Source organism: Xanthobacter sp. (assembly GCF_041911315.1).
Lineage (GTDB): Bacteria > Pseudomonadota > Alphaproteobacteria > Rhizobiales > Xanthobacteraceae > Xanthobacter > Xanthobacter aminoxidans.
Map to the genome: position 1 here is coordinate 1 of NZ_JAYRPE010000082.1, position 54,565 is coordinate 54,565.

At 68.9% G+C, this 54,565-nt stretch carries 54 protein-coding genes, 2 pseudogenes and 1 riboswitch; of the genes and pseudogenes, 27 read left to right on the forward strand and 29 right to left on the reverse strand.

The features are described from left to right. A pseudogene (locus tag ACE3QW_RS23085) lies at positions 1 to 647 on the forward strand (hypothetical protein); the annotation flags it as partial. A gap of 47 nt (positions 648 to 694) precedes the next feature. Next, positions 695 to 1,450: an SDR family oxidoreductase gene (locus tag ACE3QW_RS23090; RefSeq protein WP_374254289.1), complete on the forward strand. Its 756-nt coding sequence runs from the start codon at positions 695 to 697 to the stop codon at positions 1,448 to 1,450. Positions 1,451 to 1,458: 8 nt separating this feature from the next. Here ACE3QW_RS23090 and ACE3QW_RS23095 read toward each other — a convergent pair whose 3' ends face one another. The 3 genes from ACE3QW_RS23095 to ACE3QW_RS23105 all read right to left on the reverse strand — a co-directional run bounded on the left by ACE3QW_RS23095 (position 1,459) and on the right by ACE3QW_RS23105 (position 4,843). Continuing rightward, entirely contained in the window at positions 1,459 to 2,967 is a 1,509-nt protein-coding gene (locus tag ACE3QW_RS23095) for a TrkH family potassium uptake protein (protein WP_024277460.1), read from the reverse strand. Positions 2,968 to 3,108: 141 nt separating this feature from the next. Beyond that, positions 3,109 to 3,501, reverse strand: coding sequence for a Co2+/Mg2+ efflux protein ApaG (gene apaG, locus ACE3QW_RS23100; protein ID WP_024277461.1), 393 nt, complete (start codon positions 3,499 to 3,501; stop codon positions 3,109 to 3,111). 124 nt (positions 3,502 to 3,625) lie between these two features. Further along, positions 3,626 to 4,843 carry an O-succinylhomoserine sulfhydrylase gene (locus tag ACE3QW_RS23105; RefSeq protein ID WP_029557090.1) on the reverse strand — a complete coding sequence of 406 codons (1,218 nt, stop codon included), beginning with the start codon at positions 4,841 to 4,843 and terminating at the stop codon, positions 3,626 to 3,628. 83 nt (positions 4,844 to 4,926) lie between these two features. Further along, positions 4,927 to 5,007: riboswitch (SAM riboswitch) on the reverse strand. 69 nt (positions 5,008 to 5,076) lie between these two features. Between ACE3QW_RS23105 and ACE3QW_RS23110 the strand changes: the two genes are divergently transcribed. Then, positions 5,077 to 6,204 carry a 2'-deoxycytidine 5'-triphosphate deaminase gene (locus ACE3QW_RS23110; RefSeq protein WP_029557091.1) on the forward strand — a complete coding sequence of 376 codons (1,128 nt, stop codon included), beginning with the start codon at positions 5,077 to 5,079 and terminating at the stop codon, positions 6,202 to 6,204. Between the two features lie 165 nt (positions 6,205 to 6,369). On the opposite strand, the gene ACE3QW_RS23115 is transcribed toward ACE3QW_RS23110, so the two are convergent. Next, the gene (locus tag ACE3QW_RS23115) at positions 6,370 to 6,699 is read right to left on the reverse strand and encodes a hypothetical protein (RefSeq protein WP_051679015.1); all 330 of its coding nucleotides are present in this window, start codon (positions 6,697 to 6,699) and stop codon (positions 6,370 to 6,372) included. Positions 6,700 to 6,855: 156 nt separating this feature from the next. After that, entirely contained in the window at positions 6,856 to 9,087 is a 2,232-nt protein-coding gene (locus ACE3QW_RS23120; RefSeq protein ID WP_250167653.1) for an FUSC family protein, read from the reverse strand. Positions 9,088 to 9,235: 148 nt separating this feature from the next. Between ACE3QW_RS23120 and ACE3QW_RS23125 the strand changes: the two genes are divergently transcribed. Both ACE3QW_RS23125 and zapE read left to right on the forward strand, forming a co-directional pair. Beyond that, positions 9,236 to 9,880, forward strand: a complete 645-nt coding sequence (locus ACE3QW_RS23125) for a glutathione S-transferase family protein (RefSeq protein ID WP_374254293.1) — start codon at positions 9,236 to 9,238, stop codon at positions 9,878 to 9,880. Positions 9,881 to 9,990: 110 nt separating this feature from the next. After that, the gene (gene zapE, locus ACE3QW_RS23130; RefSeq protein WP_374254295.1) at positions 9,991 to 11,178 is read left to right on the forward strand and encodes a cell division protein ZapE; all 1,188 of its coding nucleotides are present in this window, start codon (positions 9,991 to 9,993) and stop codon (positions 11,176 to 11,178) included. Between the two features lie 3 nt (positions 11,179 to 11,181). On the opposite strand, the gene ACE3QW_RS23135 is transcribed toward zapE, so the two are convergent. From ACE3QW_RS23135 to ACE3QW_RS23155, 5 genes are all read right to left on the reverse strand, one after another. After that, complete coding sequence (locus ACE3QW_RS23135; protein ID WP_374254297.1) at positions 11,182 to 11,733, reverse strand: hypothetical protein; 552 nt, start codon at positions 11,731 to 11,733, stop codon at positions 11,182 to 11,184. A 77-nt stretch (positions 11,734 to 11,810) separates the two neighbouring features. Then, the gene (locus ACE3QW_RS23140) at positions 11,811 to 12,626 is read right to left on the reverse strand and encodes a WYL domain-containing protein (RefSeq protein WP_029557096.1); all 816 of its coding nucleotides are present in this window, start codon (positions 12,624 to 12,626) and stop codon (positions 11,811 to 11,813) included. 116 nt (positions 12,627 to 12,742) lie between these two features. Next, complete coding sequence (locus tag ACE3QW_RS23145; protein ID WP_374254299.1) at positions 12,743 to 14,095, reverse strand: (Fe-S)-binding protein; 1,353 nt, start codon at positions 14,093 to 14,095, stop codon at positions 12,743 to 12,745. A gap of 200 nt (positions 14,096 to 14,295) precedes the next feature. Further along, positions 14,296 to 15,018, reverse strand: coding sequence for a cytochrome c biogenesis CcdA family protein (locus ACE3QW_RS23150; RefSeq protein ID WP_374254301.1), 723 nt, complete (start codon positions 15,016 to 15,018; stop codon positions 14,296 to 14,298). 7 nt (positions 15,019 to 15,025) lie between these two features. Next, positions 15,026 to 15,463, reverse strand: coding sequence for a thioredoxin family protein (locus tag ACE3QW_RS23155; protein WP_374254302.1), 438 nt, complete (start codon positions 15,461 to 15,463; stop codon positions 15,026 to 15,028). 190 nt (positions 15,464 to 15,653) lie between these two features. Between ACE3QW_RS23155 and ACE3QW_RS23160 the strand changes: the two genes are divergently transcribed. The 3 genes and pseudogenes from ACE3QW_RS23160 to ACE3QW_RS23170 all read left to right on the forward strand — a co-directional run bounded on the left by ACE3QW_RS23160 (position 15,654) and on the right by ACE3QW_RS23170 (position 18,051). Next, a complete protein-coding gene (locus ACE3QW_RS23160; protein ID WP_029557100.1) occupies positions 15,654 to 16,274 on the forward strand; it encodes a Maf-like protein in 621 nt (206 codons plus the stop codon). Beyond that, the gene (gene yacG, locus ACE3QW_RS23165; protein ID WP_024277474.1) at positions 16,271 to 16,477 is read left to right on the forward strand and encodes a DNA gyrase inhibitor YacG; all 207 of its coding nucleotides are present in this window, start codon (positions 16,271 to 16,273) and stop codon (positions 16,475 to 16,477) included. Before ACE3QW_RS23160 ends, yacG begins: the two co-directional genes overlap by 4 nt. A 92-nt stretch (positions 16,478 to 16,569) precedes the next feature. Further along, positions 16,570 to 18,051: pseudogene (locus ACE3QW_RS23170) on the forward strand (aldehyde dehydrogenase). A 190-nt stretch (positions 18,052 to 18,241) separates the two neighbouring features. On the opposite strand, the gene tmpT reads toward ACE3QW_RS23170, so the two are convergent. After that, a complete protein-coding gene (gene tmpT, locus ACE3QW_RS23175; RefSeq protein ID WP_374254303.1) occupies positions 18,242 to 18,880 on the reverse strand; it encodes a thiopurine S-methyltransferase in 639 nt (212 codons plus the stop codon). 130 nt (positions 18,881 to 19,010) lie between these two features. On the opposite strand from tmpT, the gene ACE3QW_RS23180 reads away from it, so the two are divergent. Continuing rightward, entirely contained in the window at positions 19,011 to 20,444 is a 1,434-nt protein-coding gene (locus tag ACE3QW_RS23180; protein ID WP_374254305.1) for an aspartate aminotransferase family protein, read from the forward strand. 179 nt (positions 20,445 to 20,623) lie between these two features. Next, the gene (locus ACE3QW_RS23185) at positions 20,624 to 21,025 is read left to right on the forward strand and encodes a DUF1236 domain-containing protein (RefSeq protein ID WP_374254307.1); all 402 of its coding nucleotides are present in this window, start codon (positions 20,624 to 20,626) and stop codon (positions 21,023 to 21,025) included. Between the two features lie 57 nt (positions 21,026 to 21,082). Here ACE3QW_RS23185 and ACE3QW_RS23190 read toward each other — a convergent pair whose 3' ends face one another. Both ACE3QW_RS23190 and ACE3QW_RS23195 read right to left on the reverse strand, forming a co-directional pair. Beyond that, a complete protein-coding gene (locus ACE3QW_RS23190; RefSeq protein WP_374254309.1) occupies positions 21,083 to 21,682 on the reverse strand; it encodes a glutathione S-transferase family protein in 600 nt (199 codons plus the stop codon). A 121-nt stretch (positions 21,683 to 21,803) separates the two neighbouring features. Then, complete coding sequence (locus ACE3QW_RS23195) at positions 21,804 to 22,676, reverse strand: 23S rRNA (adenine(2030)-N(6))-methyltransferase RlmJ (RefSeq protein ID WP_374254311.1); 873 nt, start codon at positions 22,674 to 22,676, stop codon at positions 21,804 to 21,806. 170 nt (positions 22,677 to 22,846) lie between these two features. Between ACE3QW_RS23195 and ACE3QW_RS23200 the strand changes: the two genes are divergently transcribed. Then, a complete protein-coding gene (locus ACE3QW_RS23200; RefSeq protein ID WP_029557107.1) occupies positions 22,847 to 23,245 on the forward strand; it encodes a hypothetical protein in 399 nt (132 codons plus the stop codon). Between the two features lie 31 nt (positions 23,246 to 23,276). On the opposite strand, the gene ACE3QW_RS23205 is transcribed toward ACE3QW_RS23200, so the two are convergent. Continuing rightward, the gene (locus tag ACE3QW_RS23205; protein ID WP_374254313.1) at positions 23,277 to 23,984 is read right to left on the reverse strand and encodes a ribonuclease T; all 708 of its coding nucleotides are present in this window, start codon (positions 23,982 to 23,984) and stop codon (positions 23,277 to 23,279) included. Then, on the reverse strand, positions 23,981 to 24,469 hold the full coding sequence (locus tag ACE3QW_RS23210; RefSeq protein ID WP_051460770.1) for a hypothetical protein: 489 nt from the start codon (positions 24,467 to 24,469) through the stop codon (positions 23,981 to 23,983). The genes ACE3QW_RS23205 and ACE3QW_RS23210 overlap by 4 nt, the downstream gene beginning before the upstream one ends. 307 nt (positions 24,470 to 24,776) lie before the next feature. Here ACE3QW_RS23210 and ACE3QW_RS23215 point away from each other — a divergent pair, with 307 nt between their 5' ends. Further along, positions 24,777 to 26,006 (forward strand): ornithine decarboxylase, encoded by a 1,230-nt coding sequence (locus ACE3QW_RS23215; protein WP_374254362.1) that lies wholly within the window; start codon positions 24,777 to 24,779, stop codon positions 26,004 to 26,006. Between the two features lie 178 nt (positions 26,007 to 26,184). Here ACE3QW_RS23215 and msrP read toward each other — a convergent pair whose 3' ends face one another. The 5 genes from msrP to ACE3QW_RS23240 form a co-directional block, all read right to left on the reverse strand. Then, a complete protein-coding gene (msrP, locus tag ACE3QW_RS23220) occupies positions 26,185 to 27,162 on the reverse strand; it encodes a protein-methionine-sulfoxide reductase catalytic subunit MsrP (protein WP_374254315.1) in 978 nt (325 codons plus the stop codon). 115 nt (positions 27,163 to 27,277) lie between these two features. After that, positions 27,278 to 27,787, reverse strand: coding sequence for a DUF992 domain-containing protein (locus ACE3QW_RS23225; protein ID WP_374254316.1), 510 nt, complete (start codon positions 27,785 to 27,787; stop codon positions 27,278 to 27,280). A 114-nt stretch (positions 27,788 to 27,901) separates the two neighbouring features. Beyond that, positions 27,902 to 28,432 (reverse strand): DUF992 domain-containing protein, encoded by a 531-nt coding sequence (locus ACE3QW_RS23230; protein WP_374254318.1) that lies wholly within the window; start codon positions 28,430 to 28,432, stop codon positions 27,902 to 27,904. A 233-nt stretch (positions 28,433 to 28,665) separates the two neighbouring features. Beyond that, entirely contained in the window at positions 28,666 to 29,139 is a 474-nt protein-coding gene (locus tag ACE3QW_RS23235) for a DUF992 domain-containing protein (RefSeq protein ID WP_029557114.1), read from the reverse strand. Positions 29,140 to 29,377: 238 nt separating this feature from the next. Next, positions 29,378 to 30,580, reverse strand: coding sequence for a pyridoxal phosphate-dependent aminotransferase (locus ACE3QW_RS23240; RefSeq protein ID WP_250167668.1), 1,203 nt, complete (start codon positions 30,578 to 30,580; stop codon positions 29,378 to 29,380). Positions 30,581 to 30,844: 264 nt separating this feature from the next. Here ACE3QW_RS23240 and ACE3QW_RS23245 point away from each other — a divergent pair, with 264 nt between their 5' ends. The 5 genes from ACE3QW_RS23245 to ACE3QW_RS23265 all read left to right on the forward strand — a co-directional run bounded on the left by ACE3QW_RS23245 (position 30,845) and on the right by ACE3QW_RS23265 (position 35,661). Next, positions 30,845 to 31,519, forward strand: coding sequence for a glutathione S-transferase family protein (locus ACE3QW_RS23245; protein ID WP_374254321.1), 675 nt, complete (start codon positions 30,845 to 30,847; stop codon positions 31,517 to 31,519). Positions 31,520 to 31,733: 214 nt separating this feature from the next. Beyond that, complete coding sequence (locus ACE3QW_RS23250) at positions 31,734 to 32,132, forward strand: hypothetical protein (protein WP_374254323.1); 399 nt, start codon at positions 31,734 to 31,736, stop codon at positions 32,130 to 32,132. Positions 32,133 to 32,247: 115 nt separating this feature from the next. After that, positions 32,248 to 33,354, forward strand: a complete 1,107-nt coding sequence (locus tag ACE3QW_RS23255) for a PQQ-dependent sugar dehydrogenase (RefSeq protein WP_374254364.1) — start codon at positions 32,248 to 32,250, stop codon at positions 33,352 to 33,354. A gap of 74 nt (positions 33,355 to 33,428) precedes the next feature. Beyond that, positions 33,429 to 34,793: an 8-oxoguanine deaminase gene (locus ACE3QW_RS23260; RefSeq protein ID WP_374254325.1), complete on the forward strand. Its 1,365-nt coding sequence runs from the start codon at positions 33,429 to 33,431 to the stop codon at positions 34,791 to 34,793. 85 nt (positions 34,794 to 34,878) lie between these two features. After that, the gene (locus ACE3QW_RS23265) at positions 34,879 to 35,661 is read left to right on the forward strand and encodes a hypothetical protein (RefSeq protein WP_374254327.1); all 783 of its coding nucleotides are present in this window, start codon (positions 34,879 to 34,881) and stop codon (positions 35,659 to 35,661) included. A 30-nt stretch (positions 35,662 to 35,691) separates the two neighbouring features. Here the strand turns inward: ACE3QW_RS23265 and ACE3QW_RS23270 are convergent, their stop codons facing one another. The 4 genes from ACE3QW_RS23270 to ACE3QW_RS23285 form a co-directional block, all read right to left on the reverse strand. Next, complete coding sequence (locus tag ACE3QW_RS23270) at positions 35,692 to 36,054, reverse strand: DMT family protein (protein WP_374254329.1); 363 nt, start codon at positions 36,052 to 36,054, stop codon at positions 35,692 to 35,694. 99 nt (positions 36,055 to 36,153) lie between these two features. After that, the gene (locus ACE3QW_RS23275) at positions 36,154 to 36,441 is read right to left on the reverse strand and encodes a hypothetical protein (protein WP_374254367.1); all 288 of its coding nucleotides are present in this window, start codon (positions 36,439 to 36,441) and stop codon (positions 36,154 to 36,156) included. Then, positions 36,392 to 37,315 carry a C1 family peptidase gene (locus ACE3QW_RS23280; RefSeq protein ID WP_374254330.1) on the reverse strand — a complete coding sequence of 308 codons (924 nt, stop codon included), beginning with the start codon at positions 37,313 to 37,315 and terminating at the stop codon, positions 36,392 to 36,394. The genes ACE3QW_RS23275 and ACE3QW_RS23280 overlap by 50 nt, the downstream gene beginning before the upstream one ends. A gap of 3 nt (positions 37,316 to 37,318) precedes the next feature. After that, the gene (locus ACE3QW_RS23285; RefSeq protein WP_024277499.1) at positions 37,319 to 37,573 is read right to left on the reverse strand and encodes a hypothetical protein; all 255 of its coding nucleotides are present in this window, start codon (positions 37,571 to 37,573) and stop codon (positions 37,319 to 37,321) included. Between the two features lie 137 nt (positions 37,574 to 37,710). Between ACE3QW_RS23285 and uvrB the strand changes: the two genes are divergently transcribed. Continuing rightward, positions 37,711 to 40,374, forward strand: coding sequence for an excinuclease ABC subunit UvrB (gene uvrB / locus ACE3QW_RS23290; RefSeq protein WP_374254332.1), 2,664 nt, complete (start codon positions 37,711 to 37,713; stop codon positions 40,372 to 40,374). A gap of 161 nt (positions 40,375 to 40,535) precedes the next feature. Here the strand turns inward: uvrB and ACE3QW_RS23295 are convergent, their stop codons facing one another. Both ACE3QW_RS23295 and ACE3QW_RS23300 read right to left on the reverse strand, forming a co-directional pair. After that, on the reverse strand, positions 40,536 to 40,817 hold the full coding sequence (locus ACE3QW_RS23295; RefSeq protein WP_374254334.1) for a hypothetical protein: 282 nt from the start codon (positions 40,815 to 40,817) through the stop codon (positions 40,536 to 40,538). A 57-nt stretch (positions 40,818 to 40,874) separates the two neighbouring features. Continuing rightward, on the reverse strand, positions 40,875 to 41,285 hold the full coding sequence (locus tag ACE3QW_RS23300; RefSeq protein WP_374254336.1) for a DUF930 domain-containing protein: 411 nt from the start codon (positions 41,283 to 41,285) through the stop codon (positions 40,875 to 40,877). A gap of 203 nt (positions 41,286 to 41,488) precedes the next feature. Here ACE3QW_RS23300 and ACE3QW_RS23305 point away from each other — a divergent pair, with 203 nt between their 5' ends. Next, entirely contained in the window at positions 41,489 to 42,040 is a 552-nt protein-coding gene (locus ACE3QW_RS23305; RefSeq protein ID WP_374254337.1) for a DUF2478 domain-containing protein, read from the forward strand. On the opposite strand, the gene ACE3QW_RS23310 is transcribed toward ACE3QW_RS23305, so the two are convergent. Beyond that, positions 42,041 to 43,537 (reverse strand): MFS transporter, encoded by a 1,497-nt coding sequence (locus ACE3QW_RS23310; protein WP_374254339.1) that lies wholly within the window; start codon positions 43,535 to 43,537, stop codon positions 42,041 to 42,043. A gap of 202 nt (positions 43,538 to 43,739) precedes the next feature. Between ACE3QW_RS23310 and ACE3QW_RS23315 the strand changes: the two genes are divergently transcribed. The 4 genes from ACE3QW_RS23315 (at position 43,740) to ACE3QW_RS23330 (ending at position 46,351) form a co-directional block, all read left to right on the forward strand. Further along, positions 43,740 to 44,444, forward strand: coding sequence for a hypothetical protein (locus ACE3QW_RS23315; RefSeq protein WP_374254341.1), 705 nt, complete (start codon positions 43,740 to 43,742; stop codon positions 44,442 to 44,444). Positions 44,445 to 44,607: 163 nt separating this feature from the next. After that, positions 44,608 to 45,201, forward strand: coding sequence for a hypothetical protein (locus ACE3QW_RS23320; RefSeq protein WP_374254343.1), 594 nt, complete (start codon positions 44,608 to 44,610; stop codon positions 45,199 to 45,201). Between the two features lie 166 nt (positions 45,202 to 45,367). Continuing rightward, entirely contained in the window at positions 45,368 to 45,622 is a 255-nt protein-coding gene (locus ACE3QW_RS23325; RefSeq protein ID WP_024277506.1) for a hypothetical protein, read from the forward strand. Positions 45,623 to 45,655: 33 nt separating this feature from the next. Next, complete coding sequence (locus ACE3QW_RS23330) at positions 45,656 to 46,351, forward strand: methyltransferase domain-containing protein (RefSeq protein WP_374254345.1); 696 nt, start codon at positions 45,656 to 45,658, stop codon at positions 46,349 to 46,351. A gap of 194 nt (positions 46,352 to 46,545) precedes the next feature. On the opposite strand, the gene ACE3QW_RS23335 is transcribed toward ACE3QW_RS23330, so the two are convergent. Next, positions 46,546 to 46,992 carry a GtrA family protein gene (locus tag ACE3QW_RS23335; RefSeq protein WP_374254347.1) on the reverse strand — a complete coding sequence of 149 codons (447 nt, stop codon included), beginning with the start codon at positions 46,990 to 46,992 and terminating at the stop codon, positions 46,546 to 46,548. Positions 46,993 to 47,412: 420 nt separating this feature from the next. Between ACE3QW_RS23335 and carB the strand changes: the two genes are divergently transcribed. Together carB and greA are read left to right on the forward strand one after the other, a co-directional pair. Next, positions 47,413 to 50,787 carry a carbamoyl-phosphate synthase large subunit gene (gene carB, locus ACE3QW_RS23340; protein ID WP_374254349.1) on the forward strand — a complete coding sequence of 1,125 codons (3,375 nt, stop codon included), beginning with the start codon at positions 47,413 to 47,415 and terminating at the stop codon, positions 50,785 to 50,787. Positions 50,788 to 51,029: 242 nt separating this feature from the next. Beyond that, positions 51,030 to 51,503 (forward strand): transcription elongation factor GreA, encoded by a 474-nt coding sequence (gene greA / locus ACE3QW_RS23345; protein ID WP_029557132.1) that lies wholly within the window; start codon positions 51,030 to 51,032, stop codon positions 51,501 to 51,503. A gap of 205 nt (positions 51,504 to 51,708) precedes the next feature. Here the strand turns inward: greA and ACE3QW_RS23350 are convergent, their stop codons facing one another. Further along, on the reverse strand, positions 51,709 to 52,191 hold the full coding sequence (locus tag ACE3QW_RS23350) for an Lrp/AsnC family transcriptional regulator (RefSeq protein ID WP_029557133.1): 483 nt from the start codon (positions 52,189 to 52,191) through the stop codon (positions 51,709 to 51,711). Between the two features lie 292 nt (positions 52,192 to 52,483). On the opposite strand from ACE3QW_RS23350, the gene trxB reads away from it, so the two are divergent. Then, positions 52,484 to 53,446, forward strand: a complete 963-nt coding sequence (trxB, locus tag ACE3QW_RS23355) for a thioredoxin-disulfide reductase (protein ID WP_250167684.1) — start codon at positions 52,484 to 52,486, stop codon at positions 53,444 to 53,446. Positions 53,447 to 53,597: 151 nt separating this feature from the next. Next, the gene (locus ACE3QW_RS23360) at positions 53,598 to 54,488 is read left to right on the forward strand and encodes a LysR family transcriptional regulator (RefSeq protein ID WP_024277513.1); all 891 of its coding nucleotides are present in this window, start codon (positions 53,598 to 53,600) and stop codon (positions 54,486 to 54,488) included. The last annotated feature ends 77 nt before the right edge of the window (positions 54,489 to 54,565 follow it).

The following is a 54,565-nucleotide window of genomic DNA, read 5'->3' on the forward strand; positions in this document are numbered from 1 at the left end:
CCACGGCCGGGGTGCTGGCCGGTGGCCTCCTCGCGGCTGTGGCCGGGCCGACGCTGGCGGGTTTCGCCGAAAGCCTCGCCGCCCCCTTCTTCCTCGTCGGCGCGGCTGCGCTGGCGGCGCTGGCGCACACCTGCTCGCTGGGCGTCGCGGTGATGCTGGCGGACGATCCGACCTCCACCTTCCGCCCCAAGGTGACGGCGCCCCTCTCGGCCATCGTCTGGCCGACGCTGGTGGCCGGCACGGCGTGGTTCGGCATGAACGCCGTCATGTCCGGCGCGCCGCTGGCGCTGGTGGGCTGCGGCATCGGCGGGGCGGCGGTGTTCGGCTTCATCGCTTTGCACGTCGCGGCCATGTATGCGCCGGCCGTGCCGCTGGCCCTCGCCGGGGACCGCCTGCCGCCGCTGGCCATCGCGCTCACGGGTGTCGTTCTCGTCGCCATCGGCGTGCCGCTGCAGCGGCTCGCGACGCCGGAGAGCATCACGGCGGCGCTGATCTGCGTCGGCGCCGGCTGGTCCGTCGCCACGGTGGGGGCGACCGCCTGGATCTACCAGTCCGGCCAGCCGAGCCGCCTCGCTTTGGCGCTGCACGACGGCGGGCTGTTCGCCCTCGCCATTTGCGGCGCGCTCACCGGCTACCTGCTGGCCTGAATCGTCCCGGAGCGGTAGGCAGGGGAGACGAACCCCGGAGCCCCGCCTTGACCCATCCCTTCGCCCTCGATGGACAGACCGCCCTCGTCACCGGCTCGGCCTCCGGCCTCGGCTTCGAGATGGCGCTGGCGCTGGCGCAGGCCGGCGCCCATGTGCTGGTGAACGGGCGCCATGCCGAGCGGCTCGGCGCCGCCGTCACCGCCATCATCCGCAAGGGCGGCAAGGCGGAACCCTTCCTGCTCGACGTGTTCGACGCGGAGGCTGTGGATGCGGCCATGGCCAAGGCCCCGCCCATCCACATCCTCGTCAACAATGCCGGCGCCCGCGACCGCCGCGCCTTCCTCGACATGGAGGATGCCGACTTCCGCCGGCTGGTGGACATGGACCTGCTGGCCCCCGCCCATCTCACCCGGCAGGTGGCGCGGGGCATGGTGGCGCGCAAGGCGGGCGGGCGCATCATCAACATCACCTCCATCGCCGGTCCGCTCTCCCGCGCCGGGGATGCCGCCTACACCACGGCGAAGGGCGGGCTGGAGGCGCTGACCCGCGCGCTCGCCGCCGATCTCGGCCCGCACGGCATCACGGTGAACGCCATCGCCCCCGGCTACATGCTCACCGCGGCCAACGAGGCGCAGTCGCGCGACCAGACGCTGCGGGAATGGCTTTCGCGCCGCACTTCGCTCGGCCGCTGGGGGCATCCGGAGGAGGTGGCGGGGGCGGCGGTGTTCCTCGCCTCGCCGGCGGCGTCCTACATCACCGGCCAGATCCTGGCGGTGGATGGGGGCTATATGGCCCACTTCTGACGTATGGCTCAGCGCACCCAGAAGCGCGGCATGAACAGCACCAGCACGGTGAGGATTTCCAGCCGCCCCAGCATCATGGCGGCGGTCAGCAGCCACAAGGCGGGATCGGGCAGGCCACCGAAATTGGAGGCCGGCCCCACCACAGGACCGAGGCCCGGCCCCACGTTGGCGAGGCAGGCGATGGCCGCCGAGAAGGCGGTGCGCAGATCGAGCCCCATCGCGTTCAGCGCCACGCCCACCAGGAAGAAGGTGAGGAGATAGAGGAAGACGAAGGAGAGCACCGAGCCCACAACGTCGTCAGACACCGGCGCCCCACCATAGCGGATGGGGAAGATGCCGGCCCGGAACGAGATGCGCTTCAGGTGCTGGCGGATGGCCTTGGCGGTAATGGCGAGCCGGAGCGCCTTCAGCCCGCCCGAGGTGGAGCCAGTGCAGCCGCCGAGGAACATCAGCACGAAGAAGAGGGCATCCGAGAACGGCCCCCAGTTCGTGTAGTCCACCGACATGAAGCCGGTGGTGGAAATGAGCGAGCTGACCGTGAACAGCGCACTGCGCAGCGCCATCTCACCGCTCGCGATGCCCTGCAGGCTCTGCTGGGCGAAGGACAGCAGCGTGAACACGCCGACGATGGCGAGGAAGACCCGTACCTCGGGATTGGTGAACAGCCGGCTCGCATCCCCCGACAGCGCCCGCACATAGAGCGGGAAGGGCAGGGCCGCGGCCAGCATGAAGACGATGGCCACATAGTCCACCGCCGGGCTCGCGAAAACCGAGAGCGAGGCGTCCGAATTGGCGAAGCCGCCGCTCGACAGGGTGGACATGGCGAGCGTCACCGCATCGAACGGCTTGAGGCCCGCCGCCAGATAGCACCCGGCGCAGATGACGGTGAGCAGCACGTAGGCCTGGAGCAGGCGCTTGGCGATGCTGCCGGCGCGGGGCAGGAACTTGTCGGACTTGTCGGAGGATTCGGTGCGGAACAGCTGCATCCCGCCGATGGAGAGCACCGGCATCACGGCGATGGCGATGGCGATGATGCCGATGCCGCCGAACCAGTGCAGCAGCGCCCGCCACAGCAGGATGCCCGGCGACATGGCGTCGAGCCCCGACATGACGCTGGCGCCGGTGGTGGTGAGGCCGGACATGCTCTCGAACATGGCCCGCGTGAAGGAGAGGCGGGAAGACCCCCACATCAGCGGCAGCGCGGCGAACACCGAGAGCACCACCCAGACCGAGGTGGTGAGCACGAAGGCCTGGCGCAGATCGAGCTTGCGGGTCAGCTGGCCGCGCCCGGTCATCCACAGGAGCACGCCGACGAAGATGGTGACGGCGGCCGAGCCGACGAAAGCCGCGCCCGCGAACGTCTCCCGGCTGTTGGCGCGGGCGGCGAAATCGGCCACGGCGGGTGCCAGCATGGCGGCGCCGAGGATGGCGAGCAGGATGCCGAGCGTGGCCGCGACCGGGCGCAGGCTGAGGACCGATACGGCCTCGGCCTCCACGGTGGGAATGCCCGCGTGCATGATCTCCCCTCTCGCCCGGTTCGCTGCAACGTCAATAAAGGACAGGGGCCAAAAAAAGCTAAAGCCGAAAAGGCCAAGGCCGAAAAAGGTTAAAGCTGAACAGGTTTCCCCGCCCGGCCTGCGCCGGGCGGATGGGTGGGGTCAGTTGAGGACGCGGCGCACGTCCGGCACGTCCAGGGAGAAGGCCGGGATCTCGATGGAGAAGGCCTCCCCCGTGTCGGTGACCATCTCGTAGCGTCCGCGGATGATGCCGGTGGCCGTGTTGAGCGGCACCCCGCTCGTGTATTCGAACCGGCCGCCGGGCGGCAGGGTCGGCTCCTCGCCGACGACGCCGGCCCCGTGCACCTCCTCGGTGCGGCCGTTGGCGTCGGTGATGATCCAGTGGCGCGCCTTGAGCTGCACCGTCTCCTGGCCCAAATTGGCCACCTCGATCGTATAGGCCCAAAAATGACGGCCCTGGTCGGGCTCCGACCGCTCGGCCACATAACGCGGCGTCGCGGTCACCTGAATATTCCGAGTGATGGCGCGGTACATACCCGCTCGACCTCCTCACACCGCGGGAGAAAATGCCCCCGCGGCGCATAGTGAACCTGCGTTGTCGCCCGCGCGCAACAGGACATGGTGCGGCGCGGCAGTCCGTGCGGCACGACGCCTGCAATCACAAGGCTTCGGCGGCTCCGGTCAGGTCGGCGATCAGGTCGTCGGCGTGCTCGAGGCCCACGGAGAGGCGCAGGAGGCCGTCGGAAATGCCCATCTCCGCCCGCGTCTCCGGCGTGAATCGCTGGTGCGTGGTGGTGGCGGGGTGGGTGATGAGGCTCTTCGCATCGCCCAGATTGTTGGAGATGCGGATGAGCCGCAGGGCGTTGGCGAAGCGGAAGGCGCCGGCCTTGCCGTCCTTCACCACGAAGGTGACGAGGGTGCCGCCGCCCTTCATCTGCCGCTTCGCCAGTTCCGCCTGCGGGTGATCGGCGCGGCCGGGATAGATCACCTTTTCCACGCCCGGCAGGGCGGCGAGGGCGTCGGCCACCTTGCCGGCGCTCGCCTGCATGCGCTCCACGCGCAGGGCCAGCGTCTCCAGCCCCTTCAGCATGATCCACGCATTGAAGGGCGAGATGGAGGGGCCGGTCTGGCGCAGGAAGGTCTGGAGGTGGTCGGTGACGAACTGCTTGGAGGAGAGGATCACCCCGCCGAGGCAGCGGCCCTGGCCGTCCACATGCTTGGTGGTGGAATAGACCACCACGTCCGCCCCCAGCTCGAACGGATGCTGGAGGAGGGGGGTGGCGAACACGTTGTCCACCACGAGGCGCGCCCCCGCCGCGTGGGCGATCTCGGCCACCGCGGCGATGTCGATCAGGTCCAGCGTCGGGTTGGTGGGGCTTTCGAGGAACAGGATCTTGGTATTGGGCTTCACGCCCGCCTTCCAGGCGTCGAGGTCGCCGCCGTCGATGAGCGTGGTCTCGACGCCGAAGCGGGGGAGGAAGTCCTCCAGGATCCAGCGGCAGGAGCCGAACAGGGCGCGGGCGGCGAGCACATGGTCGCCGGCGGAGAGCTGGCACAGGAGGGCGGCATTCACCGCCGCCATGCCGGACGCCGTGGCGCGCGCCGCTTCCGCCCCTTCGAGCAGCGCCATGCGCTCCTCGAACATGGCGGTGGTGGGGTTGGAATAGCGGGAATAGACGAAGCCGGGGTCCTCGCCCTTGAAGCGCGCCTCGCAGCTTTCGGCGTCGTCATAGACGAAGCCCTGCGTCAGGAAGAGCGCCTCGGAGGTTTCGCCGAAGGGGGAGCGCGTCGTCCCGCCATGGACTAGCCGTGTTTCCGGGTGGAGTGTAAGGGGATCGCGGGGGACGAACCGGGGGGGCTTTGGCGCCACGGACATGACGGTCTCCGAGGGGAGGCCGAGGGGACCGGACCGGGCGTTCGCCATATGCGCAGACGGAGCTGCCGCACAGACGGACCGACCTTGTCGTCTCCCCGGCCTTTTAGCATGGTTGTTTAACGTGGCTGCAAGCCGGCCGGCTCAAATTCTCCACGGCCGCACTAAAGAGCGGGGCCCCCTTGGCGTCAAGGGCTCCGTCCGGTAAATCGAACAAAAAGGACGGGAAAGCGGATATGACGATGCGTGCCACGGAGCATCTGAAGCCCGGCATCCTGCCCGCAGAGGCGATCGGGGCGCTGAAGGCGTCCGGCGCCATCGCCTGCCGCAAGGCGCTGGACGACGACCAGATCCAGCCGGCAAGCCTGGACCTGCGCCTCGGCCGCACCGCATGGCGGGTGCGCGCGAGCTTCCTGCCGGGCGCCGGCGTCTCGGTGAAGGAACGGCTCGGCGACCTCGCTTTGCATGATTTCGATCTCACCAAGGGCGCGGTGCTGGAAACCGGCTGCGTCTATCTGGTGGAACTGTTCGAGCGGCTGAAGCTGCCGGCGGATCTGGCCGCCGCGGCCAACCCGAAGAGCTCCACCGGGCGGCTCGACGTGTTCGTGCGCGTCATCACCGACGGCGCGCGGGCCTTCGACACCATCCCGGCCGGCTATAACGGCCCGCTCTATCTGGAAATTTCGCCGCGCACCTTCCCCATCCTGGTGCGCACCGGCTCGCGCCTGTCGCAGGTGCGGTTCCGCCGGGGCGTGTCACGGCTGTCCGATCTGGAGCTTCTGAATCTCCAGACCGCCGAATGCCTCGTGGATGCGACGAGCCCGGATGTGGCGGCGGGCGGCATCGCATTGGGGGTGGACCTCGCCGGCGATGCGCTGGGCGGGCTCATGGGCTTCCGCGCCAAGAAGCATACGGGCGTGATCGACGTGGACCAGGCGGGCGTGCTGGACGTGGCGGACTTCTGGGAGCCCATCCATGTCCGGCCGGACCGCCCGGCCAGCCTCGTGCTCGATCCCGATGCCTTCTACATCCTCGCCTCCCGCGAGGCGGTGCATGTGCCGCCGGACTATGCGGCGGAGATGGTGCCGTTCGATCCGCTGGTGGGCGAGTTCCGGGTGCATTATGCCGGCTTCTTCGATCCCGGTTTCGGCAATCCGGCGGCCGGCGGGCGCGGTGCGCGAGCGGTGCTGGAGGTGCGCTCCCGCGAGGTGCCGTTCATTCTGGAGCACGGGCAGACCGTGGGCCGCCTCGTCTACGAGCGCATGGCCGCGCGCCCCCACACGCTCTATGGCGCCGACATGCGCTCCCACTATCAGGGCCAGGGGCTGAAGCTCTCCAAGCACTTCAAGCCGGTCGCGCTCTAGAGCGCGATCCGAGCGGATTAGCATCAACCCGCTCCGTGAGTCGCCCTCTGAACCCAGAGTGGAGAACGCGCCGGCTCGTCCTTGGAGCGCTCCGTTGCGCGTGTCGACGGGGCCACCGCTAAAGAAAGCCGCAGCGGGCGCCAGACACGGCTTGCGCATGACAGGTCAGCGCGAAATGGTCGCCTTCCACTTTCCGGCAGCTTTCGACCAGGCGCAATTGTAATCGCCGGCGATCATATTGCCCTTTACGGTTCCGGTATATTCGCAGCCGGCCTTGCCGACGCCGGGCCCGGACGTGTCATCCCGTGTGATCGAAACGACATTTCCACTCACGGTCATCTGAAGACTGGCGCGGACAACGCGATTGTCTTTGGTCCAGACGGCCTGAAATGTGTTGGACCGGCCGACGCGCGTCCACACGCCCTGCCATCCGGCTTCCTGTTCGTTCCAGATTGTGCCCAGATCGACGGGAGTCTGGGCGTTGGCCAGATGCATTCCCGCAGTCGTAAGCGCCATCACGGCGACCAAATTGCAAACGCCAGCCCGCGTCATCATCTCCCCCCATGGGTGATGGCCGTGGCACCCCAATTTTGCCCGGCCGTCACCCCGATTTCGACTGTACAGCCACGTGGACTGCGGGCAAGGCTGGATCTAAGGCGCTGGCGTGGCCGGGGCGGCCCCCGCAGCGATCATGTCTTCCTTGCGCCACGGCTTGTCGCGCAGGCCCGCATTGAGTTCGCGCAGCGGCCTCAGCAGCGCCTCCGAATAGGCGAGATAGTCCGCCACCAGCGGCAAAGTTTCCCTGAGCTTGGCGTCGTCGGCGAGGCCGAGCACGGTGGAGACGGCGGCGGCCACGGCGGGATTGGCGGCATCGGCGCTGCCGGCGCCGGCCTCCCCCAGCACCACCTCGAAGGCGGTGAGGGTGCGCGAGCGGGCCGCCTCCACCACGGTCACGAGTTGCTCCGAGGGGTTCGCGGCGGCGAGGCGGTGGGCCACGTCCTCCATGAGGGCGAGATAGGTGATGAGCACGTCGAGGGTGGAGACGATGTTGGCCACGTCTCCCGCCGAATGGCCGAACACCTGCTCGGCGCCGAGATTGGGCAGGCGCAGGCCGAGGGAGCGGACATCCCGCACCAGCGCCGCGACACTGGTCGTCTCGCCGGGATGCGGCCACCACGATGCAAAGGCCGCCCGGCAGCGCCGGAGCAGCGCGCGCACCTCGGGCCGCACCTGATCGGTGAGGTAGACCGGCAGCACGATGAACGACACCGCCAACGCCACCGCCGCGCCGATGGCCGTCTCGTAGACGCGGGCGACCATGCCCTCCGGCCCGAGCCCGGAGATGATGTGAAGGCCCAGCACCACCGAGAGGCCGACCGCGGCGGAGGCGATGTCGTAACGGTCCTTCTGGGTCACCACGGCGATCATCTGCGCCAGCATGCAGAAGCCGGCCATGACCCAGATCTGCCCTTCCAGCGCGAGGAACAGGCCGAAGCCCAGCGCCACGCCGATGAGCGTGCCCACCGTGCGATAGCGCACCCGCATGTAGGTCTCGCCCACGCTGTTGCCGATGACGAACATGACCGTCATCGTCGCCCAATAGGCATGGTCGAGATGGACGATGAGGTCGAACGCCGTGGTGATGGCGGTTGCCATCGCCCCCTGGCAGGCTACCCGGTAGGGCGCGGAGAGGATCTGGCGGCCGTCCGGCGCCTTCACGAAGAGGGGGATCGCCCTGGGCGGCGGGGGCAGGGCGTCCTGCTCGTCATCGGGATGGGGCGGCGGGAAGGGCGCCATCTCGGCCGCCGCGATGCCGGTGACCACCATGGAGAGGCGATCGAAGGCCGTGAGCGCCCGCAGAAGCGCGAAGCGCGCCTCGCCGGGCAGGTCCGGCGAGAAGGCAACGAGACGCAATTGCGCCACCGCGCGCTCGAAGCGCTCTTCCGCATGGACATCGGAGACATCCACCGCCTCCAGCCGGCGGGCGATGTGGTCGGCCGCGGCGGCGAAGGGCTGGCGCCAGTCCACGGTGTCGGGCGTCTTCTGCGGCACGCAGCCGGCGAGAAGCTGCACCGCCACGCGCAGACGATAGAAGCGCACGCGCAGCTGCTCGAAATCGGGCTGGGCGGCGGGGTCTTCCGCAATGGCGTTGGCGAGGGCGTTCCAGACGCGCCCGCGCAGGTGCTCCAGAACCTCGGACGCGTCCGGCGGGAAGGGATGATTGTCGCGTACCGCCGCCGACAGCTCGCGTAGGTAGGTGGCGACAGCGCTCTGCATGTCGAGGGTGGTGTCCACAAAGGCATTCACCGCCGACGGCCGCCACGGCGAGAGCCGCACCGCCGCCGCCACCAGCGCCCCCTGGCAGAAGGCGAGGAGCAGCATGGCCGCCTCCATCCGCGTCGGGCGGATGATGGTGCCCACCGTCGCCACCACGATCAGCGCGAGGCCGAGGCGCTGGCCGTCCATGCCGGAGCGCCTGAGCGCCAGCGCGATGAAGGACAGCGGGATCAGCAGCAGCTTCTGCACCATGTCGTTGGCCGCGCCGTTGCCGGGGCCGATGGCGGTGAGAAGCACGAGGAAGGCGACGGAGACACCGAACAGGCGCAGCATGGTGCGCCCTTCGGCGGCGGCGCTGGCGCCGGGATTGAACGAGATCATCACCAGCGCGGCGCAGCCGGCCATCATCGGAAAGGTGGTGTCCATTCCCAAGCGGAACCCCACCGAGGTGGCGTAGCCGGTGGCGATGACGATGACGAAAGAGATGCCCAGTGCGAGCGCGCGCGTGGTGTCGATGCCACCGGGATCGTGGTCGGCCAGCCAGTGCTTCACGCGGCGGGCGAACGGCTCGCGCGGACGGTGGCGGGGCGGGGCAAGGGGTTCCATCGTGCGGGCTCGGCTGTTCCTGTCGGGCGGGACGGTGGATGACGAAAGAATTTGGCCTAAGCGCGGTCGCCTTTTCGCAGGCGGGCCTGACGGGGGCGGGTCTGATGGGGATAGTGTGCTCTGGTGGTCAACACGGAGACCGGACGGCGTGTCACCCTTCAAACTCTACTGCTTCGCCCAGTCGGGCAATGCCTATCGTGCCGCCCTCATGCTGGAGCTGTGCGGGCTCGCCTGGGAGGCCCGGTTCGTCGACTATTTCAACGGCGAGACCCGCACCGAGGCCTACAAGCGCGACGTGAACGAGATGGGCGAGGTGCCGGTGCTGGTGGATGGCGCGCTGAAGCTGTCCCAGTCGGGCGTGATCCTCGACTATCTCGCGAAGAAGACAGGCCGCTTCCTGCCCGACGACGAGGAAGGCCGGCGCGAGGTGTTGCGCTGGATCCTCTTCGACAACCACAAGTTCACATCCTACTTCGCCACCCTGCGCTTCATGGTCGAGCTGCGGGGCGAGGGCGAGAACGAGCTGACCGCCTTCCTCAGGACACGCGCCAACGCGGCCTATGCGGTCGCGGACAAGCACCTGCAGGCTTCCGACTTCCTCGTGGGCGACGGGCCCACCATCGCCGACATCTCGCTCGCCGGATACATCTACTATCCCGAGCGGGCGGGCGTGGTGGTGGAGGATTATCCCGCCCTGGCCCGCTGGGCCGGCCGCATCGCCGCTTTACCCAGGTGGAAGGCGCCATATGAGCTCATGCCCGGCCATCCTCTGGTCATCGCCGAGACGCTCTGAGCTTCAACTTTCCGCCGATCTGCTCTAAGCGGATGCGGCAGTGCACAAGCGCCGAACCGCGGCGCGGCAGGTGAAGGCGCCGGGAACGGCGGGTGAACGGGAACACGTTCATGGCGGGTGAGACGACGGCGCGGGTCACAGAGCTTTATGCGGCGAAACTTGCCGCTGGGGAAATCTCGGAAGATCCGGCCCAGGCCGAAGTGGTGAACGAGTTCGCCCGGCTGGAGCTGGAATTGCGGCAGCGGGCGCTGGCGCAGAAATCCTCGGCGCTCGGCTGGCTGTTCCAGCGCCGAGCCCCGGTCCAGCCCAAGGGCATGTACGTCTACGGCAAGGTCGGCCGCGGCAAGACCATGCTCATGGACCTGTTTCTCGACGCGCTGCCGGCCAAGGGCAAGCGCCGGGCGCATTTCCACGAATTCATGGGCGATGTGCACGAGCGCATCTTCCGCGAGCGGCAGGCGCAGAAGCAGGGCGAGCGCAAGAGCGCCGACCCCATCGCCCCGGTGGCGCAGGCGCTGGCCGACGAGGCCAAGGTGCTGTGCTTCGACGAATTCCACGTCACCGATATCGCCGATGCCATGATTCTCGGCCGGCTGTTCGAGAAGCTGTTCGCCGACGGGGTGGTGGTGGTGGCCACTTCCAACGTCGCGCCGAAGGACCTCTATGCCGGGGGCCTCAACCGCGCGTTGTTCCTGCCCTTCATCGGCGAGATCGAGCAGCGCATGCGCGTCATGTCCCTCGATTCCCGCACTGACTACCGTATGGAAAAGCTGGAAGGCGTGAGCACCTGGCACACGCCGCTCGGCCCGGCCGCCGACGCGGCGGTGGCAGCGGCCTGGCGACGTCTCGCCGGCCCCACCGGCGGCAAGCCGGGGGAGATGCTGCTGAAGGGGCGCAAGCTCGCCATCCCCGCCATGGGGCAGGGCGCGGCGCGCTTTTCCTTCGCCGACCTGTGCGAGGCGGCGCTCGGTCCGAACCCGGATTATCTCACCCTCGCCCGCCAGTTCCACACCATCGTGCTGGAGCACATCCCCATTCTCGGGCCGGACCAGCGCAACGAGGCGAAGCGCTTCATCTCGCTCATCGACACGCTCTACGACGCCAACGTGAAGCTCATCGCCTCGGCTGCCGCCGAGCCGGAGCAGCTCTATCTCGGCACCGAGGGGGCGGAGGCGTTCGAGTTCGCCCGCACCATCTCGCGCCTGCACGAGATGCGCTCGGACGAATATCTGGCCAAGCCCCACGGCCGCACGGATTCGGTGGCCTCCGGCAACACCACGGGTCTGGTCGAGACCTGAGGCTTATCGTTCGGTGAAGAAGGTCATCACCACCTTGTCCTTCTCGCCCACGAGGCAGAGGAAGCGGTGGGCCTTGTCCGAGCGGTCGCGCTTGATATAGGCCTCGCCCATCAGCACGGCGGTGATCTTCTCCTGCCCCACGGTCGCGTCGGCCTTGGCGATGGTGAGGCCGTCCATGTCGATGAAGATGTCGTCGACGGAGGGCGAGCGGGCCTTGAGCCGCGCCATCGCATGGGCCTTGCAGGCGGCGGCGCGCTCGGCATCCTCGGGGGCCTCGGCCTCGGCGTCCTTGAGCGCCTCCTCGGTGACGGTCTGTTCCGCCCGCGCCTTCAGCGCATCCCCCGGTTTTGGCGCGGCCAGCGGCGGCGCGATCTGGGGCGAGACGACGGGCGATGTCGCCGGTGCGGGCGCGGCCGTGGCGGGCGCGGGGCGCGAGGGGAGGGGATCGGCCGGGGCGGCCTGCTGCGCCAGCGCGGGGCCGCTCAGCAGCGCACCCGCGAGGAAGGCTCCCGCAAGGACGGGACGGAAGAGGCGGATTGGGCGGGCAGACGGCATTGTGTCCTCCGGATGGTTTCGGAGGACAACGCAGGCGCGGCCATATGGTGCCGCCGCGCCTCTGCTTTCGGTGAACCCTATCTTACGTGCCGGCCGGTGAGGGCATAGCAGAAGGCGTCGAGCATCTCGGCCTCGGCTTCCTTGAGCGAGCCGTCGGCGTTGATGACGCGCATGCCGGCCTTCAGCAGGGTGGCGATGGCCTCGGTGCCGCTCTCGAACAGGGTGTCGAGGGAGGTTTCCACGGATTCGGGCGTCGGCCGCAGGCGGGCGACCCAGGCGGCAAGGCGCTCGCGCTCGGCGCCGGTGAGGTCGATCTCCTCGGCGGCGCAGGCGCGCTCGCAGAAGAAGACCATCTCCTCCACCTCCGCCGCGCCGATCTCCCGGTCCGCCCGCGCCAGGGCGGCGAGGAGCGCGATGCCGGCCTTGCGGATGACCATGCGGATGCGGTCCCAGCGCTGGTCCTCGGGCTCCTCGGGGGCGACCACCTCGGCATCCTTCGGCCAGATAAAGCCGAAGGTCTCGTAGAAGAAGCGCGACAGCGGCTCGCGCTTCGCCCCGTCGAGGTCGGTCACGCCGGTGATGCGGTCCACCCGGAAGGCGCGCGCCGCCTGCCGCTCGTGGCATTTGGCGATGAGGATGGGCACGCCCTCCACATTGCGCTGCACCGCCCACACCGAGATGCGGCGGTGGCTGATGTTGCCCGCATGGTCCACATAATCGATGGCGAAGGACTGCCCGTCGGCGGGGTCATGGTCCTCCGCAGCCCCGGCGGCGAGGGTGTCGTGGGGGTCGTCCTCGGGCACCGAAAGGCGGTGGGCGTCGGTATAGAAGGGGGCGCCGATCATCTCGACCCGGTCGAGGATGAAGGACTTCAGCGAGGTGATGGCGTTCATGGGGGCGCTCACATTGAGGCCGACGGTTCACGCATCGGGCCGACGACGGTTCTCCCATAGATAGCTGGCGCAGCGTCGCCGATAAAGCTTTTCCCCGTGGCGCCTACCCCTGTGCCTCAGTCCCGGTCCAGCGCATCCCGGATCAGCAGCGCGATGTGGCGCGCCTTTCGGCCCGAACCGTGCTCGATCTGGTGGCGGCAGGAAAAGCCGTTGGCGATCAGGGGTGCGTCGTCCGGTGCGGCGCGCATGGCGGGCAGCAGGGCGATCTCGGCCATCTGCATGGAGGCATCATAATGCTCCGCCTCCAGCCCGAAGCTGCCGGCCATGCCGCAGCAGCTCGTCTCCACGATGTCGTAGGAGAAGCCGGGAATGAAGGAGAGCACCTTGCGCGTCGCCTTCATCACCCCGAACGCCTTCTGGTGGCAGTGGCCGTGCAGCACCGCCCTGGCGCCGGGAAGGGCCTTCAGCTTCAGCCGCAGCCCCCGGTTCTGGTGCTCGCGGGCGAGGAACTCCTCGAACAGATAGAGCTGCTTGCCTAGCGCGCCGATCTTCGGGCCGAGGCCGAGGCTGTAGAGCTCGTCCCGCAGCGAGAGCAGGCACGAGGGCTCAAGGCCGATGATGGGCGTGCCGGTGGCGATCTCGCTCTCGAAGGCGGCGAGCACGCGCTTTCCCTCGCTGCGCGCCTTTTCCACCATGCCGGTGGTGAGATAGGTGCGGCCGCAGCACAAGGGACGGTCCGGCTCCGCGTCGGCGGGATCGGGCTTTGCGATGCGGACACGGTATCCGGCGAAGGTCAGCACCTCGCGGGCGGCCTCCGCCACCTCCGGCTCGAAATGGTGGCAGAAGGTATCCACGAACAGGATCACGTCGCCCCGCTCCGCCAGATGCGGCGCGGCCGGCGGCGCGACATAGGCGGCGGGGGCCGGCTCCGGAATGGGGCGGCGCGCGGTGATGCCGAGGAACCACTCGGCGAGCCGGGCCATCAGCGGCACGCGGTTGCGCAGGAGAATGGCGCGGCGCAGCAGGCGGCGGTGGCGGCCGGTCCATTCCGGCACCCCGCCGAACAGACGGGTGCGCAGGGGTACGCCCTTGATCTCGTGCCTTTGCGCCAGATACTCGGTCTTGATGAGCGTCATGTCGACGGCGCTCGGGCATTCCTTCTTGCAGGCCTTGCAGGACACGCACAGGTCCATGGCGGCGTCGAGCCGGGGGTCTGCGAAGGCGGCGGCGTCGCCGCCGTCGTTCAAAGCCGTCTTGAAGGCGGCGACGCGGGCCTCGGTGGAATGGGCGCGGTCGCCGGTGATGCGATAGCTCGGGCACATCACGCCCTTGCCGGTATTCTGGCAATCGCGGCTGTGCATGCACACGGCCACGGCTTTGGCGTAGTTCCCGCCCGTGGCGGGAATGCCGGAATAGGCGTCGCCGATGCCGTAGGTGTCGTAAGCCGACCAATCCAGAAAGGTTTTCATGCCGCGCGGGTCCTTTTCACCCGCGCCCATGCAAGAGGCATACCCCCGGACACACGAAGAGCCCGGCGGCGCACGTGGGATAGGCGTGCGCCACCGGGCGCCGGCCACAGCCTGCGGGACGAGCAGGACACCTGCGGCCGGAGGGAGACGGCCCCTGTTCGGCCCGTCTCTGGATCGAAGCGGAGACGACCTGCGGGAGGTCAGAACCGCGTCGTCAGCGTGGTGAGCCAGGCCGGGGAGACCTGAACCAGCGCCGCTTCGATCCGCTTGTCGGCGCCGGTGGCGATCAAAAGGCCGACCACCACCAACACAAGACCCATAAGCGCCTTCGCCCCCTTGCCGCCGGAGATCATCCGCGAGCGCCAGCGCATCAGCGTCGGGCGCGAGAGGGTTCCGGCAAGCGCCAGCGGCAGGCCGGCGCCGAGGCCGAACAGGCCCATCACCGCCGCCACCTCGCCGAGGTTTCGGCCCTGCGCGGCGAGCACCGAGGCGGCGCCGAGCGTCGGGCCGACGCAGGGGCTCCACACCGCGCCGAGCAGCAGCCCGACGGCGAACTGGCCGCCCACCCCATCAGTTGCGAAGCCGGAGAGGTGCCGGCTGGCGAGGTCGCTCACCGGCCCGCCCGCGGTGGCGAGCCGCGTCTGCAAGGGCGGCACGGCGAGGACCGCGCCGATGCCGATCATCAGCACCGCGCCCACCATGCGGAAAGCGTCGCCTTCCAGCCCGATGGCGTAGCCGACGGTGGCGACGAACAGGCCGATGACGGTGAAGGAGAGCGTCACCCCCACCGCCAGCGCCAGCGGGGCGAGGCGGTGCTCGGCCGCTGCCGCGCCGAGCACCAGGGGCAGCAGCGGCACCACGCAGGGCGACAGGATGGAGAGCACGCCCGCGAGAAACGCGAGGCCGAGGCTGCCGAGGGCCATGGCCGCCTCAGACGCCCTTGGCCAGCAGCGCCTCGATGGACGGCTTCGCGGTATCACCCACGGAACGGCCTTCCTCGGTCTTGCCCTTGTAGACGATGAGGGTGCTTTGCGAGCGGGCGCCGAATGCCTTCACCGCATCCTTCTGGCTGTCGAAATCCACGCGGAACACCACCACGTCCTTGAATTTGGGGGTGGCCAGCAGCTCGCCGAGGATGGGGGCCTGGGCCGCGCACACCGGGCACCAGCTGGCGTGGATCTCCACGAGGATGGGCTTGCCCGCCTTCTGCGCGTCGGCAAAGGCGGCGGGCGTGTAGGCGGCATGGTCAGTTGCGGCGTGTGTGGTGGCGCCGTGTTCGGTGCCGGCGAGGGCGGATGCGCCGGCGAAAGCGGCTGCGGCGAGGGGGAGGGCGATCGCGAAGGCGAGGGTGAAACGGCGGGTGAACATGGATGGCGTCCTTCTTCCCTGGATCGGCTGCGCTTGGCCGACATGGGGCTTTTCGGGCGCCGGCCGGCGGCGGTTACCGGTGGCGACTGCCATCACGGGCAGTTGATCGGCGTTCACAGGCTCCCCCAATTCCGCTAGACCACGGTCCTGCATTCGGCCGGCGCGATCCGGCCCGGGAGGATTTTGCTCCGTGAACGATCAGGTGAAGCTCGTCCTTGCCTCCGGCTCTCCCCGCCGCCTCGCGCTGCTGAACCAGGCCGGCATCGAGCCGGACCTTCTCATGCCCGCCGATGTGGACGAGACGCCCGAGCGCGGCGAGCTGCCCCGCCGCCTCGCCCAGCGCCTGTCGCAGGAGAAGGCGAAGCTGGTGGCCGGCCGGGCCAAGGACGCCGAGATGAACGCGCTGGTGCTCGCCGCCGACACGGTGGTGGCGGTGGGCCGGCGCATCCTGCCCAAGCCGGATCTCGTGGACGAGGCGGAGGCGTGCCTGCGCCTGCTCTCCGGCCGCACCCATCGCGTCTATACCGGCGTCTGCCTCATCGATCCGCGCGGCCGCACCGCCACCCGCCTCGTCGAGACGCGGGTGCGCTTCAAGCGGCTGTCGCGCGACGAGATCAACGATTACCTCGCCTGCGGCGAGTGGCGCGGCAAGGCCGGTGGATATGCCATCCAGGGCATCGCCGGCGGCTTCGTGGTGAAGCTCGTGGGCTCCTACACCAACGTGGTCGGCCTGCCGCTTTCGGAAACCCTCGGCCTGCTGACCGGCCAGGGCTACGACGTGCGCGCCGGCTGGGTGGAGCGCGCGGCGTGAGCGCGGATACCCCCGCCAAGCCCATCCCCGCCGCCCGTCCGTGCCCCATCTGCGGCAAGCCGCCGGTGGAGCGCTACAAGCCCTTCTGCTCCAAGCGCTGCGCCGACGTGGACCTCAACCGCTGGCTGTCCGGCAGCTACGCCATCCCCGGCCGTCCCGAAGAGGACGAGGACGGGGAGAGCGGCCCGCCCGAGCGCGAATAGGCGCCCGCCGCCCCACCTTGACGGCTCCCGTTACGGCGCGCGAGGGTGCCGCAGGTCTGGCACGGGCCGGGTCTGGCAGCGGAGCGCACATCATGGCGGCGGTGGAACGGGCGGCGGCGGACATTCCTTCCTTCCGGACCCACGCCTTCATCGACGGGGCCTTCGTGCCGGCCGCCTCCGGCCGCACCTTCAGCGCGGTCAATCCCGCCACCGGCCACGCCATCGCCGAGGTCGCGGCCTGCGATGCGGAGGATGTGGACCGCGCCGTGAAGGCCGCGCGCCGCGCCTTCGAGGATCGCCGCTGGGCCGGCCAGCGCCCGCTGGAGCGCAAGCGCACCCTGCTGCGCTTCGCCGAGCTCATCCGCACCCACCGAGACGAGCTGGCCCTCACCGAGACGCTGAACATGGGCAAGCCCATCTCGGATGCCCGCGCCATCGACGTGCGCGCGGCGGCCGACTGCTTCGCCTATTACGGGGAGTGCTGCGACAAGGTGTATGGCGAGGTCGCGCCCACCACCGACGACAATCTCGCCCTCGTGCTGCGCGAGCCCCTCGGGGTCGTCGGCTGCGTGACGCCGTGGAATTTCCCCATGATCATGGCCGCCTGGAAGGTGGCGCCGGCGCTGGCCATGGGCAATTCCGTGGTGCTGAAGCCGGCGGAGGAAAGCCCGCTCACCGCGCTGCGCCTTGCCGAGCTGGCGGCGGAGGCCGGCATTCCCGCCGGGGTGTTCAACGTGGTGCCGGGGCTCGGCGTCGAGGCCGGCAAGGCGCTGGGGCTCCACATGGATGTGGACGCCATCGCCTTCACCGGTTCCACCGAGGTCGGCCGCTACTTCCTGCGCTAGTCCGCCGAGAGCAACATCAAGCGCGTGGCCCTCGAACTGGGCGGCAAGACCGCCTTCGTGGTGGCGCACGACGTGAAGGACCTCGGCGCCGTGGCCGAGGCGGTGGCCGGCGGCATCTTCTTCAATCAGGGCGAGATGTGCACGGCGGCCTCGCGGCTGCTCGTGGACAACCGCATCCGCGCCGAGCTGGTGGAGCGCGTCGCCGCGCTTGCCCCGCGTTGGATGCCGGGCGATCCGCTCGATCCCGATGCGCCGGCCGGTGCGGTGGTGAGCCGCGAGCATCAGGGCCGCATCCTCTCCGCCATCCAGGCCGGCGGCGAGAGCGGCGCACGGTTGGTGACGGGCGGCACGGCGGTGCGCACCGAGACCGGCGGCGCCTTCGTGGCACCCACGGTGTTCGATGATGTGGCCCCGTCCTCCGCGCTGGCGCAGAACGAGATCTTCGGGCCGGTGCTGTCGGTGATCGGGTTCGACGGGCTGGACGAGGCGGTGGAGATCGCCAACGGCACCATCTACGGCCTTGGCGCCTCGGTGTGGAGCGCAGACCTCGCCGCCGCCCATAAGGTGGCGCGGCGCTTCAAGGCCGGCATCGTCTATGTGAACTGCTTCGACGCCGACGACATCACAACCCCTTTCGGCGGCGTGAAGCAATCCGGCTTCGGGCGCGACAAGTCCCTCCACGCGCTGGAGAAGTATTCCGACCTCAAGACGGTGTGGACGCGGCTCTGAGGCTGGAGCGGCCCGGCTCCCCGGACAAGCGACACCGGAGGTGGAGCGCCGATCCGGGGGCCAGCGCAAAAGTCCGCCGCAGGCGCTTCAAAATCCAGCGGTTGCAGGAATTGTCCGCTGCGCGGTCGTCCTTGCGCTGGATCCCGGCTCTCCTTCCGCTGCGCTCCAGTCGGCCGGGATGCGAGACCCCTCACCGCCGCGCCAGCAGATGCACCTCTTCGGTCGCTTCCCACTGGCCCTTGAGGGCATCGGGACGGGTGACGGCATCGAGGTGCGTCACCCGATAGCCGGCGTCGTGCAGTGCGTGGACCTCCACCGAAGGCACGGAGAAGGGCGGGCCGCCGACCAGGGACTGGTCATAGACGATCGTGACCACCAGCTGCGGCACCGCCCCGGTGATGGCCGTGACATGGGCGGCATAGCGCGGGCGCATGTCGGGCGGCAGGGCGATCAGCGCGGCGCGGTCGTAGACCGCATCCACCGGGCCGAGGGTCTCGGCTTCGAGCGCGAAGATGTCGCCCTGGAAGATGTCGAGGCCGGGCGCGCTGAAGCGCAGGAGGTCGCCGGCCGCGGTGATCTCGGGCACCACCTCCAGCTCGGCGAACAGCTCCTCCACCGCGATGCGGCTCAGTTCCGCGCCGGCCACGGCGAAGCCTTGCCCCAGCAAATAGGCGATGTCCCGCGTCTTGCCGCACAGGGGCAGGAAGATGCGCGCGCCGGGCGCGAGGCCGAGGCGGTCGAGGTGCTTCACCAGATAGGCGTTGGGCTTTCCCTCGTGAAAGCCGATCTGCTTCGTCTCCCACCGCGCCTGCCAGAACCCCGGTTCCATGCCCTCGCCTCCGCTGACTCCATCACCGGTCGCAGCTTTAGCAGATCAGGCGCGCCGTGCGAGCGCGGGGGTGCCCACGGTCCCGCTTTCGCGCTAGAACCGCAGAGGTTCAACACGGAGCATCGCCATCGTGACGTCCGCCCCCCTGTCCAACTCCACCGCCCACTGGCGCGCGCTGGATGCGGCGCACCACCTGCATCCGTTCTCCGACACGAAGGCGCTGAACGCCGAGGGGGTGCGGGTCATCACGCGGGCCGAGGGGGTCTATGTCTTCGACAGCGACGGCAACAAGATCCTCGACGGCATGTCGGGCCTGTGGTGCTCGCAGGTGGGGCACGGGCGGCACGCCATCGTCGATGCCATGGCGCAGCAGCTCTACCAGCTCGATTATTACAACACCTTCTTCAAGACCACCCACCCCGCCGCGGCGGAGCTGGCGGCGGCCATCTCCGAGGTGGCGCCGGCCCATATGAACCATGTGTTCTTCACCTCCGGCGGTTCGGAGGCGGTGGACACGGTGCTGCGCATGGTCCGCCACTATTGGGCCGCGCTGGGCAAGCCCGAGAAGCACATCTTCATCTCCCGCCGCAACGGCTATCACGGCTCCACCATGGGCGGCGCCTCGCTCGGCGGTATGAAGCCCATGCATGCCCAGGGCGGCCTGCCCATTCCCGGCATCATCCACGTGGCCCAGCCCTATTGGTGGGCCGAGGGTGGCGAGATGAGCCGCGAGGATTTCGGCCTCTATGCCGCGCGCGAGGTGGCCCGCGCCATCGACGAGGCGGGGCCGGAGAATGTGGCGGCCTTCATCGGCGAGCCCATCCAGGGCGCCGGCGGCGTCATCATCCCGCCCGCCAATTACTGGCCCGAGGTGGAGAAAATCTGCCGCGAGCGCGACGTGCTGCTGATCTGCGACGAGGTGATCTGCGGCTTCGGGCGCACCGGCCGCTGGTTCGGCTGCGAATTCATGGGCGTGAAGCCGGACCTCATCACCTTCGCCAAGGGCGTGACCTCCGGATACTTCCCGCTGGGCGGCGTGATCGTCGGCGATCATTTCGCCGAAGGCTTCATCGAGCACGGCGGCGACTTCAACCACGGCTACACCTATTCCGGCCATCCCGGCGGCTGCGCCGCGGCGCTGGCCAACCTCAAGATCATGCACGAGGAAAAGCTGGTGGACCGGGTGCGGACCGATATCGGCCCCTACCTGCAGGAGCGCTGGCTGAAGCTCGCCGACCATCCGCTGGTGGGCGAGGCGCGCATGGTGGGGCTGATCGGCGCCATGGAGCTGACCCCCGACAAATCCACCCGCGCCGCCTTCGCGGCCGAGGAGGGCACGGTGGGCCTCATCTGCCGCGATTTTTCATTCAAGGAGGGGCTGGTGATGCGCGCGGTGCGCGACGGCATGATCCTGGCCCCGCCCTTCACCCTGTCGCACGAGGAGGCGGACGAACTGGTCGCCACCGCCTGGCGGGTGCTGGACCTCACCCATGCGGAGCTGATCAAGCGCGGGATGATGGTTCCCGTTCCGCGCGTGCCTGCGAAGGCCGTAGCGAGCGCCTGAGCGCGCCGCGCACGGCAAAGCCGAAGTCAAAGATGACGGCATTGGGGCGAAGGCCAAGGTTTTCGCCCCCGGTTTTCCCCAAGTCAGTCCCAGGTATTTGCAGCTCTTGGATGCTGTCGGGAACGTTTTTGCCTCGACCACTGTTTCTGATGCGATCTGAACGCAGCAGGAGAGGTAAGATGCGAAAGACGTTGCTGATGAGTACCGTGATCGCCGCCCTTGCGGCTCCCGTGATCGCTCCCGCCGCGGCCTTCGCGCAGGCCTCCACCGCCACGGGCGCGGTCGGCGGTGCCGCGGTCGGCGCGGTGGTGGGTGGCCCCGTGGGCGCGGTGGTGGGCGGCGTGGTCGGTGCCGGTGTCGGCGCGGCCGCCGAGCCCCCGCAGGAGGTGCGCACCTACGTGATGAAGGAGCGCCGCCCCTCCGTCCGCATGGAGCAGGAAGTGGTGGTGGGCCGCCAGCTCCCGCCCAGCGTGATGCTCTACGATATCCCGCAGAACAGCGAGTATGAATACACGGTGGTGAACGACCGCCGCGTCATCGTCGAGCCCAAGACCCGCAAGGTGGTCTACATCGTCGAGTGACGAAAGCGCTGGTACCGCGTCGAAGGCGCCACCCTCCGGGGTGGCGCCTTTGGCGTGTCAGGCCACCGGCGCGGAATCCGCAAACTCAGGATGCGCGGCACTGAAGGCATCGAGCCAGGCGACGAGCTTGGGATGCTCGGCCCGCCAGTCGCCGCCGAAGCGGAAATCGAACCAGCCCAGCGCGCAGGCAAGGGCGATGTCGCCCGCGTTCGGCGTGCCGGAATAGGGCTCCACCTCCATCTCCAGTGCATCGATCGCGCGCAGGCGCTTGCCGGCCTGATGCTCCAGCCAGCGCGGCTCGTGCTTCTCCTGCGGCCGGAAGCGCGTCTCATAGAGAATGAGGATGCCTGCATCCATCATCCCGTCCACGAGGGCCTCGCGGCGCAGCACCTTGATGCGCGCGGCCGGCGCGGTGGGCAGGATGCGCCCGTCGCCCGCCAGATGGTCCAGATAGGCGAGGATCACCGACGAATCGAACAGCACCTCTCCGTCATCGGCCAGCAGCGCGGGAATTTTCCCCAGCGGGTTCTGCTGGCGCAGCGTGTCGTTGGGGTCGAGCGTGTCGGCCGGCTCCAGCTGGAGCGGAATGCCGAGGATGGCAGCGGCGACGCGCACCTTGCGCACGAAGGGAGAGGTGGGGGAATGGCGGAGCAGCATGGGCGGGGGTCCGTGGGGACGGGAGGAGGGACCTTCTGGATAGCCCGGCCATGGCCATGCTGCCACGCAAAAACAACGGGATTCGGCGCAGCGTCGTCGCTACCCCGTTCTTCCGGCGCCCTCAGCCGGCTTCCGTCAGCCACGACACCCGCGCCCGCCCCTTGCCGTCCCGCGCCAGCAGGGGGGCGAGGGCGTTGAGCACGGTTTTCATCTCGTCGGCCAGCGTGAACGGCGGATTGACGATGATGAGGCCGGAACCGGAGAGCGTGTCCAGCGCGCGCACCTGCGCGAAATCCAGTTCCACGCGCAAGGTCTTGGGAAGCTTCAGACTGGCCACATCGCGGCGGAAGGCGTCCACCGCGCGCAGGTCCTTGATAGGATACCAGAGCATGAAGATGCCGGTGGCGAACCGCCGGTGCGCCGCTTCCAGCCCCGCCACCATGCGCTGGAACTCGCCGGGCTCCTCGAACGGCGGGTCCACCAGCACCACGCCGCGCCGCTCGCGCGGGGGGAGGTGCGCGGCGAGGGCCTGCCAGCCGTCCTGGGCGAGGATCTTCACCCGGCCCTCGGCGCGCGGGTCCTCGCCCACGCGCTTCTCCAGCTTCACGCGCTCTTCCTTGTTCAGCTCGCAGAACAGGAACTTGTCCTGCGGCCGCGACAGGGCGAGGGCGAGGGCCGGCGAGCCGGGATAGAGCTTGCGGCCGCCTTCGCGCAGGCCGCGCACGCAATCGAGATAGGGCGCGAGCAACGCCGCGGCGGGAGCGGAGAGGGTGCCGGCGTCCTGCGCCGCCAGCACCGCCTCGATGCCGGCATCGGCCTCGCCGGTCTTGCGGGCGTTGATGCCGTCGAGATCGTAGAGCCCGGTGCCGGCATGGGTGTCGAGCACGCGATAGGGCGCATCCTTCTTGCCGAGATAGGCGAGCACGCGGGCGAGCGCGGCGTGCTTCATGACATCGGCCGGGTTTCCGGCGTGGAAGGCGTGGCGATAATTCATCTCGGCTCGGCGATGGCGCGGAAGGGAGGGTGTGGATGGCGCGGGCAGCTGTGACGTAGCGGTATTGTGGCCCTCGTGACGCCGTGCGACCGTTCCGGCGTGACGCATGGACGCCGGGACGTCAAGCGGCAGTGCTCCACCCGCGCCCCCCGCGTCCGCAGGAGGGAAACATGAAGCCTCTCGTTTTCGCGCTGTCCCTTGTTGCCACGCTCGCGGTCGCGGTGCCCGCTTCGGCGCAGCAGGCGCCCTCCCTCGTCGGGACCTGGAAGGGGCCGAGCGACGGTGTGGGCATGGAAATGGGCTATGTGAACGCCGATTACGGCCTCGTCGTCGAGGAGCAGCGCGGCCGCTCCTTCAAGGCGAAGGTGGTCTATCCGGTGCGCGGCGGCACCAAGTCCGAGCCGGTCTTCGGCACGCTCACGCCCGATCTGAAAACCCTCTATCTCTCGGGTGACGACGGCATCCACATCGGGACGATCCAGCCCGACGGCGTGATCGACCTCTGCTATCTCGAAGCCGACGACGACGATGCGCTGGCGCTGTGCGCGCGCCTCACCAAGCAGCCCTGAAGACGGGTCGGGAACCGGCCGGCGGGTGCCCTCAATGCCCGCCGCGCACCGGCGGCATCACCATGCGCGAGAGGCGGCAGGAGCGGCGCTCCACCTCCGGGCAGGGCTGGAAGGCGAGGTCGCGGCTGAGGCACACCCGCACTTCCCGCAGCCGGCGCCGGTCGCAGTCCACCGAGATCATGCCGGCTTCCAAGCCGGGATTGGCGGCGCGGAAGGCGTTTTCCACCTCTTGCGGCGCGACCATCTTGTAGTCGTCGAGGCGGGAGAACTCTGCCGGGATGACCACCTTCGCCTTCGCCGCGCGCACCTGATCGAAATAGGCCTGGGGCGACAGGCCGGAGCAGGTGCCGTGCTTCTTCCATTCATAGATGACGAGGCGTCGGCTCGGCATCACGTCCAGCATGGAATTGACGAGCGGGTTGGGCACGTAGGGCGGCGGGTTCTGGCAATATTGCGGGAAGCCGCGCTCATATTGCGGCCATAGGCCGTGCACCACGAAGGCGTAGGGGCGGGTGAGCGAGCATTGCGGCTCGCTGTCCGCGCGCTTGCCCTGGTCCTCGCAATAGGTCGGCGACCAGGACAAGGAGAGCACATAGAAATCGAACTGGCCGGGCTGGCCCTCGGCTTGCGCAGGGCCGAAAGCCGCGAGCGCCAGCAGCAGCGCGAGACCAGCGGCGAGCCGGCCTGCGGTCGTCCGCAGGGCCTGTGCGAAAGAGGCCTGCGCCAAAGGCCGCGTCACGGACCCGCCATCTTGCAGGACGGAGCATAGGCGTAGTTGCGGTCGAGCCCGACCACGCACCATTCCACGCCCCAGGTGGCGCCTGTCCAGCCGCCGTCCTCGATGATGGAATAATAGATGACGCGCTTCTTGAGGTCGTTGGTGAAGACCGTGCCGCGGCAGTAGCGGCGCGGCTGGTATTCCTGCCCCCACGGCCGGAAAGCGATCTCGTGCACCTTCTCGAAGTCGGTGATGGAAAGGCTGGAGGCCCAGAAGCGCCGCTCGGTCTCGGCGAAGCGGGTGGCGATGAGGTCGAGCGCCTCCTGGCTGTCGCAGGCCGGTACGACGCCGGAATAGTTCGGGCCGGAGAGCCAGAAATTCAGCTCCAGCAGGTTCGCCGCCTTGGCCGGGGCGACGGACACGGGCGCAAACGCAAGAGCAGCCACGGCCGCCGTCGCGGCGATCCGGCCGATGGAGGCTCCCAAGGCCGCGCGCACGCGCTTCATCTTGCCGCCAGCCTTTTCGCCAACGGCCTTCGCGCCCAGCGCCCGCTCACCCATGGTCGTCTCCACTTCGGCCTTCCGCCCCTCCGGGCGTACCTCGGCGGGACGATGCGGCCGGGTTCGGCCGCGGTCAAGGACGCGGCGGCAACACCTTAAGAGAAAATGAACGAGCGGTTCGATGGCGCCTGTCGTGCTCTCGCCGGAAAAGACCGGCAAGCTGCCCGGGTCCGACTCGCGGGAGGAGCCCCGAATGCCGCAAACGACGCCCCACCTCGTGACCGCCGGCCGGAGCGCACCTGTGCCTTCGGGCCTGCCGCGCTTCTCCACCGGGCGGGAGGCGGCGCTGGAGATGCGGCCGGACCAGCCGGTCTATTGCTTCCGCCCGGAGGTGCTGGCGGCGGACGCCGCGGCCTTCCTCCAAGCCTTTCCGGGCAAGACCGCCTATGCGGTGAAGACCAATGGCGAGCCCATGGTGCTCGACGTGCTGGCGCGATCGGGCATCAACGCGTTCGATGTCGCCTCTCCCGCCGAGTTCGCGGCGGCGCGCGCCGCGGCGCCGGGGGCGGAGCTGTTCTACATGCACCCGGTGAAGGCGCAGTCGGACATCCGCCTCGCGCTGGAGCACTACCGCATCCGCGCCACCGCCCTCGACCATGAGGACGAGGTGGCGAAGATCCTGCGCATCGTCCGCGCGCTCGATCTCGACCCGGAAGACCTCACCTTGTTCGTGCGCATCGCCTCCAAGGGGGAGGCGGCCTACGAGCTGTCGCGCAAGTTCGGTGCGGCGCCGGGCCATGCGGCGGAGCTGCTCCAGCGCATCCATGGCCTCGGCATCCGCTGCGGCCTGTGCTTCCACGTGGGCAGCCAGGTGGAGGATGTGGACACCTATGCCCGCGCCGTCGCCACCGCCGCCGAGGTGCGCGACGCGGCAAAGGTGCCCATCTCGGTGCTCGACGTGGGCGGGGGCTTTCCCGCGACCTATGCGGTGGACCCGCGCCGGCCGGTGCCGCCCATGCCGCCGCTGGGCGAGATCGTCGGCGGGCTGATGGGGGCGGTGGAGCGGCACGGCTTTTCCGGCATTCCGCTGGTGGCGGAGCCGGGGCGGGTCATCGTCGCCCGCGCCTTCTCGGTCATCGTGCGGGTGCTGCTGAAGAAGGGGCAGCGGCTCTACATCAATGACGGGGTGTGGTCGTCCTTGTCGGATTCGTGGACCGGGAAGATCCTGCTTCCGGTGCGTCACATCCCCGATCCCGCCCGCCGCCGCCGGCCGGGGCGGGCGGACGTGACGGCGCCGTTCCGCATCTACGGCGCCACCTGTGACAGCGTGGACGTGCTCTCCCGCCCCTTCTATCTGCCGGAGAGCGTGGATACGGGCGACTGGATCGAGATCGGCCACATCGGGGCCTATTCCCTCTCTTTGCGCACCCGCTTCAACGGCTTCTACCCCGACACCTTCGTGGAGGTGACGACGCCGTTCGACGCCGGTGAGGCGCCGGACGGCTTCGCCGAGCCCGAGCGGCGAGGCTCCGTGGAGGGGTAGGCGAAAGACCGAAGGCGGGCTTCGTCTCGACAAGAGCGCCGTCATGCCCCGGCTTGTCCGGGGCATCCACCGTGCCGACAAAGCGATGTCTCGTTTCCCGATAGGCCGCCCGGCCGCTGAGTGGATCCCCCGGACAAGCCGGGGTATGACGGTCGAAAGGGATTGTGAGGTCCCGGCCCTAGAACCAGATCTTCTGGGTCTCGCGGCCCTTGTAGAGGTCGGCGACATACGCGCCGTAGCCGTTGAAGAGCTCGGTCGGCACGCGCTGGCCGGTGGCGATGTCCTCTTCGGTCGCCTGGCTCCAGCGCGGGTGCGGCACCTTGGGGTTCACATTGGCCCAGAAGCCGTATTCGGACCCCTGAAGCTGCTCCCAGAAGCTCACCGGCTGCTTGTCGGTGAAGGTGAAGCGGACGATGCCCTTGATGGATTTGAAGCCGTATTTCCACGGCAGCACCAGCCGGAGCGGCGCGCCGAACTGGTTGGGCGCGGGCTTGCCGTAGACACCGGTGACGAGGAAGGCGAGTTCGTTGGTCGCCTCTTCCAGCGTCAGGCCTTCCACGTAGGGCCACGTATAGCGGAAGTCCCGCTGGTTGGGCGCCACCTTGGGATCGAGGAAGGTCTCCATCTTGATGTATTTCGCGCCCGAGGTGGGGGCGGCGAGGGCCACGAGATCCTTCATGGGAAAGCCCGTCCACGGCACCGCCATGGACCACGCCTCGACGCAGCGGTGGCGATAGAGGCGCTCCTCGAACTTCACTTTCTTGAACAGGTCGTCGATGCCCATTTCCTGGGGCTTCTCCACCAGCCCGTCGATCTTCACCAGCCACGGCCGGCGCTGGAAGCGCGTCATGGAGGGGCCGACGACCTTGCCGTAGCTGAACTCGTAATAATTGTTCACGAGGCTCGACTTCGCCTCCGGCGTCACCGGCCGCTCAAGCGTGTAGCGGGGGTTGCGGGGGGCGGGGTAAAGGCTGGCCGAGGGGTCGGGAATGTCGCCGACGCGCTGGGCTGCGGCAGGGCTGGAGAGCGTCCCGGCGCCGAGGCCGGCGAGGAGCATCGCCCCCGCGCCCATGGCCTGGCGGCGGTTGAGATAGACGTCCTCCGGCGTTGCCGCCGATTCGGGGAGTTCCCAGCCGCGCCTTGATCTGATGAGCATTCAGTGTCCTCCGTCGCGGCGCCAAGATCGGGGCGGGGGGACGAAGGGGCAAGTCACACAGGCGTGTCTCACACGGGCGTGTCTTACGCGCCGGTGTGAGTCCTCTCCCGTGGGCTCACTGGGGGGCGGCGGCGGATTGCTCGAGGGTCAGCGTCGCGCCGGCGATGGAAACGCTGAGGCCGCTGTCGGACGATACGCTGAGGGGTTGCAGCGTCACCTGCTTGGTGGCGTCGTCGGAGGCGAGCATGTTGGCGGAGAAGCCCGGGCCGAGGGAGAAGCCGGTGGAGATGCCGACATATTTCCCGGCCAGCGCGCCGGGCGCGACCGCCGGAGAGGTGGCGATCACCGCCCACAGCATGCTGGCCTGATCGGACACGCCGAAGTCGAGCCCGATCCGCTCCATGGTGCCGCTGTAATAGTGATTGACTCCCATGGAGGGCCGGTACTCGCATTTCACGGAGCGGGAAGAGCCGAAGCCGTAGCCGGTGGCGAAGGCGCTGCGGCATTCCAGCAGGCCGGCCGCCACCTGGGGCATCGCCGGGCCGCCGAAGGCCGGCGCCAGCATGGCGGCGAGGCCGGCGCCGCAAAGCGCGACCGCCACCGAACGAGACAGAAACCTGGACATGCCGAACCCCTCCGCACAGGGATGGCGCCTCGGCGGGACCATGTCGTCCGGCCGAGGCAAAGCTCACTCTGCCACGAAGGCTGCGGCCCTTTTATGGTGGGTCGCGAAATACCTTCAGTTCGGCAGCAGAATCAGGGTGAGGTCGGCGATGCCGGCCGCGACGTCGGCGCCCACCATGCCCTCCACCGAAATGGTCTGTAGGGCGATCTGGTTGCTGGAGCCGCCGAGCAGCACGTTGGCGCCCGCGCCGATGGTCCAGGCGGCATCCGCCGAGACGCCGATATAGCTGCCGGCGATGTCGCTCGGGTTGGGCCGGGCGGTGGGGGCGAACACGGCCCAGGCGAGGGTGTCGGCGGCGAGCACGCCGAGATCGATGCCGAAGCGGGAGATGGTGCCCTTGTAGCGCGACAGCACCACATAGGGCTGCGCCGCATTGTCCCGGAATTCGCAGGCCGCCTCGCGCATGGAGCCGAGCACGAAGCCGATGGACGGCGCCACCTTGCACACCAGCATGCCGGACTGGACCAGCGGTCCGGTCGGGGGCGGGGGAAGCTGGACCGGCGGGAGGGGCTGGGCGGCAGCCGGAATCGCGGCGGCGAGGACGGTCGAGGCAGCAAGAAGGGCGGCGGCGATGGTGGCGCGCATGGACAATCCCCCGGATGGCGACGCTCGAGAGGTACGTCGTCGGGGAGTCCCGTGCAATCTCCGCTCCGGGCGGCTTGGCGCGCGCGGAATCATCCGGCGGAGCGGGCGGAGACAGAGGCTTGAAAATGCTCGCGCCCCCGGTTGGGCCGGGGGCGCGGGGCAGGCTTGCAGATGGGGCAGATGCCGTTGCGGCAGGAGGCGTTTGGGCCGTCCTGCCGCCGGGCAGGTGCGAATCAGCGCAGGGTGAGGTCCGACACGCCGAGGGCGAGGTTGAGCCCGGTCTGGCCTTCGAGCGACAGCGGCTGCAGCGCGAAGGTGTTCTGGGAGCCGCCCACGAGGACGTTGGCACCGAGGCCCACGCCGATGGAGGCGGAGCCGGCCGCACCCACGTAGGTGCCGCGCAGGGCGCCGGCGGGAACCTTGGCGGACGGGGCGAACACGCCCCACACCAGGGTGCCGCGGCCGTTCACGCCGATGTCGAGGCCGAAGCGGCGCACGGTGCCCTGATAGGTGCCGCGCTTGGCGCCGTGGACGGCCGGGCGGAACGCGCAGCTCATCTCGCGGACCGAGCCGATCACGAACGCCACGTTGGGCGCCATGTTGCAGGTCAGCGTGCCCACCTGGACGCGGGACTGGGCCGAAGCGGGAAGCGCGCCGGCGACGAGCACGGCGGCAGCAGCGAGGCCGGCCTTGAGAACAGTCTTCATGATGTCGTTCCTCCTGTGGGAAGCGGGCGGGTCGAATCCGGCGCCCGACGACCGCGCAGCCTTAGCCCAGACTTCACCGCGGCGCCAACGCTCCAGTTGGCGCAGGGTTCCGTTTTCCCGTCGCTGTTGCAATTCCCACCCTCCCGGAAGGTAAATTTCACGGGAGGCCGGGCGGACGCGGGGCCGGCGCGGCGGCCGGGTCGAGAGCGAGCGACGGGTGCCGCTCGCTCTCGCAGGGTCAGGCCAGGGAGCCGCAGAAGCGCTGGATGCGCCGGCAGGCTTCCTCGAGGTCCGTGGTGGCCGTGGCGTAGGAGATGCGGAAGGCCGGGCCGAGGCCGAAAGCCGAACCGTGCACCACCGCGACGCCTTCTGCATTAAGCAGCTCGGTGGCGAACACCTCGTCATTGGTGATCTTCACGCCCGTGGGCGTGGTCTTGCCGATGGTGCCGGCGCAGGACGGGAACACGTAGAAGGCGCCTTCCGGCTTCGGGCAGGTGAGGCCCTTGGTCTGGTTCAGCATGGAGACCACGAGGTCGCGGCGCTCCTTGAACACCTTGTTGTTCTCGGCGATGAAGTCCTGCGGCCCGTCCAGAGCCTCGAGCGCCGCCCACTGGGCGATGGAGGAGGGGTTGGAGGTGGACTGCGACTGCAGCGTCCCGATGGCCTTGATGAGCGCCTCCGGGCCGGCGGCGTAGCCGATGCGCCAGCCGGTCATGCAATAGGCCTTGGAGACGCCGTTCATGGTCAGCGTGCGGTCGTAGAGCGCGGGCTCCACCTGCGCCGGGGTGACGAACTTGAAGTCGTCATAGACGAGGTGCTCGTACATGTCGTCGGTGAGGATCCACACATGGGGATGCTTCACCAGCACGTCGGTGAGCGCCTTCAGCTCGTCGAAGCTGTAGGCCGCGCCCGAGGGGTTGGACGGCGAGTTGAAGATCAGCCACTTGGTCTTCGGCGTGATGGCGGCTTCCAGCACCTCGGGACGCAGCTTGAAATTGTCTTCCAGCGTGGTCATCGCCGGCACCGGGGTGCCGCCGCAGAATTCCACGATGTCGGGGTAGCTCACCCAGAAGGGCGCCGGGATGATGACCTCGTCACCGGCGTCGACCGTGGCGACCAGCGCGTTGAACAGCACCTGCTTGCCGCCGGTGCCGACAGTCACCTGCGAGGGCTTGTAGTCGAGCCCGTTCTCGCGCTTGAACTTGCGGCAGATGGCGGCCTTCAGCTCGGGAATGCCGTCCACGGCGGTGTACTTGGTCTCGCCGCGACGGATGGCCGCGATGGCAGCTTCCTTGATGTTCTCGGGGGTGTCGAAGTCCGGCTCGCCGGCCGAGAGCGCGATGATGTCCCGCCCCGACGCTTTCAGCTCCCGCGCCTTGTTGGAGATGGCGATGGTGGGGGAGGGCTTGATGCGCTTGAGGGCGGACGAAAGGAGGCTCATGGCCTTTGGGCTCCGGGACGCGCGATCGTGGGCGGAGCGGATGCCGCGGCACGGGCGCAACGATGACAGGTCGAGGGCCGGCCGGATGCCGGCGGGGCGGACACTAGTTCAGAGCTTTGCCGCGAACAAGCAAGGATCGTGAATGTCGCGCGACGCCGGATTGATGGATCGGGGCGCGGCGCGGACCGGCCCTCTGCGCTACCTACGCTCAGGCGCCGCGCGGGCTTTGATCCGGGGCTTGCGGCTTCCCCGGCCTGCCGCCACATGCTGGGCGTTCGGGGGGCGGGGAGGACGGTTGAGGTGCTGACGCTCTATTCCACGCAGTCGTCGGGCAATTCCTACAAGGCGCGCCTGATGCTGGCGAAGCTCGGCTGGCCGTTCCGCCTCGTGGAGGTGGACATCTTTGCCGGCGAGCATCGCACGCCGGAATTCCTCGCCATGAATCTGGAGGGGCGGGTGCCGCTCCTGGATGTGGACGGGCGCTTCCTCGCCGAGTCCAATGCCATCCTCTTCTATCTCGCCGAGGGCACGCCGCTTCTGCCCGCCGACGCTTTCGCCCGCGCCGAGGTGCTGCGCTGGATGTTCTTCGAGCAGAACAGCCACGAGCCGGGCATCGCCACCGCCCGTTTCTGGCTGCGGCAGGTGCGCGGCGGACGCGAGCTGCGCGCCCACGACGTGGATCGCTGGATGGAGGAGGGCTATGCGGCGCTCAAGGTGATGGAACGGCACCTGTCCGCCCGCCGCTATTTCGTCGGCGATGGGCTCACCATCGCCGACATCGCTTTGTTCGCCCACACCCATGTGGCGGAGGAGGGGGACTTCTCCCTCGCAGCCTTCCCGGTCGTTCGCGACTGGCTCGCCCGCGTGGCGGCGGAGCCGGGGCATGTGGACATGAGCTGGCGGCCCGGGAACGCGGCGACCGATCCGGCGCACGCCTGAGCGACGCAATCCTGAGCGACGCAATGGCGCGCCAAAACAGCGGGGACGGCTCGCGCGTCCGTGAGCGATCGACATCATCTTGCCATCATCCGTGAAGGCTAAGCCGCCGTCGCGCCACGATTCTTTTCCACCCTGCCTTGTGTCGGCGGAACTGATTCGCCCCTTTTCACGTTGCTGGAGAGCGCGCGGAACAGGGGATGAGGAGGCTGCCCCAATGAGCGAGACCATCATGTCCGGACGTTGTGACGTCGGCGGTTACATGGAAGCAGGGCACTTTTCCCTCACCCGCCGGGCCGTGCGCCAGTCGCCGGCGGATCCCGAGCTGCTGGCCCGTGCCGTGCGCGCCCACAAGGAGGGCGACGCGCTGGCCCAGGCGGTTCTCACCTTTGCCCTCATGGTCGCCATCGGCGCCGTGGCGCTGGTGCTCGGCGGTCATGCTGCCATGGCGGGCGACCTGATCGCCGGTGGCGTCAAGGAATCCTCCGGTTTCCTCCTGTCGCTCGGCGTGGTCGGCGGCGCGGTTCTCCTGTCGGCCCTTGCGGCGCGGCGTTTTGCGACGTCGCGCATCAAAACCCGCCGCATTGAAACCCGCGCGCGTGCGCGGTCGCGTTGATCCGGCCGCGCGGCATACGCCTTCGCCGCTGAACGACGCGCTGCCCGAGGCGCAGCGTGCCGCCGGGCCGCGCACGAAGCGGCGGCGCGGCACAGGCGGTGCGGCGCTCGGCTCCATCCTTCTCCTCATTCTCCTTGCGGCGGCTACCTACGCGTTCGCCCAGCCCGTGGAGGCCCGGCTCGGCGGCGCGCAGGTGCGCGTCGTGCCCTTCGCCAGCGGCCTCGACACGCCCTGGAGCATCGCCTTCCTCCCCGATGGCCGCCTCCTCGTCACCGAGCGCGACGGCCGGCTCCGCCCCATCGATGCGACGGGCAAGGTGGGCGCCCCCGTCTCCGGCGTGCCGCAGGTGGCCGCGCGCGGGCAGGGCGGCCTGCTGGATGTGGTGCTGGACCCCAAATTCGCGCAGAACCGCCTGATCTATCTCAGCTATGCCGAGCCGCGCCCGGAAGGCGCCGCCACCGCCGTCGCCCGCGGCAGGCTCTCCGAAGACCTCACCCGCCTGACCGACCTGGACGTGATCTTCCGACAGCAGCCGGCGGTCTCCGGTGGCAACCATTTCGGCTCCCGCCTCGTGTTCGCGCCCGATGGCATGCTGTTCGTCACCCTCGGCGAGCGGTTCAACTACATGGACAAGGCGCAGGACCTCTCCACGACCCTGGGCAAGGTCGTCCGCATCGCGCCCGACGGCTCAATCCCGGCCGATAATCCCTTCGTCGAAAGGGTCGGCGCCCGGCCTGAGATCTGGAGCTATGGCCACCGCAACGTGCAGGCTGCGGCCATCGAGCCGGGCACCGGCGCGCTGTGGACCGTCGAACATGGCCCGCGCGGTGGCGACGAGGTGAACCGGCCGGAGGCGGGCGAGAACTACGGCTGGCCGGTGATCGGCTATGGCCGGCACTATTCCGGCGCCCAGATCGGCGTCGGCACGGCCAAGGAGGGCATGGAGCAGCCCCTGTTCTATTGGGACCCCTCCATCGCCCCGTCCGGCGCCGCCTTCTACACCGGCGATGCGCTGCCGGGCTGGCGCGGCCAGCTCTTCGTCGGCGCGCTGGCGGGGCAGGCGCTGGTGATGGTGAAGGTGCGCGACGGCGCCGTCATCGGCGAGGAGCGCCTGCCGCTGGGCAAGCGCATCCGCGACGTGCGCATGGGGCCGGACGGCGCGCTCTGGCTCGCGGCGGAGAGCACGGGCGAGATCCTGCGCGTGGTGCCGGCCGGGCGCTGACCGGATTCCCTCCTCCCCTGAAGCTCCCTAAGATCGGACCGCCGCAGCCGCGCGGCGCCCGACCCGGAGTTCCCATGGCCTCGACCCTGCTCGCCCGCAACGCCCTCGTGCTCGTGACCATGGACGGCGAACGGCGGGAGATCGCGGGCGGCGGGCTCTATGTGGAGGATGGCCGCATCGTCGCCGTGGGCCGGCCGCAGGACCTGCCGGCGAGCGCCGACGAGGTGATCGACCTCTCGGGCCATGTGGTGATGCCGGGCATGGTGAACACCCACCACCACATGGTGCAAAGCCTGACCCGGGCAGTTCCCGCGGCGCAGGACGGCGAACTCTTCACCTGGTTGAAGTCACTCTATCCGCTGTGGGCCGGCCTCACCGGCGAGATGGTGGAGGCGGCGACGGAAACCGCCATGGCGGAGCTGATCCTTTCCGGCTGCACCACCTCCTCGGACCATCTCTACATCTACCCCAACGGCGCGCGGCTCGACGATTCCATCCGCGCGGCGCGGCGCATCGGCATGCGTTTCCATGCGGCGCGCGGCGCCATGACCATCGGCGAGAGCAAGGGCGGCCTGCCGCCCGACCGGGTGGTGGAGGACGAGGGCTTCGTGATGAAGGACACCGAGCGGCTGATCGGCGCCTATCACGACCCCGCCCGCTATTCCATGCTGCGCATCGTGCTCGCGCCCTGCTCGCCCTTCACGGTGAGCCGCGACTTCATGCTGGAGACGCTGAAGCTCGGCCGCGACAACGGCCTGACGCTGCACACCCACCTCGCCGAGAACGACAGCGACGTCGCCTTCTCCGAGAAGACCTTCGGCATGGGGCCGACCGAATATGTGCGCTCGCTGGGCTGGGTGGGGCCGGATGTCTGGCATGCCCACTGCGTGAAGCTGGACGATGACGGCATCGCCCTGTTCGCCAAGACCGGCACGGGCATCGCCCATTGCCCCTGCTCCAACATGCGTCTCGCCTCGGGCATCGCGCCGGTGAAGCGCTTCCTCGCGGAGGGCATCCGGGTGGGGCTGGGGGTGGACGGCTCCGCCTCCAACGACAGCGGCCACATTCTGGGGGAGGCCCGGCAGGCCATGCTGCTGCAGCGCGTCGCCCATGGTCCCGACGCCATGAGCGCGCGCACGGCGCTGGAAATGGCGACGCTGGGCGGCGCCCGGGTGCTCGGGCGCGACGACATCGGCGCGCTGGCGCCGGGTATGGCAGCGGATTTCATCGCCTTCGACATGTCGCGCCTCGCTTACGCAGGGGCGCTGCACGATCCGGTGGCGGCGCTGATCTTCTGCCAGTCGCAGGATGTCTCCCTCAGCGTCATCAACGGGCGGGTGGTGGTGCGCGACGGGCGCCTCCTCACCATCGACCTTGCCGCCACGGTGGCGCGGCACAACGCCATGGCCGCCGAACTGGCGCGCTTCGCTTCAGCTTGATAAGACGACCGCGGCGGCTGGCGGCCCGCCCTCCCGGTGCCGGAAACGGCGCTGCTTTTTTGAAGACGACCGTCCGGAGTTGACGATGGGCAAACGCATCGTCGCGGTGCGCTACAGTCCCGACTGGCTCGCCCTGACCGACGACGACACCCGCCGCTTCCTGCGCCGCCACCACATCGACGAGAATTTGCTCGTGGATTTCATGGCGCTGTGGGATGGCAACCTGAAGGTGGACTACCGCAGCTTCCGCGACGAGATCGCCAAGCTCTCCCGCGCGAGCTTCGCCGCCGTGCGGGGCGCCGAGGTGATCTCCCACGAGGTGCTGCGCGAGACCAAGCGCGCGAGCGACGATCTCATCGCCTTCGTGGACGATGACGACTGGCTCTCCCCCGGCCTGTTCGAGGAGCTGGACAAGGCCTGCCCGCGCCCGCTCAACGGCATCTGGTGGGGCTCGATCCTGGTCGGCCCGCAGCTGACCACCTACGAAGAATCGCAGACCGTCCCGCTGATCGAGCTGCGGCCGTTGAAGCGGGTAATCTACACCAACAATTATGCCGTCACCGGCCGCGCGCTGAACCACCACGGCTATCCGCGCCTGTTCGAGCACTATCACGCGGACCGGCGCTTCGGAAAATTCTGGTGGCCGCCCAAGAAGGTGCCGCTCTATCTCTCGGCCGCCTCCAAGCACCCGTGCTCCACGGTCTCGGTGCAGTTCTTCATGGCCCAGCCCCAGTTCCGCGCCGACCCGCGCCGCCACGTGGAGCGCTTCGCCGACCAGCTGGCCGAGGCGGTGATCCCGGCCGAATACGCCTGGCTGAAGCAGCCCGTGGACGCCGTCGAGGCATTGGTGCGCCGCGCGCTGGCCTGAGCGAGGGCGGCCTTCGCTCAGCCGCGTCGCTCAGAACTTGTGGAAGATGAAGAAGGCGCCGGCCGAGATGAAGGCGAAGCCCACGAGGTGGTTCCAGCCCAGCGGCTCCTTCAAATAGAGCACCGAGAAGCCGGCGAAGACGAGGAGGGTGATGACCTCCTGCATCGTCTTGAGCTGGGCCGTGGAATAGACCTCGGAGCCGAAGCGGTTTGCCGGCACGGCGAGGCAATATTCAAAAAAGGCGATGCCCCAGCTCGCGATGATGGCGAGAACGAGCGGCGCCGACTTGTGCTTGAGGTGGCCGTACCAGGCGAACGTCATGAAGACGTTCGAGGCCACGAGCATGACGATGGGCAGGATCTGGGGGGGCAGAAGGTTCGTCAGGGGGGGCATGCGGGGCGGGTCCTCGATGAGAACCGACCCTTTAGAGCATTTTGACCGGGAGCGGACCCCGTTTCGTAGGGGCACGCAGGCAGGCGGGCCGCCGCAGCGTCACGCGAATGTCAGGCTCCGGGTCATCACCGGCGCCTGCCCCGGCACCGCCAGGTCGAAGACGAGTTCGGGGATATCGCCTGCAAGGCGGAGCACCAGTTCCTGATAGCCGCCGGCGCCCGCCGCCCCCGCGGCCGCCGCCACCCGTCGGCTGGACAGGACGGCAACGCCCGGCCGGGGCCGGGCGCTCCAGTAATGCGGGCTCAGGCCCGGATAGGGCAAGGCGACGAGGAGATCGTCATCCTTTGGCGGCTGCGGCGCGCTTGCGCTTGGGGTGGTGAGCCACAAGGCCTGCGGCGGCAGGCTCGGCGGCCGAGGGGGCTGCTGTGACATAGGCATCCCAGAAGACGTATTCGTTGTCGATGGCACACTCATTGTAGGCGATCCGGCCGAAGCCGTCCTCACCCCAGCTCCTCCCCCAGCTGTTCTTGATGATCCAGGCGCCCTGATCGTCGTCATAGCCGACCACCGCCACGGCGTGGAGACCCACATATTCGCCCGCGGCGTGGCTGTAGATGCCCCGGCCGTATTGCAGGAAGTCCTCGAATACCTTGAGCACGGCGATCACCGGCCCCCGGTAGGCGATGGCCTTGCGGCGCTGGGCCGAGGTGCCGGCACTCTCCCATCCCGTGACCCAGGCCACCGGGGGGATGTTCTGTCCAGGCGCGTCCTGGCCCGGATAGGGGAAGTCGCTTTCTCGGCCGACGCCGTGGGTGCGGGCATAGCCCAGCGCGGCCTCGGGCCACCATCCCTGCGCGCAGGTTCGCCCGCCGCCGAAGAAGAGCGCCGCCTCGGACAGGTCGTGGCCGGGGTCGGCCTCGTCCCGGGCGATGGCGAGCCGGCTTTCGACCGCCGCCACGGTGGCGAAGGCGACGCAGGCGCCGCACGCGCCCTGGTTGCGGATGGGCGTCACGAAATTGGTGCCCCCGCGTGCGCTGCGCCAGTCGATGCTGCGGGGTGCGGGCGGCAGGGCCGCGAAGGCGGCGGATTCCACGCCGCGCGCCAGCGTGAGCTGGGCCATCGCCACCTGGGGGTCGACGATGATCCCGAGATGGGCCTGCCCACCGCCGGTCTCCGCCACCGAGAAGACGGGCTTCTCGGCGGGCGTCCAGTCGAACTTGCGCAGGGCGATCTCGTTCTTGAGTTCGGCAAGATCCAGCATGGGTCAGCCCCTGCAGGTCTCGGCGAAGATCTGGTCGCCGATCTTGATGAGACCGTTGAGGACCGGGCCGGCGACGGTGCCGGCACCGGGAATGAAGACCAGCACGGTGGCGGCCACTTCCAGCAGCGGCTTCGCCTTGGGCCAAAGGCCACAGAAATCGTTGCCGACGCCGGCACCGGCGGTCGCGGCCTGCGGCTCGTTCGCGGCCGCAACCGCGTCGGTGATGATCTTGGCTCCGGCCTGGGCTGACAAAGTCATTGTTGCGCTCCCCTCCAAGTGGAAGCGCAACCATAGGGTGAGTGATCTGGCGATACAATCAAAAGGATGTTATTCGCGGAATATGCAACTTAAGAGAGCATCTTCCGGGTCGGCCCTGCATGCCCCATATTCCCCCCATGGCCAAAGCATCCCGTCCCGGAAAGCTCGGTGAGCGCTCCCAGCGTCATTTCGAGCCGGCGCCCCAGCAGGCGCTTGATCCCGCCGTTGCGAAATCCCTCGGGCTGGAGCCGGGGGCGCTTTCGCTCGACTTCGAATCGGCCGGGGCTTCGGCCACGGTGCAGGCGCTGTCGCGGCTGATCGAGACCGGGCGGCCGGAGGTGAACGGCCAGACCTGGGTGCCGCACCGTCCGCCGCGGCCGGAGAAGTCGGAAGGCGGCGTCCCCTTCACCATGAAGAGCGACTTCCAGCCCGCCGGCGACCAGCCGCAGGCCATCAAGGAGCTGTGCGCGCAGGCCGAGGCGGGGGATCGCGACCAGGTGCTGCTCGGCGTCACCGGCTCGGGCAAGACCTTCACCATGGCCAAGGTGATCGAGCAGTTGCAGCGCCCGGCCATCGTGCTGGCGCCCAACAAGACGCTCGCGGCGCAGCTCTACGGGGAGTTCAAGAGCTTCTTCCCCGACAACGCGGTGGAGTATTTCGTCTCCTACTACGATTACTACCAGCCCGAGGCTTACGTGCCCCGGACGGATACGTACATCGAGAAGGAATCCTCCATCAACGAGCAGATCGACCGCATGCGCCATGCGGCGACCCGCGCGCTGCTGGAGCGGGACGACGTGATCATCGTCGCCTCGGTGTCGTGCATCTACGGCATCGGCTCGGTCGAGACCTATTCGGCCATGACCTTCGACATCAAGGTGGGCGAGCGCATCGACCAGCGCGGCCTGATCGCCGATCTCGTGGCCCTGCAATACAAGCGCATCCAGTCGGATTTCGCCCGCGGCACCTTCCGCGTGCGCGGCGACAGCGTGGAGATCTTCCCCGCCCACTACGAGGACCGCGCGTGGCGCGTCTCCCTGTTCGGCGACGAGGTGGAGAGCATCGCCGAGTTCGATCCGCTCACCGGCCAGAAGAGCGGCGACATGAAGAGCGTGCGCGTCTACGCCGCCTCGCATTATGTCACCCCGCGCCCGACGCTGATCCAGGCCATCTCCGGCATCAAGGCCGAGCTGAAGATGCGGCTCGACGAGCTGTACAAGATGGGCCGCCTGCTGGAGGCCCAGCGGCTGGAGCAGCGCACCCGCTACGATCTGGAGATGATGGAGGCCACCGGCTCCTGCGCCGGCATCGAGAACTATTCGCGCTGGCTCACCGGTCGCAAGCCCGGCGAGCCGCCGCCGACCCTGTTCGAATATGTGCCCGACAACGCCCTCGTCTTCATCGACGAGAGCCATGTGACCGTGCCGCAGATCGGCGCCATGTATCGCGGCGACTTCCGCCGCAAGGCGACGCTGGCGGAATACGGCTTCCGCCTGCCGAGCTGCATGGACAACCGCCCGCTCCGCTTCGAGGAGTGGGAGGCCATGCGGCCGCAGACGGTCCACGTCTCCGCCACCCCCGGCTCGTGGGAGATGAACCAGACCGGCGGCGTGTTCGTGGAGCAGGTCATCCGCCCCACCGGCCTCATCGATCCGCCGGTGGAGGTGCGCCCGGCGCGCACGCAGGTGGACGACCTCCTCGGCGAGGTGCGGGCGGTGGCGGCCAAAGGCTACCGGACGCTGGTCACCGTGCTCACCAAGCGCATGGCCGAGGACCTCACCGAATATCTGCACGAGAACGGCATCCGCGTGCGCTACATGCATTCGGACATCGACACCATCGAGCGCATCGAGATCATCCGGGATCTGCGCCTCGGGGCGTTCGACGTGCTCATCGGCATCAACCTGCTGCGCGAGGGCCTCGACATTCCCGAGTGCGGCCTCGTCGCCATCCTCGATGCGGACAAGGAAGGCTTCCTTAGGTCCGAGACCTCGCTGGTGCAGACCATCGGCCGCGCCGCGCGTAACGTGGACGGGCGGGTGGTGCTCTATGCCGACCACATCACCGGCTCCATGGAGCGGGCCATGGCGGAGACCTCCCGCCGCCGCGAGAAGCAGGTGGCCTACAACACCGAGCACGGCATCACGCCGGAGAGCGTGAAGAAGGCCATCGGCGACATCCTCAATTCCGTCTACGAGCGCGACCACGTCCAGGTGGATGCGGGCCTCGCGGAGGAGGGGGCGGCCTTCGGGCACAATCTCAAGGCGGTCATGGCGGACCTGGAAAAGCGCATGCGCGCCGCCGCCGCCGATCTCGATTTCGAGACCGCCGCCCGCCTGCGCGACGAGATCCGCCGGCTGGAAGCCACGGAACTCGCCGTCTCCGACGATCCCTTGGCGCGGCAGGAGGCGGTGGACGACCGCACCGGCGGCTACAAGGGCGCGCGCAAATACGGCAAGGCGGCCAACCTGCCGCCGAAGGAGGAGGCCGGGCGCCTCTTGCCGCGCGGCCGGGGGAAGCCTTCAGCCAAGGGGCGCGGCGCGGCCGCCGATGATGAGGGTATGGGGGAGGCGCAGGCGCCTTACACCCCGCCGGGCGCGGCCACGCCGAAGGCGGCCCGCACCCCGGCCGAGACGCCGCTGGCCGCGCCTCTATCCACGCGCGCCCACAAGCCGTCCCTCGACGACATGGGCCCCGGCTCCGACCGCGTGGTGCCGCTGGCCGAAGACACCTTCCGCCCCGGCCCGAGGCCCGATCCCGGCACCAAGGGCTATCGCAAGGGTGGCAGGCGGAAGGGGTAGGGAAGGCCCCGTTGGTGCCGTCATGCCCCGGCTTGTCCGGGGCATCCACCGCGCCGCAGGCTCGGCGCTTCAGAACGCGGAGCGGACCCGGCCTTGCCGTGGACCCTCCGGACGAGCCGGAGGGTGACAGCCTGCTCTTATGTCACCTACCCTTATGTCACTTATCGTCGGCTGATGCGCCCGATGACCAGTTCGTCGATCTCCAGCCGGCGGATGCGCGCGCGGCCGATGGCGAGGCGACCGATGGCGACGGCGCCCACGGCGAGCGCTCCGAAGGCCAGCGCGCCGATGGCGATGGCGCCGATGGAGCCTGCGCCCAGAGATCCCGCACCCACGGTGCCCGCACCGACCGCTCCGGCCCCCACGGCCGCCTTGCGGATGCGGCGCTTGCGGGCGGGCGTTGCGGCGGGAGCCTCGGCCTCGGTCTCTGGATCGGCGGTCATCGCATGTCCTCGGATCGGGGGGCTGGGATCGGGCGGCTTGGGATCGTGGACGGCGGGTCAGGGCACGAGGCTGTGGGCGTCCCAATCGTGCCGCGGCACCTCGGCGCCCAAGGTGTAGCTGAAGGCTACCACATCCATGCCGTCCGGGCTGGTCTTGCAGCGATAGGAGAGGTGATACCAGTGCTGCCGGCTGCGGATGGCCGCGCCGGGGGCGGAGATGGCGGCATCGCCGTGCCGGAAGTCGCCGAGCTTGGGATCGGCGAAGGCATAGGCCACCACCTCTTCCGGCCGCATGTCCTTGTGCTCCCGGCCAATCTCACCCATGGCGCGGGCATTGCAGCGCTGCTCGATGCGGGTGCCGGGGTCCACATGGAGCATCATGTCGTCGTGCCGGCCGGGACCGGCGAGCGCCGGAGCGGCCGTTGCGGCAGTGAGGAGGACGAAGGGCAGCACGAGCGGGCGAATCACGGCGGGAGCATCTCCGCAGACAGGGAAGCGTGCCGCCTCTAGGCCGAATCTGTGGCAGGGATGGGACGGGATGGTGGCGTGGTAGGGAAGAGGGGTCTCGCCCGCCGGAGCCCCTGCGTGTTATGGTGTTCACGATACAGCTTCGGCTGTCGGGGGGCGACGGGCGGATCGGCCGGCAACGGCGCAGAGGACGGATGTTCGGAATGACGGGGGACGAACGGCCGATGATCCTCGCCCTTCAGGGCGGCGACCGGGAAGAGATCCAGTCCTTGCTGGCGGAAGCGGCGCGGCGGCTTGCCGCGCAGGGCGTGCGCGTGCTCGGCGTGGTGGAGCACCTCACCCCCGGCTGCGCCCATGAGGACGTGCTGCTGCTCGATCTCGTCTCCGGCGAGACCAATCGCCTGCATCAGGACCTCGGCCCCGGCGCGGCCGGATGCAGCCTCGATCCGGCGGGCCTCGCCGCCGCCTCGGCGGGGGTGGAGCGGGCCATCGCCGATCGCCTCGCCGAGGGCGGCGACCTGTCCGACACGGTGGTGGTGCTCTCCAAGTTCGGCCGGCAGGAGGCCGAGGGCCGCGGCCTCACCTCTGCCTTCCATGCGGCGGTGGCGGCCGAGCTGTGCGTCCTCACCTCGGTTTCGCCCAGCATCACCGCTGAATGGGCGGGCTTCGCCGGCGACCTCGCCGAGCTGCGCCCGGCGGTGCCGGCCTCCATCGATGCGTGGTGGGGCGTGCCCGTTCCCGAACCGGCGGAATAATCAAATCCCGATATCGTCCAGGCTGCGCCCGCGCGTCTCGATGCGGTAGTGCCAGGTCACGACCGCGCCGAGGAGCGAGGCGGCGATCAGCATGAACAGCAGCGTGCGTGTGCCGAGGTCCGCCAGCAGGATCGGGAACAGGAAGGCGGTGAGCACCGCCCCGATCTTGGCGAAGGCCGCGGCGAAGCCCGCGCCCATGCCGCGGATGCGGGTGGGGAAGACTTCGCCGGCGATCAGGTAGGTCTGCGCGTTGGGGCCGAGATTGGTCATGAAGTTGAACAGCATGAAGCCGATGACCACCATCGTGACGACGCGGTCGCCGCTGTAATAGGTGGAGAGCGCGGCCACCAGCAGGCCCGCCGCGCAGCCGACGAAGCCGGCGATCTGCAGCGGGATGCGGCCGATGCGGTCGGACAGCGCCACCGCCGCGCCGATGCCCACGAGCAGCAGCAGGTCGATCAGCGCCGCCCCCTCCGAGGCGAGCAGATCCGCCGAGACGAGATCGCTCAAATTGCGCCCGACATCCGCCTGATGGCCGAAGGCGGCGGCGAGGATGGTGGGGGTGAAGATGCCGATGCCGTAGGTGGACAGGTCCTGCAGGAACCACGGCACCGCGGCGAGGACGGTCGCGCGCCGGTTGTGCGGGGTCTTGAACAGGGCGGCCGGGGTGCGATCGTGGCCCGGATCGTGCGCTGCCCCACCGCCATGGCCGTGGTGGCGATGGCTGAGCGCGATGGATTTCGGATATTGCGGCGAGCGGGCGAGCAGGCGTTGCGCCGCCTGCTGGGCCTCCTCCACGCGGCCGTGGGCGAGCAGCCAGCTCGCGCTTTCCGGCACGAACAGCCGGGCCACCGCCACCGCCACGGCGGGCAGGATGGCCGCCGCATACATGAGGCGCCAGGCGGAGACGGCCTCGATGTTGGACAGGACGAGATAGCCGAGGAGGGTGCCGGTGAGCGCCCCCACCGCCTGGAAGCCGAAGGCGCTGAGCACCAGCCGCCCGCGCGCCACGGAGGGGATGCTCTCGGAGATCACGAGATGGGCGGTGGGATAGTCGCAGCCAAGCGCGATGCCGATGCCGAACAGGAACACCACGGTCCAGCCGAAGGAGGGGCTGACCGCCAGCAGCGCGAGGAAGATGATGAAGATCACCATCTCCGCCACGAACATCAGCTTGCGGCCGAACTGGTCGGCGAGGCCACCCAGCAGCAGCGCGCCGAAGAGGATGCCGGCGAGGCTCGCCGCGCCCACGAGGCCGTGCTGGAAGGCGTCCATGCCGAATTCGCGGGCCATGAGGGGCAGCGTCACGCCCGTCATGAACACCACGAGGCCCTCGAAGAACTTGCCCGCCGCGGCCAGCCACCAGATGCGCCACTGCATGGCGGTCATGGGCGTCGCGGCCACCTGCGTGCCGTCGCGCCAGATCGGGGTCTCGTCGATATAGTCCTGCACCGAGCGCTTGTGGTTGAACCCGCGCAGGTCCCGCATCTCGTTCATGGCCTTCCCCCACGCTCCAGCGTGACAGAAAGCGTGCGAGCCGTGAATTGCCTATGACGGTCGCGGGGCCGGCTACCGTCCCGGGGGCTGGCGGGCCGAAAGGGGAGCGGCTAAGAAAGGCGTTCACCGGCGTGCTGCCCGGCCGTTTCCGCGGCCTCTCAGCGCAAGGCGCGCCCCCTCCCGTCCGGCGCCGCAGGTTCCCATGGTCTTTTCCCGCGTCTCTGCCCTGTCCCTCGCGGCCCTCGCCGCGAGCCTCGCCCTCGCCGCCTGCCAGGGCAATCCGGATAGCTGGGGCACCGGCGTGGTGAAGCAGACGGACGCCTTCGGCGACTATTCGGAGACGGTGGTCTCCGTCCCCAAGCCCACCGCCGGGCCGCGCCAGTTCGAATGCACGGGCCCCTTCGCGCCCAACAGCACCGCCATCAACATCGCCGCCGACTTCGGGCAGGCGAACGTCATCACCGGCAACATCATGTCGCCGGACGGCAGCACCGCGCCGGGCATCATCCTCCTGCCCAACGATCCCGCCTTGAGCCTGGAGATCGCCTGGAAGGACCCGGCCAACATGGCCGCCCCGCGCCGGGTGGCCTTCACCGAAAGCTCGGCCTGGACGGTGAACGGCATCGGCATCGGCACCAGCCTCGCAGACCTTGAACGGGCCAACGGCAAGCCGTTCCGCATCCAGGGCTTCGGCGGCAATGCCGGCGGCGTGGTGGCCGACTGGCGCGGCGGGCGGCTGGGCAATCTGGGCGGCGGCTGCGTGCTCGGGGCGCAGCTGGCGCTTTCGGCCGGAGCCTCGGACGGCGCGCAGGCGCGCGTTTCCGGCCCCAAGGTCTACGCCTCGAACGATCCCGCCATCCGCGCCGCCAACCCGAGCGTGGGCGTGTTCTGGGTGAATTACCGGTAGGGGGAAGGGCGCCGGCCGTCGCGATTTGCGAAACCAGCGCCGGCGTTAAGATTAACGCCCTCTAAATACCGCTGAGCCCGCGCCATCGCCTTTCCAAGAAGCGTGGCGGTTGTAGAGTGCCACTGCGCGCCGCGAACCTTGCTGCGCGCAGGAGACTTTCCCAATGAAACGCCTGATCCTTGGAGCGCTGCTGGGGGCCGTCTGCGCCGTCGGCGGGGCTTTCGCACAGGGGGCGCCCGCCAACGCCCCCATGGCCGGCGGACCCGCCGGCGGCATGAACGGTCCGCCCGCAAACATCGAAGAGTTGAAGGGCGTCCAGTGGCTGTTCGTGCAGGTGGCGGATTCCATCACCGTCACCGACAAGACCATCACGCTGAAGGGCGTTGCGCCGCAGGTCATCATGTTCGCCGACCGCCCGGAGCGGATCACCGGCGATGCCTCGACGGCGACCTTCATCAAGATCTGGAACGAGGGCAAGGACAGCTTCCAGAAGGACCCGCCCAACGCCACCCTCTCGGTGACGGTGGACGGCCAGCCCAACCTGTCGGTGATCAAGCTGTCGAATCCGGTGCTCACCGGCGACACGCTGACCTACGACTACAAGCTCCTGAGCGAGGACAAGCCCCTCGCCGGCACCAATGCCAGCCTGTTCATCGACTGGTGGCACTATCACCGCTGGTGGGGTCCCGGACCCGGCCGCTGGGGTGGTGGCGGCTGCTGGCGCGGCCCGCTGGGCGGCCTGCACTGCCGCTGGTGAGCTGATCTTCCGCTGTTAGACGCGCGCCCCGCCCGCACCCCGCGGCGGGGCGTTCGCGTCTGTGGCCGTCTGCCATGATGGTGCCGTCTTGATGGTGCCGTTTCACCCGCGTGTGCCAGCACCCCGCTGCCGCCGGACGTCGCTCCTCGAAACCGTGAGAGACATCATGATCCGCCCCAGGGCCGCCCTGCGCCCGCTGACCCTCGCGCTGACCTTCGCCGCGGGCCTTGCGACCGCCGGGCTCGTGCAGTCGGCCTTCGCCGACCAGCCCAACATGCAGCGCGCGCTCGAGGCGCTGCGCACCGCGCGCGCCTTCCTGCAGCAGGCGGAGCCCAACAAGGGCGGCCATCGCGAGCGCGCCATCGACCTCGTGGACCGGGCCATCGGCGAGACCGAGGCCGGCATCCAGTTCGCGCGCTGACTCCGGCGCCGCCTTGTTTTCGGAAAGTTGCTGATGGCTGATTGGATCTCGTTCTGGAATGGTAGTCACGCCATCTATGTGAATGACCGGCACAAGGCGGTGCACTATGCGGCCATCGCGACCGATCTCGTCGGCTTCCTGCCGGGACCGCACGCGCGGGTTCTGGATTTCGGCTGCGGCGAAGCCCTCGCCTCGGCCGAGCTGGCGCTGCGCTGCGCCCACCTCGTGCTCACCGATGCCGCGCCCGAAGTCCGGCGCCGCCTGAAGGGGCGCTTCGTCGCCGCCCCCAGCATCGACGTTCTGGCCCCCGAGGAGGTCTCGGCCCTGCCGGACGGCAGCTTCGATCTCATCATCTGCAATTCGGTGGCGCAGTATCTCTCGCGCGACCTGTTCGCCAGCCTCGTGCTGGAATGGCGGCGGCTGCTGGCGCCGGGCGGACGGCTGCTGATTGCCGACGTCATCCCGCCCCATGTGAGCGCGCTGGCCGACGCCCAGGCGCTGCTCCGGCTCGCCGCGCGGGAAAAATTCCTGCTGGCCGCGGTCGCCGGCCTCGCCCGCACCGCCATCTCCCCCTATCGCAAGCTGCGCGCGGAACTCGGGCTGACCACCTATGAGGAGGCGGAGGTGCTCGCCTTGCTCACCAAGGCCGGCCTCGCGGCGCGGCGGGTCGAGCCCAATGTCGGCCACAACCAGCAGCGCATGGCCTTCATCGGCGAACGCGGCGCCTGAAGCCCGCGCGGCGTCTGAGCGTCGGCAGTGCAAAAAGCCCGCGCGGCGCTTGAGCGTAGGCAGCGCATCGAGAGCCCGCGCGGCGCCTGAGCGTAGACAGCGCAGCAAGCCCGCGCGGCGCTTGAGCGTAGACAGCGCAGCGAGAGCCCGCGCGGCGCCTGAGCGGCGAAAGCACAAAAAGCCCCTGTGGCGCCTCAGCCGCGCACGGTGCTCCGGTGGGCGAAGGCCCAGACGCGGTAGCCGGTGAAGGTCCACATCATGGTGATGCCGGTGGTGAGGAACTGGGCGAGCAGATAGAACAGCCCCGCCTCGTGCACGAACAGCCACATGAGCGTTTCGTTGAGCACGAACGCCACCCCCGCCACCACGATGAAGCGCGGCACCGCCCCAGCGTGGGAGCGTGTGGCGTCGAAGGTGAAGCGGCGGTTGAGGACGTAGGACACGATGCCGCCCATGACGAATCCCACCGCCGAGCCCAGCACGGGGCCGACGGCATCCATCTCCACCAGGATGGCGAGCGTGGAGAAATGGGCCACGGCGGCGGTGAGGCCCACACCGACGAATCGGGCGAACTGGCGGATCAGGTCGCCATGGCGCGCGTGGTATTCATTGACCGTCCGGGCGAGGGAAGGCGGCAGCACAGGCGTCTCCGGCAGGAAAACGAACAGGAATTCTTCAGGCCGAGGCAGCGCGGGCGGGCGCCGGACACCCCGCGAGGATGTGTATTCCGGGCGCGGCGTCATCTCGGTGACATGGCTTCCGTCGCCGCAAATTATGGTCTAAGGAAGCCCATCAGCGCCAAGGGCCCGGGAAATTGCGCAGGTGTGACATCCGTGAGGTGTGACATCCGCGCCGCGTCCCGCCCGCGCGCAAGTCTGGGAGCAGGCCCCGGCCAAGCTCGTACCTTTCTGGGGCGCGTGACCCGCGGCCCTTTTTTTGCGCCCGGCGGGCGCTAGGAAGGGGCGGGCGCTGCGACGGGGCGGCTCCTGATGGAAACGGATCCCGTTGTCTTCGCCGGCTCAGCGGCGCGGGTGGCGGCGGTCGAGAGCTCAAAGACGGATATGCCGAAACGCACCGATATCGAAACCATCCTCATCATCGGCGCCGGTCCCATCGTGATCGGGCAGGCCTGCGAATTCGACTATTCCGGAACGCAGGCGGTCAAGGCGCTCAAGGAGGAGGGATACCGGGTCGTCCTCGTGAACTCGAATCCCGCGACCATCATGACCGACCCGGACATGGCGGACGCGACCTATATCGAGCCCATCACCGCCGAGATCGTCACCAAGATCATCGAGAAGGAGCGCGGCGACCGCTCCAAGGGCTTCGCGCTGCTGCCCACCATGGGCGGCCAGACCGCGCTCAACTGCGCGCTGTCGCTCAAGAAGATGGGCACGCTCGAAAAGTATGACGTCGAGATGATCGGCGCCACCGCCGAGGCCATCGACAAGGCCGAGGACCGCGAGCTGTTCCGCGAGGCCATGACCAAGATCGGCCTCTCGACGCCCAAGTCCCGCCAGATCAAGACCCTGCCCCAGGCGCTCGAGGCGCTGGACGAGGTGGGCCTGCCCGCCATCATCCGCCCGTCCTTCACCATGGGCGGCACCGGCGGCGGCATCGCCTACAACAAGGCCGAGTTCATCGAGATCATCGAGCGCGGCATCGATGCCTCCCCCACCAACGAGGTGCTGGTCGAGGAGAGCGTGCTGGGCTGGAAGGAGTATGAGATGGAGGTTGTCCGCGACAAGGCGGACAACTGCATCATCATTTGCTCCATCGAGACCATCGACCCGATGGGCGTCCACACCGGCGATTCCATCACGGTGGCGCCGGCGCTGACGCTCACCGACAAGGAATACCAGATCATGCGCGACGCATCGCTTGCGGTGCTGCGCGAGATCGGCGTGGAGACCGGCGGCTCCAACGTGCAGTTCGCGGTGAACCCCGAGGACGGCCGCCTCATCGTCATCGAGATGAACCCGCGCGTGTCGCGCTCCTCGGCGCTGGCGTCGAAGGCCACGGGCTTCCCCATCGCCAAGGTCGCCGCGCGCCTCGCGGTGGGCTACACGCTCGACGAGATCGAGAACGACATCACCGGCGGCGCCACCCCGGCCTCCTTCGAGCCCACCATCGATTACGTGGTCACGAAGATCCCGCGCTTCGCCTTCGAGAAGTTCCCCGGCGCCGAGCCGACGCTGACCACCGCCATGAAGTCGGTGGGCGAGGCCATGGCCATCGGCCGCACCTTCCAGGAATCGCTCCAGAAGGCGCTGCGCTCGCTGGAGACCGGCCTGTCCGGCCTCGACGACATCGAGATCGAGGGCCTCGGCCAGGGCGACGACAAGAACGCCGTGCGCGCGGCGCTGGGCACGCCCACGCCCGACCGCCTGCTCTATGTGGCGCAGGCCATGCGCCTCGGCCTCTCCGACGAGCAGATCCACGCCGCCTGCAAGATCGATCCATGGTTCCTCGCGGAGATCCGCGGCATCGTGGAGATGGAGCAGAAGGTGCGCCGGCTCGGCCTGCCGGAGACGGCCGGCCAGTTCCGCCGCCTCAAGGCCATGGGCTTCTCCGACGCCCGCCTCGCCGCTCTCGCCGGCCTCCACGAGGGCGAGGTGCGCGCGCGGCGCCATGCGCTGGACGTGCGCCCCGCCTACAAGCGCATCGACACCTGCGCGGCCGAGTTCGCCTCGCCCACCGCCTACATGTACTCGACCTACGAGACGCCCTTCGCCGGGACCCTCGCCGACGAGGCGCAGCCCTCGGAGCGCGAGAAGGTCATCATCCTCGGCGGCGGTCCCAACCGCATCGGCCAGGGCATCGAGTTCGACTATTGCTGCTGCCATGCTGCCTTCGCCTTGAAGGACGCCGGCTATGAAGCCATCATGGTCAACTGCAACCCGGAGACGGTCTCCACCGACTACGACACCTCGGACCGGCTCTATTTCGAGCCGCTGACCGCCGAGGACGTGCTGGAGCTGATCGCCCGCGAGAAGACCCGCGGCACGCTGAAGGGCGTCATCGTGCAGTTCGGCGGCCAGACGCCGCTGAAGCTCGCCAAGGCGCTGGAGGATGCGGACGTGCCGATCCTCGGCACCTCGCCCGACGCCATCGACCTCGCCGAGGACCGCGACCGGTTCAAGACGCTGCTCGACCGGCTCAAGATCCGCCAGCCGGCCAACGGCATCTCCTACAGCGTGGAGCAGGCCCGCCTCGTCGCGGCGGAGCTGGGCTATCCCATGGTGGTGCGCCCCTCCTACGTGCTGGGCGGCCGGGCCATGCAGATCATCCGCGAGGAGCGCGAGCTGGGCGACTACCTGCTGGAGACCCTGCCGGGCCTCGTGCCGCAGGAGATCAAGGCGCGCTATCCCAACGACAAGACGGGCCAGATCAACACCGTCCTCGGCAAGAACCCGCTGCTGTTCGACCGCTACCTCTCCGACGCCATCGAGGTGGATGTCGACGCTCTTTGTGACGGCAAGGACGTGTTCATCGCCGGCATCATGGAGCACATCGAGGAGGCGGGCATCCATTCGGGTGACAGCGCCTGCACGCTGCCGCCCTATTCGCTCTCGCCCGATACCCTCGCGGCGCTGGAGAAGCAGACCGCCGCCATGGCGCTGGCGCTGGGCGTCGGCGGCCTGATGAACGTGCAGTACGCCATCAAGGGCGACGAGATCTACGTGCTCGAAGTGAACCCACGCGCCTCGCGCACGGTGCCCTTCGTCGCCAAGGTCATCGGCCTGCCCATCGCCAAGATCGCGGCGCGGGTGATGGCCGGCGAGAAGCTGGCGAGCTTCAACCTCGTGCAGCCCAAGCTCGGCCACATCGCGGTGAAGGAGGCGGTGTTCCCCTTCGCCCGCTTCCCCGGCGTGGACACGGTGCTCGGCCCGGAGATGCGCTCCACCGGCGAGGTGATGGGCCTCGACACCGATTTCGGCGTCGCCTTCGCCAAGAGCCAGCTGGGCGGCGGCACCAAGGTGCCGCAGTCCGGCACGGTGTTCGTCTCGCTGAAGGATGGGGACAAGATCCGCATCCTGCCCACCATGAAGATGCTGGTGGACCTCGGCTTCAAGATCATCGCCACGTCAGGCACTCAGCGCTTCCTGGAGGAGCACGGCGTGTCGGCGGCGAAGATCAACAAGGTGCTGGAGGGCCGCCCCCACATCGTGGATGCCATCAAGAATGGCGGGGTCCAGCTGGTGTTCAACACCACCGAGGGCGCGCAGGCCCTTGCGGACAGCCGTTCGCTGCGCCGCGCCGCCCTCTTGCAGAAAGTGCCGTATTACACCACGCTGTCCGGAGCCATCGCTGCGGCGCAGGGGATCAAGGCCTATGTGGGCGGCGACCTGACGGTGCGTCCGCTGCAGGGTTATTTCGGTGCCGGGGGCGATAGCGCTCCCGTCAGCCCGCGGGGCGAAGCCTCCGTCGCCTGATCCCGAAAGGGAACACCAGAACGCGCTGGCTGCGGGAGCCGGCGCGCAGTCGTCGCGGCCGTCCGGCGTCTCAAGGCGCGGGGCGGGTGCATCGCCCGGGGGCCGCAGAGCGCCCGAACCGGGACAGTCGCCGCAGCCGGGGCGCCGAAAGGCACCGCGGGGCGGCTTTCTTTTCGGCGCCGGCACCACCTGAGGTGGGGCTCCGGCGCACCGAACCGTTTCAGGAGGTCTGACAAGGACCCATGGAGAAGATTCCGATGACGGCGGGCGGCTTTGTCGCCCTCGAGCAAGAGTTGAAGCAGCGTCAGCAGGTGGAGCGTCCGCGCATCATCAATGCCATCTCGGAGGCGCGCGCCCATGGCGACCTGTCCGAGAACGCGGAATATCATGCCGCCAAGGAGCAGCAGTCGCTGAACGAGGGCCGCATCGCCGAGCTGGAGGACAAGATCTCCCGCGCCGAGGTGATCGACGTCTCGAAACTCTCCGGCGACATCGTCAAGTTCGGCGCCACGGTGACGCTGGTGGACGAGGACACCGAGGAAGAGAAGGTCTGGCAGATCGTCGGCGACAGCGAAGCCGACGCCAAGGCCGGCCGCATCTCCATCTCCTCGCCGGTGGCCCGCGCGCTCATCGGCAAGAAGAAGGGCGCCTCCGTGGAGGTCGTCACCCCCAAGGGCGCCCGCTCGTTCGAGATCGCGGACGTGCGCTGGGCCTGATCGGGTTCGGGAGTTTCGCGCCGCCCTCGTGCCTCGGACGACTGGAGCGGAGCGGAAGGAGAGCCGTGGCCCAGCGCAACATGTCGCCGAAGGCGGCTTTATACCGCGGCCTGGGGGCAATTGCCGGCTTCGCCGACCTTTCCCCTGGACCCCGGATCGGCGCTCCACCTGCGGTGGAGCTTGTCCGGGGAGCGGCGGAGATTCCTCACGCCTTCGGCAATCCGGCTTCCAGCGGCACGATCGGCGCGTCCTTGGACTGCTTGAGGGTGAGGGCCGTCTTCACGTTGCGCACGTTGGGCGCGGCGGTGATGTCCAGAACGAAGGTCTGGAAGGTGCGCAGGTCCGGCGCCACGCACAGCATCAGGAAATCCACGTCGCCCGAGAGCATCCAGGCGCTGCGCACCAGCGGCCAGCCGGCGATGCGCTCCTGGAAGGCATCAAGGTCGACTTCCGCCTGGCTGATGAGATGCACCATGGCGAAGGCCATGAGGTCGTAGCCGAGCCGCTTCTCGTCCAGCAGCGCGCGATAGCCCTCGATGATGCCTTCCTCCTCCAGCGCGCGCACGCGCCTGAGGCAGGGTGGGGCGGAGATGCCGACGCGCCGGGATAATTCCACATTGGTCATGCGACCGTCCCGCTGCAGCTCGTCGAGGATTTTCCAGTCGACAGCATCGAGGCGAACGGTCAAGGCACGGCTCCTTGGGGGCAAGGCTTGGGGGCAGGGTTGAGGCGCCGCCGCCGGCGCGGCGGACAGGGGCATTACGTCCGCGCACCTTAGTCTCCGTATGCGGCAACGCAACGAAATAATATTGCGTCGGTTGCGCTGCGAAGGGACAGAAGCTGCCGCCTTGTGGGCGGGGGAGGGAGCCCCTACATTCGGGCATAGCTCACGCTGCGGCCATCGGGCGGCCTGCCACACGGCCCGTTCCTTCTCTTGTCGCGGTTTCCAGCCTTTCGAGCTTCTGGTTTTCGAGGACGTCATGACCACCCACAGCGCCAAGGTCGTCATCATCGGGTCGGGTCCGGCCGGCTATACCGCGGCCATCTATGCGGCCCGCGCAATGCTGGAGCCGGTCCTGTTCGAGGGCATCCAGCCCGGCGGCCAGCTCACCATCACCACGGATGTGGAGAATTATCCCGGCTTCGCCGATCCCATCCAGGGCCCATGGCTGATGGAGCAGATGCGCGCCCAGGCCGAGCATGTGGGCACGAAGATCATCGCCGACCACGTGAACACGCTCGATCTGTCCAAGCGGCCGTTCCGCCTGGAAACCGAATCGGGCGACACGTGGCTCGCCGACGTGGTGATCCTCGCCACCGGCGCCCAGGCGCGCTGGCTCGGCCTCGAATCGGAGGCGGCGTTCCGCGGCTTCGGCGTCTCGGCCTGCGCCACCTGCGACGGCTTCTTCTATCGCGGCAAGGAAGTCGTGGTGGTGGGCGGCGGCAACACGGCGGTGGAGGAGGCGCTGTTCCTCACCAATTTCGCCTCCAAGGTCACGCTGGTGCACCGCCGCGACGCCTTCCGCGCCGAGCGCATCCTGCAGGATCGCCTGTTCGCCAATCCCAAGGTGAGCGTGGTGTGGCACTCCGAGGTCGCCGACGTGGTGGGCGAGAGCGGCGACATCTCCAAGGTCACCGGCGCGCGCCTGCGCGACGTTCGGACTGGAGCCCTCACCGAGCTGCCCGCTGACGGCATATTCATCGCCATCGGTCATGCGCCTGCCACAGAGCTGGTCAAAGACCAGTTGAAGCTCAAAGAGAGCGGATACGTGTGGACTGCGCCGGATTCGACGGCAACGTCGGTGCCGGGCGTGTTCGCGGCCGGCGATGTGGCCGATGATGTCTATCGTCAGGCGGTCACGGCCGCCGGGCGGGGCTGCATGGCGGCGCTGGAGGCGGAGCGGTTCCTCGCCCACCACAGCGTGGCGCAGGCGGCGGAGTAGATCACCCGGGCGCGGCAGCCGCCCGGCAAGGATCTAAATGGGTTCAAGGAAGGCCGCGGGGCTGGGGAGCCCGCGGCTTCTCCCGAGACAAGCGAAAAACAGCACCACCTCGCCGGCCGGACGCCGGTGATGCTCAAGGGGCTCGGGCCGGATGGATTGGGACAAGCTGAAGGTCTTCCACGTCGCCGCGGAGGCGGGCTCCTTTACCCATGCCGGCGAGACGCTGGGGCTCTCCCAGTCGGCGGTGAGCCGGCAGGTCTCGGCGCTGGAGGCGGAACTGAAGGTTCCGCTGTTCCACCGCCACGCCCGCGGCCTCATCCTCACCGAGCAGGGCGAACTGCTCTACCGCACCGCCCATGAGGTGTTCCTCAAGCTGGAATCGGCGCGCGCCCAGCTCACCGACAGCCGCGAGAAGCCCAACGGCGACCTGCGCGTCACCACCACCATGGGCCTCGGCACCCACTGGCTCACCGCGCGGGTGGGCGAGTTCGTGGAGCTGTTCCCGGACATCCGCATCCAGCTCATCCTCACCGACGAGGAGCTGGACCTTGCCATGCGCGAGGCGGATGTCGCCATCCGCATGCGCCAGCCGGTGCAGCCGGATCTGGTGCAGCGCAAGCTCTTCACCGTGCATTTCCATGCCTATGCCTCGGCCGACTATCTCAAGCGCCACGGCCATCCGCGCACGCTGGATGAGCTGGACAAGCACCGTATCCTGCTGCTCGGCGGGCCGATCCCCTCCTATTTCCAGGGGCTGAACTGGCTGGAGCATGCCGGCCGCGACGGCTCCACCCCGCGCATTCCCGCCTTTGAGGTCAACAACGTGCTCGGCCTCAAGCGGGCGGTGGAGCGGGGCGTGGGCATCGGCACCCTGCCGGATTATCTCTCGGACGATTCGACCTCGCTGGTGCAGCTCTTCACCGATCGCGAAACGCCCAAGCTGGAGGCATACTTCACATATGCTCAGGAAATGCGCTCGGTGGCCCGGATTCAGGTCTTCCGCGACTTCCTGATTTCCAAGGCGCAGCGCTGGAATTACTGATTTATGACGTTCGATGGTGCCATGGTAGGGCGGACATTGCCTAGCCAAGCGCTGGGCACATGCCTGATATGCGGTCA

Bases quoted from the DNA above. Each gene is read 5' to 3' on its own strand.
- ACE3QW_RS23095 (WP_024277460.1), bottom strand. From the start codon at position 2,967: ATGCACGCGGGCATTCCCACCGTGGAGGCCGAGGCCGTATCGGTCCTC.
- apaG (WP_024277461.1), bottom strand. From the start codon at position 3,501: ATGTACCGCGCCATCACTCGGAATATTCAGGTGACCGCGACGCCGCGT.
- ACE3QW_RS23105 (WP_029557090.1), bottom strand. From the start codon at position 4,843: ATGTCCGTGGCGCCAAAGCCCCCCCGGTTCGTCCCCCGCGATCCCCTT.
- ACE3QW_RS23110 (WP_029557091.1), top strand. From the start codon at position 5,077: ATGACGATGCGTGCCACGGAGCATCTGAAGCCCGGCATCCTGCCCGCA.
- ACE3QW_RS23115 (WP_051679015.1), bottom strand. From the start codon at position 6,699: ATGCATCTGGCCAACGCCCAGACTCCCGTCGATCTGGGCACAATCTGG.
- ACE3QW_RS23120 (WP_250167653.1), bottom strand. From the start codon at position 9,087: ATGGAACCCCTTGCCCCGCCCCGCCACCGTCCGCGCGAGCCGTTCGCC.
- zapE (WP_374254295.1), top strand. From the start codon at position 9,991: ATGGCGGGTGAGACGACGGCGCGGGTCACAGAGCTTTATGCGGCGAAA.
- ACE3QW_RS23135 (WP_374254297.1), bottom strand. From the start codon at position 11,733: ATGCCGTCTGCCCGCCCAATCCGCCTCTTCCGTCCCGTCCTTGCGGGA.
- ACE3QW_RS23140 (WP_029557096.1), bottom strand. From the start codon at position 12,626: ATGAACGCCATCACCTCGCTGAAGTCCTTCATCCTCGACCGGGTCGAG.
- ACE3QW_RS23145 (WP_374254299.1), bottom strand. From the start codon at position 14,095: ATGAAAACCTTTCTGGATTGGTCGGCTTACGACACCTACGGCATCGGC.
- ACE3QW_RS23150 (WP_374254301.1), bottom strand. From the start codon at position 15,018: ATGGCCCTCGGCAGCCTCGGCCTCGCGTTTCTCGCGGGCGTGCTCTCC.
- ACE3QW_RS23155 (WP_374254302.1), bottom strand. From the start codon at position 15,463: ATGTTCACCCGCCGTTTCACCCTCGCCTTCGCGATCGCCCTCCCCCTC.
- tmpT (WP_374254303.1), bottom strand. From the start codon at position 18,880: ATGGAACCGGGGTTCTGGCAGGCGCGGTGGGAGACGAAGCAGATCGGC.
- ACE3QW_RS23185 (WP_374254307.1), top strand. From the start codon at position 20,624: ATGCGAAAGACGTTGCTGATGAGTACCGTGATCGCCGCCCTTGCGGCT.
- ACE3QW_RS23190 (WP_374254309.1), bottom strand. From the start codon at position 21,682: ATGCTGCTCCGCCATTCCCCCACCTCTCCCTTCGTGCGCAAGGTGCGC.
- ACE3QW_RS23195 (WP_374254311.1), bottom strand. From the start codon at position 22,676: ATGAATTATCGCCACGCCTTCCACGCCGGAAACCCGGCCGATGTCATG.
- ACE3QW_RS23200 (WP_029557107.1), top strand. From the start codon at position 22,847: ATGAAGCCTCTCGTTTTCGCGCTGTCCCTTGTTGCCACGCTCGCGGTC.
- ACE3QW_RS23210 (WP_051460770.1), bottom strand. From the start codon at position 24,469: ATGAAGCGCGTGCGCGCGGCCTTGGGAGCCTCCATCGGCCGGATCGCC.
- msrP (WP_374254315.1), bottom strand. From the start codon at position 27,162: ATGCTCATCAGATCAAGGCGCGGCTGGGAACTCCCCGAATCGGCGGCA.
- ACE3QW_RS23225 (WP_374254316.1), bottom strand. From the start codon at position 27,787: ATGTCCAGGTTTCTGTCTCGTTCGGTGGCGGTCGCGCTTTGCGGCGCC.
- ACE3QW_RS23230 (WP_374254318.1), bottom strand. From the start codon at position 28,432: ATGCGCGCCACCATCGCCGCCGCCCTTCTTGCTGCCTCGACCGTCCTC.
- ACE3QW_RS23235 (WP_029557114.1), bottom strand. From the start codon at position 29,139: ATGAAGACTGTTCTCAAGGCCGGCCTCGCTGCTGCCGCCGTGCTCGTC.
- ACE3QW_RS23240 (WP_250167668.1), bottom strand. From the start codon at position 30,580: ATGAGCCTCCTTTCGTCCGCCCTCAAGCGCATCAAGCCCTCCCCCACC.
- ACE3QW_RS23245 (WP_374254321.1), top strand. From the start codon at position 30,845: ATGCTGGGCGTTCGGGGGGCGGGGAGGACGGTTGAGGTGCTGACGCTC.
- ACE3QW_RS23250 (WP_374254323.1), top strand. From the start codon at position 31,734: ATGAGCGAGACCATCATGTCCGGACGTTGTGACGTCGGCGGTTACATG.
- ACE3QW_RS23260 (WP_374254325.1), top strand. From the start codon at position 33,429: ATGGCCTCGACCCTGCTCGCCCGCAACGCCCTCGTGCTCGTGACCATG.
- ACE3QW_RS23265 (WP_374254327.1), top strand. From the start codon at position 34,879: ATGGGCAAACGCATCGTCGCGGTGCGCTACAGTCCCGACTGGCTCGCC.
- ACE3QW_RS23270 (WP_374254329.1), bottom strand. From the start codon at position 36,054: ATGCCCCCCCTGACGAACCTTCTGCCCCCCCAGATCCTGCCCATCGTC.
- ACE3QW_RS23280 (WP_374254330.1), bottom strand. From the start codon at position 37,315: ATGCTGGATCTTGCCGAACTCAAGAACGAGATCGCCCTGCGCAAGTTC.
- ACE3QW_RS23285 (WP_024277499.1), bottom strand. From the start codon at position 37,573: ATGACTTTGTCAGCCCAGGCCGGAGCCAAGATCATCACCGACGCGGTT.
- uvrB (WP_374254332.1), top strand. From the start codon at position 37,711: ATGGCCAAAGCATCCCGTCCCGGAAAGCTCGGTGAGCGCTCCCAGCGT.
- ACE3QW_RS23295 (WP_374254334.1), bottom strand. From the start codon at position 40,817: ATGACCGCCGATCCAGAGACCGAGGCCGAGGCTCCCGCCGCAACGCCC.
- ACE3QW_RS23305 (WP_374254337.1), top strand. From the start codon at position 41,489: ATGACGGGGGACGAACGGCCGATGATCCTCGCCCTTCAGGGCGGCGAC.
- ACE3QW_RS23310 (WP_374254339.1), bottom strand. From the start codon at position 43,537: ATGAACGAGATGCGGGACCTGCGCGGGTTCAACCACAAGCGCTCGGTG.
- ACE3QW_RS23315 (WP_374254341.1), top strand. From the start codon at position 43,740: ATGGTCTTTTCCCGCGTCTCTGCCCTGTCCCTCGCGGCCCTCGCCGCG.
- ACE3QW_RS23320 (WP_374254343.1), top strand. From the start codon at position 44,608: ATGAAACGCCTGATCCTTGGAGCGCTGCTGGGGGCCGTCTGCGCCGTC.
- ACE3QW_RS23325 (WP_024277506.1), top strand. From the start codon at position 45,368: ATGATCCGCCCCAGGGCCGCCCTGCGCCCGCTGACCCTCGCGCTGACC.
- ACE3QW_RS23330 (WP_374254345.1), top strand. From the start codon at position 45,656: ATGGCTGATTGGATCTCGTTCTGGAATGGTAGTCACGCCATCTATGTG.
- carB (WP_374254349.1), top strand. From the start codon at position 47,413: ATGCCGAAACGCACCGATATCGAAACCATCCTCATCATCGGCGCCGGT.
- greA (WP_029557132.1), top strand. From the start codon at position 51,030: ATGGAGAAGATTCCGATGACGGCGGGCGGCTTTGTCGCCCTCGAGCAA.
- trxB (WP_250167684.1), top strand. From the start codon at position 52,484: ATGACCACCCACAGCGCCAAGGTCGTCATCATCGGGTCGGGTCCGGCC.
- ACE3QW_RS23360 (WP_024277513.1), top strand. From the start codon at position 53,598: ATGGATTGGGACAAGCTGAAGGTCTTCCACGTCGCCGCGGAGGCGGGC.